Source organism: Sandaracinobacteroides sayramensis (assembly GCF_022014495.1).
GTDB lineage: Bacteria > Pseudomonadota > Alphaproteobacteria > Sphingomonadales > Sphingomonadaceae > Sandaracinobacteroides > Sandaracinobacteroides sayramense.
The window spans coordinates 114,823-171,176 of sequence record NZ_JAKLSQ010000019.1; the positions used below are offsets into that span (position 1 = coordinate 114,823).

The window sequence follows — 56,354 nt, forward strand, 5'->3', positions numbered from 1 at the left end:
TGGCTGGGACGGGAACGGCCTGTTCTCGGGCACCAACACGATCGGCCTCGGCACCGTCTTCGCCGGCGGCTTCACGCCGCGCGGCTATGGCGGCTTCTTCAACGGCAAGACTTATCCGCTGGCCGATGTCGACAAGGTGCAGGAGTTCCTGGACACGCAGGCGGGCGGCCGCAACTTCGACTTCTACGCCCCGGAAAGCTGGGCGCTGAGCGAAAAGACCGCCGCCCTCTACGGCATGGCGAGCTTCGGGCAGGAACAGGACGCGCTGCGCGGCAACATCGGCCTGCGGGCGGTGCACACCAGCCTGCGCAGCACGCAATACGCCCAGGCGACCGAGACCAGCCACGACCTCGACACGCTGTTCGGCTATTTCGACATCGTCAACGACAGCAACAAATATTGGGACTTCCTGCCCAGCGCCAACGTCTCGTTCAACGCCGCCGAGAATGTGGTGCTGCGCGGCGCCGTCTCGCGGGTGATGGCGCGGCCGGGCTATGCCGATCTCGCCGGCGCCTTTTCCCTCAACGACCTGGCGCTGACCGGCACCGCCGGCGGCAACGTCCATCTCGATCCCTACCGCGCCTGGCAGTTCAACGTGGCGGCGGAATTCTATTATGCCCCCGAAGCGCTGATCTCGGTGAACCTCTTCTACCTCGACGTGCAGAGCTATGTGACGACGGCGACCTCCGAGCGCTGGTTCGTGACCCAGCAGCACCCGCAAGGTGAGTGGTTCCTGGTGACGACCCCGGTGAACGGCCCCGGCGGCCGCAACCAGGGCGTGGAAGTGAACTGGCAGCAGCCGCTGTTCAACGGCTTCGGCCTGCTCGCCAACTACACCTATTCCGACGCCAAGAACGACGATGGCGATGTGATGGACGGCAACTCCAAGCACAGCTTCAACGTCACCGGCTTCTACGAGAACGAACTGCTGTCGGCCCGCGTGGCCTATGGCTTCCGCTCGAAGTTCCGCTCCGGCATCGACCGTTCCACGCCGATGTGGCAGGACGATTACGGCCAGCTCGACGCTTCGCTGCAACTGCGGATGAACAGGAATGTCTCGCTGACGCTCGACGCGCAGAACCTTACCAATTCCAAGCTCTATTATTTCGTCGGCAGCCGGGATGTGCCGCGCGCCTGGTATAATAACGGCCGCACCTTCTGGCTTGGCGCCCGCTTCTCGCTCTAGACGGGACAGGGGTTGGTAATTCGGGCAGGAGCAGGTTCCATGCGTTTCGCCTTTCTTCTGCTGTCGTTCCTGGTCGCCTTCGCCGTTCGCGCGGCGGAGGCGGAGGCGACGCCGAAACTTCTCCCTCAGCCCTCCTCCATGCAGATGGGGGAGGGTTTTTTCCGGCCCTCGGCCGACGAGCGGGTCGCCGTGGTCGACGACGGCAGCCGCGAGGCCGCCTCGCGCTTCATCGCGCTGGTGGAGCAGTCGGGCGGGCCGCGCCTCAGCTTCCATTCCACCGGCCGCATCCGCTTCCTGCGCGATCCTGCCGTCTCGGCGCCCGAAGGCTATCGGCTGACGGTGACGCCGGAGCGCGTCGAAGTCCGCGCCTCGACCGACGCCGGGCTTTACTATGGCGGCATGACGCTGTGGCAGTTGCTGCAGGGCGGCCGCATCCCCGCCCTGGTGATCGACGACAAGCCCGAGTTCGGGTGGCGCGGGCTGATGATCGACAGCGCCCGCCACTTCCAGCCGCCCGAGGAAATACAGGCGCTGATCGTGCGCATGGGGCAGGCCAAGCTGAACCGGCTGCACTGGCACCTGACGGACGACCAGGGCTGGCGCCTGCCGATAGCCAAGCACCCCGAACTGACCTCGATCGGCGGCTGCCGCCGCCCGGCCGGCGCCGCCGGCACGGACGCCCAGGGGCAGCCGGTGCGCTATTGCGGCCATTACAGCCGCGAGGACATCCGCGACATCATCGCCACCGCCGCCGCGCACCATGTGACGATCGTGCCGGAAGTGGATGTGCCCGGCCATGCGACGGCGGCGATCGCGGCGCTGCCGAAGCTCGCCTCCACCCCGACCCCGCCGACCGAGCCGTCCGCCTATTGGGGGATATTGCCCAACCTCTTCAACACCGAAGACGCAAGCTTCGCCCTGCTGAAGGATGTGGTGGACGAGCTGGTGGCGCTGTTCCCCGGCCCCTATATCCATATGGGCGGCGACGAGGCGGTGAAGGACCAGTGGAAGGCCGACCCCCGGGCGCAGGCGCGGATCAAGGCGCTGGGCCTGAAGGACGAGACGGCTCTGCAAGGCTGGTACATGGCCCGCGTCGGTGCCTATGTCGAAGCGCATGGACGGCGGATGATCGGCTGGGACGAGATTCTCGACGGCGGAGTGCCGGCCGACGCCATCGTCATGTCGTGGCGCGGGATCGACGGCGCCATCACCGCCGCCCGCAGCGGCCACGACACGGTGCTGTCCCCTGCCCCCATCCTCTATCTCGACCATCGGCAAAGCGCGTCGGCGCACGAGCCGCCGGGGCGCGGCGAGATCGTGACGTGGAAGCGCCTCCACGGCTTCGATCCGGCGCCGGCGCAGCTTACCCCGGAACAGCGCCGCCACATCCTCGGCCTGCAAGCCAATATGTGGACCGAGCACGCCCGCACCCCCGGCTATCGCCAGCGGATGATCTGGCCCCGCGCGCTGGTGGTCGCCGAACTGGGCTGGTCGCCGCCGGCCGGCGACTGGGCGGAATTCGGCCCGCGCCTGCTGGCCCGGATGCAGCGGGACAAGGCGCTCGGCCATGGCTTCAACGAAACGCCACTCGCGCCGCTGGCGGCGCTTTCGACCGACGGGCGCGCCTTCACCGTGGAGCTGAGCCAGCCGGCGGAGATCGGCACGCTGCGGCACACGCTGGATGGGAGCCCGGTCACGCCCGATTCCGCGCCGGTGGCCGGGCCGATCCGGCTGGACCGCGCCACTGAAGTGCGCGCCCGCGCCTTCCTCGGCAGCGAGCCGGCCGGCCCGGAATCCCGCTTCGAGGTGAATGCGGCGACGCTGCGCAACCGCCATGTCGCCGACATGGAACTGTGCTCGAACAAGCTGCCGCTCAGGCTGGAGGATGACGGCGAGACCGATGGCGAACGCCGCATTCTGTGGGGCGACATCATGCAGACCTGCTGGATGTGGCGGCAGGCGCCGGTCGGCGGAATGGCGCGGGTGGCGGCGACCGTCGGCTCCGTCCCCTATAATTTCTCGCTGGGCGACGACATGCGCAACGTGACATTCGCGGCACCGAAGACGCCTGCGGGCGAGCTGGAAATCCGGCTGGGCGATTGCGAAGGCCGGCTTCTCGCCAGCCTGCCGCTTGCCCCAGCCGTCGCGACCAGAGGGCTGACCCGGCTGGAAGGCGCGATCGAAGCGCTGCCCGGCCCCACCGCCGACCTCTGCCTGCGCTTCACCCAGAAGGCCGCCGACCCGCTCTGGATGATCGAGCGGCTGGAGTTGAAATGATCGAAATCCAAAGCCCGCTGACCGGCTGGGCAGCGCCGCTTTCCGAACTGCCCGACCCGGTGTTCGCCGACGCGATGCTGGGCGACGGCGTGCAGATCGACCCGACCGAGGGGCTGCTGCTGGCGCCGGCCGACGGCCGCATCGAAAGCCTGCACCCGGCCCACCACGCCATCACGCTCGCCTGCGACAGCGGCCCCCTGCTGCTGCTGCATGTGGGGCTGGAGACGGTGGCACTGAAAGGGCGCGGCTTCGAGCCGCTGGTGGCGCAAGGCGCCCGCGTCGCCGCCGGGCAGCCGCTGCTGCGCTTCGACCTAGACCTGCTGGCGCGGGAAGCGCGCAGCCTCGCCACGCCCATCCTCGTCACCAATGGGGCGGCTTTCCGCATCGTCGAGCGGGCGTCCGGGCTGCTGGCGGCCGGCGCGCCGCTCCTGCGGCTGGAAGCCACCGGCGCCGCCGTTTCGCAAGAAGCCGTGGCAACGCCCGCTGTCGCGCGCGAATTGCGGCTGCCGCTGGCGCACGGCCTGCACGCCCGCCCGGCGGCGCGGATCGCGCAGGAGGCCGGGCGCTTCCGCGCCTCCGTCCGCATCGGCAGCGGAGAGCGCTCCGCCCCGGCGGAAAGCCCCGTCGCCTTGCTGGCGCTGGCGCTGCCGCACGGCGCGCAGATCGAGGTGCAGGCGTCCGGCCCGGAGGCGGAAGCCGCCGCAGAGGCGATAGCGACCCTCCTCGAAAGCGGCATGGGCGAGCATCGCCCCGTCGCCACAGAGACGGCAATCCACCCCGAGCGGCCGCTGGAAGCCGTGCTGAACGGCATCCGCGCCGCGCCCGGCCGGGCCATCGGCCCTGCCTTTCAGTTGCGCCGCGCCGAGATCCCGGTGAACGAAAAGGCGGCCGATGCCGCCAGCGAACAGGCCCTGCTCGACGAGGCCCGCGCCCGTGTCGCCGACGGGCTGCGCGCCCGCGCGGCCGGTGAAGGCCCCGCCGCCGAAATCGCCGCCGCCCATCTCGGCTTTCTGCACGATCCGGCGCTGCTGAAGGCCGCCGCGCAAGCGATCGCCGGCGGCGCCAGCGCCGGGATCGGCTGGCGCCGCGCCACCGATTCCTTCGCCGCGCAACTGGCCGGCGCCTCGGCCCGCTTCGCCGAGCGCGTCTCCGACCTGCGCGATGTTGAGCGGCAGATTCTCTCGTCGCTGGCGGGCGGCGTGCCCGCCGCCGAAGCTCCGCCGCCCGGCGCCATCCTGCTGGCCGACGACCCCGGCCCTTCGGAACTGATGGCGCTGGCGGAAGCCGGGCTCGGCGGAATCGCCTGCGCCGAGGGTGGGCCCACCTCCCACACTGCGATCATCGCCCAGAGCCTCGGCCTGCCGATGCTTTGCGCGCTTGGCCCGCTGGGGGCCATTCCCGATGGCCGGCCGCTGCTGCTGGACGCCGATTCCGGCCGGCTGGAAACCGCTCCTTCGGCCGAAAGGTTGGCCAAAGCCGGGGCCGAGGCGGAAAAGCGCGCCGCACGCCGCGCCGCCGCGCTCGCGCAGGCGCATCTCCCCACCGTCACGCTGGACGGGGAGGCGATCGAGCTTTTCGCCAACATCGGCTCGCTGGCGGACGCCCGCGCCGCCGCCTTGCAGCAGGCCGAAGGCTGCGGCCTGCTCCGAACCGAATTCCTTTTCCTCGACCGCGCCGACGCGCCGGCGGAGGAAGAGCAGCGCCACGCCGTGCAGGCGATCGCCGACGCCCTTGCCGGCAAGCCGCTGATCGTGCGCACGCTGGACATCGGCGCCGACAAGCCGGCCCCCTGGCTGGACCTGCGGGCGGAAGCCAACCCGGCGCTGGGCCTGCGCGGCATCCGCCTGCAACTGGCGCGGCCCGGGCTGCTGGAAAGCCAGTTCCGCGCGCTTCTGGCGGTCGATGCGCCGATCCGGGTGATGCTGCCGATGGTGGCGCACCTCCACGAACTGTCGGAAGCACGGGCGACGCTCAACCGTCTCGCCAAAGAGATCGGGCGCGCGCCGCCGCCGCTCGGGATCATGGTGGAAACTCCGGCCGCGGCGCTGATGGCGCGGCAGTTGGCGGCGGAGGCGGATTTCTTCTCCATCGGCAGCAACGACCTCACCCAATATGCCCTCGCCGCCGACCGCACCAACCCCGCCGTCGCCGCCTCGCTGGACGGCCTCCACCCGGCGGTGCTGAAGCTGATGGCGCTGACCGTGGAAGGCGCAGGCGCCGCCGGCCGCTGGGTCGGGCTTTGCGGCTCGCTCGCGGCCGAGGCGGAGGCGGTGCCGATCCTCATCGGCCTCGGGCTTCGCGAATTGTCCGTGCCGCCGGCCGCTGTCGCCGAAACCAAGGCGCTGGTGCGCGGCCTCTCGCTGGCGGAATGCCGGGCGCTCGCCGCCCGGGCGTTGCAGGCCCCCGACGCGGCGGCGGCGCGCCGCCTGCTTTCCCCGAACCCGGAGGCGCGCGCATGAAGAAGCTGATGGAAGCCTTGCAGCCGCTGGGGCGGGCGCTGATGCTGCCCATCGCCGTGCTGCCGGTGGCGGCGCTGCTGCTGCGCCTCGGCCAGCCGGACCTGTTCGACATTCCCTTCATGGCGGCGGCCGGCGCGGCCATTTTCGACCATCTGGGCCTGATCTTCGCCATCGGCGTCGGCGTCGGCCTCGCGCGGGACAATCATGGCGCCGCCGGGCTGGCCGGTGCGCTGGGCTTCCTGGTGGCGACGCAGGGGATGCAGGCGCTGATCGCCCCGGAACAGGCCGCGCAGGCGGTCGCCAAGGTCAGCGTGCCCATCGGGCTGATTTCTGGCCTGCTGGCGGGCTGGTTCTACAACCGCTTCTCGGCCATCCGCCTGCCCGACTATCTGTCCTTCTTCGGCGGCCGGCGCTTCGTGCCGATCCTCTCCGGCCTCGCCGGGCTGGCGGTGGCGCTGGTCTTCGGGCTGGCCAACGCCGCGGTCTCGGCCGGGATGGACCATCTGAGCCATGCGGTGGCGGAATCCGGCAGCTTCGGCCTCTTTGCCTATGGCGCGCTCAACCGGCTGCTGATCGTCACCGGGCTGCACCATATCCTGAACAACGTCGTCTGGTTCCTGCTGGGCGACTTTCAGGGCGCCACCGGAGACCTCAGGCGCTTCTTCGCCGGGGACCCTTCGGCCGGCGCTTTCATGTCGGGCTTCTTCCCGGTGATGATGTTCGGGCTTCCGGGCGCCTGCCTCGCCATCTACCGCTCCGCCCTGCCGGAGCGGCGCAAGGCGGTCGGCGGCATGCTGCTGTCCATGGCGCTCACCTCCTTCCTGACCGGGGTGACCGAGCCGATCGAGTTCAGCTTCATGTTCCTGGCGCCGGCGCTCTATGCCCTTCACGCGCTGCTCACCGGCCTTTCGATGGCGCTGATGGACTGGCTGGGCGTGCGGCTGGGCTTCGGCTTTTCCGCCGGCCTGTTCGATTATGTGCTGAACTATGGCAAGGCGACACGGCCGCTGCTGCTGATCCCGGTGGGGCTGGGCTTCTTCGCTTTCTACTATGCCCTGTTCCGCTTCGCGATCCGCCGCTTCGACCTGAAGACGCCCGGCCGCGAGCCGGAGGCGGCCGGCACCGTCGCCGTCGCCGCGGGCGAGCGCGGCGCGGCCTATGTGGCGGCGCTGGGCGGGGCCGGCAACCTTGTCTCCATCGACGCCTGCACCACGCGGCTGCGGCTGGTGCTGGCCGACCCGGCGAAGGCGGACGAGGCGGCGCTGAAGGCGCTTGGCGCGAAAGGCATCGTCCGCCCCGGCTCGCGCGCCTTGCAGGTGGTGCTGGGGCCGATGGCGGATCTGGTGGCGAGCGAAATGCGCGCCGCCGCCGGCGCATCGGCGCAAGCGCCCGCCGGTGCCGCCCCGGCCGAGGAGGCTCCGGCCGGAACGGTCAGCGCCGAACCGCTGCTGCTGGCGCTGGGCGGGCGCGGCAATCTTGTGGCCCACCACGCCGCCTCCAGCCGCCTGCGGGTGGAACTGGCCGATCCGGCGAAAGTGGACGAGGCAGCGCTCGTCGCGGCCGGAGTGCGCGCCATCGCCCGGCCGGCGCCGGCCGTGCTGCACCTGATCCTGGGGCCGGAAGCGGCGCGCCTTGCCATCTGAAGCAGCCGCGATGAAACCGCCGCGCACCCCGTCGGTGGACATGCTGCGCGGGCTGGCGGTGATGGGCATGATCCTGGTGAACGCCGCCGCCGGGCTCTCCGGAAGCCATGAAGTGTCGCCCGCCCTGCTGCACGCCGAATGGGCCGGATTCCGCCTGGCCGACCTGATGTTCCCCGCCTTCCTCACCATCGTCGGCATGTCGCTGACGCTGGCGCCGCGCCCCTCCACACCGGCGGTTTTCGGCCGGGGGCTGCGCTTGCTGCTGCTGGGCCTTGTCCTCAGCAATTTCCACTGGCTGGCCGACTGGTCGCAGACGCCGCGCCTGCCCGGCGTGCTGCAACGCATCGCCATCGTCTATGCGCTGGCGGCGCTGATCCTGCCGCATTGCCCGCCGCGCCCCCGGCTCGCCCTGATCGCGGCGCTGCTGCTCGGCCATTGGGGGCTGTTGCTGCTGCCCTCGCCGGACGGCACCCCGACCGACCTCTGGGCGCCGGGCCAGAGCTTCGCAAGCTGGCTGGACCGCGCCCTGCTGGCCCCCTTCATCTATGTGAAGGGGCCGCTCGGCTTCGATCCGGAGGGGCTGGCCGGCACCTTGCCGGCGCTGGCGCAGGTGCTGATCGGCACGCTCGCGGCCGAACGGCTGCGCCGCCCCGGCGCCGCGCGGGCGCTCGCGGGCGCCGGGGNTCGTGAAGGCGCTGTGGACGGCAAGCTTCGTGCTGCTTTCCAGCGGCCTCACCCTGCTGGCGGCGGCGCTGCTCCACGCCCGCTTCGATCCCGGCCCCTGCCGCAACCTCGCGGCCATCTTCGGCCGCAACGCCATCGCCGCCTATGTGCTGCACGCGCTGGCGTCGCCGCTGCTGCATTGGGACAGCTTGAGCTTTCCCTACCGCCTGCTGCCGCCAGGGGCCGCGACGCTGGCGACATGCGGGCTGTTCCTCGCCCTCGTCGCCATTCCCGTCGTCGCCATGGACAGGCGGGGGTTGCATCTCAGGATATGAGGCTCAGAAGCGCGGGAAGGCCGGCACCGGCTCGAACATCAGCGCCAGCAGGCCGTAGAGGCTGGCCAGCGCCAGCAGCACGCCGACGGCGATCATCAGCGGCCGCGCCGGGACATGGCGGGCGAGCAGCGCCCCCAGCGGCGCCGCCGCCAGGCCGCCCAGGATCAGCCCCGACGCCGCCAGCGTGAAGGATTGCAGCCCCAGCTTGCCGATGAGCGCGGCGGCGATCGTCACCGTCACGAAGAATTCGGCGGCGTTGACGGTGCCGATCACCATGCGCGGGCTGGCGCCCTGCGCCAGCAGGTTGCCGGTCGCCAGCGGCCCCCAGCCGCCGCCGCCCGCCCCGTCCAGCGTGCCCGCGACCAGGCCCAGCGGCGCGACGAAGCGGATGCGGCGATAGGTCTGCGGCCGCCGCGCCGCGCGCCACACCAGATAGAGGCCGATGGCGCCCAGATAGACGAGCACGATCGGCCGCAGCACCGAGCCGTCGAGGCTGGTCAGCACCCAGGCGCCGGTCAGCCCGCCGAGGATTCCCGGAATCACCAGCCGCCGGAACAGCCGCCAGTCCACATTGCGCTGCAAGGCGTGGCTGATGCCCGACGCGCCGCTGGTGAAGGTCTCCGCCGTGTGCACCGCCGCCGAGGCTGCCGCCGGCGGCAGCCCCAGCAGCAACAGCAGCGAGTTGGAAAGCACACCGAAGGCCATGCCCAGCGCCCCGTCCACAAGCTGTGCGCCGAAGCCGATCAGGATGAACGGCAGGATGTCCGCCCAGGGGATGGCGGCGAAATCGATCATCCCTTCGAGCCCGTGGCGGAGTCCGGCCGACGGCGGCCGCCCCGCTCGCCGGTCATCAGCAGCGCCAGCGGGAAGGCCATGGCCAGAACCGAGATCGCCCCGGCGATGGGCGCGCTCGCCCCCGCCAGCCAGGGCAGCACCGCCGCCCAGAGGGAAACCGCCAGCACCGTCAGCAGGGTCGCCTCCTGCTCGCTGTCGTCCTGGAAGACCAGCGCGTCCAGCCGCCCTTCGCGCACCGCCTCCAGCCGCTCGCGCATCAGCCCGGCGCGGCTGGAAAGCGCCTTGGGCATCAGCGCGGAGACAAGGCAGACGATCCCGGCCGCCACCAGCCGCACCCCCATGGCGCCGGCGTAGCGCGGCATCGTCGTGCTGCGGTCGCCGAGCGAGCGCAGCGCCGAAGGGCCGCCGAACACCAGGTCCACCAGCGCATCCCCCTGCCGGTCGGCCAGCTTCTCCATCGCCCGTTCCTGGCTGGCCTCGATCCAGTCCAGCACCACCGCCGGCACATCCACCTGGCAGGCGCGCTCCAGCCCCTGGAAGCCGGGCGCGGAATTGGCCTCGCAGATGCGATAGCCGTCGTCGTCGAACAGGATGTCGATCCCGGCCACGTCCAGTTGCAGCGTTTCCGCCGCGCGCACCGCCAGCTCCGCCATTTCCGGCGGCGGCTGGAAGGCCAACCCTACGCCACCGAGCGACACGTTGGACTTGAAGCCCCCCCGCAAGGACCGCCGCTCCATCGCCGCCACCACCCGGCCGCCCACCACCAGGATGCGCACGTCGCGCCCGTGGCTGGCGCGCACATATTGCTGGAACAGGAAATCCGCCCGCGCGTCGGAGGTGGACAGCAGGCCGGCCAGATCCTCGAACTGGTCGCGGTCCTCGCACTTCAGCACGCCGGTGCCGCGCGTGCCGCGCAGCGTCTTCACGATCACCGGAAAGCCCAGCTCCCGCTCGACGAGGTCCGGCTCCATCGGGAATTTGCCGAGGATGGTGCGCGGGATCGGCAGGCCGGCCCGCGCCAGCCGCTGCATGGTGTGCAGCTTGTCCGCCACCAGATCGATGGCCGTCGGCCCGTTCACCAGCCGCACGCCCCGCCGCTCGAAATGCCGCAACACGGAGAGGGTGAAATAGTCCGTCTCGGCGCCGGTCCTGGCCATGATGAAGTCCGGCCGCTCCAGCGCCCGATGCTCGTAGCGCACGCTCCAGTTGCCGAGCGCGCCGACCACCAGGTCGAACTTGTGCGGGTCGAGCACATGCAGCTCCAGCCCGCGCACGGCGGCCTCTTCCTGGAAACGGAAGATTTCCGGCACTTCCGGCCGCGCCGGGTCCAGCGCCTCGCGAAAGAGTATCCAGCCGCGCAACCGTCTCCCTTTCCTTGGCCTCGGGGTGGGGCCTAGCCGCCCAAGGCTACCATGATGTTGCGGGATCGCAACTTCGCGCCCTCCGGCGGCAAAGCTGAGCTTTCCCGCCGGCCATTTCTCTTTTCTTGTGGTTGAGAATTGAAAGGCGGAACTTTCCCCCATAGCCGAAGGAGGAAAGACCATGGCCAGCCTGCCGTTGAGCCCCGAGGAACTTGACCTCAAGGAATTGGGCGACCGCGCCGCCGGTCGCGGAATCGCCATCCGCCCGCTCACCGCCGGAATCGGCGCCGAAATCCGCGGGCTCGACCTGGAGAACCCGCTCTCGCCCGAGGATTGGGGAATCCTGCGCGCCGCCTGGCTGCGCTGGAAGGTGGTGCTGATCCGCGACACCGACATCAGCCACGAAGCGCATATCCGCCTCGGCCGGCTGTTCGGCGAACTGGAAGGCCACCCGGTCATCCCGCATGTGCCGGGGCATCCGGAAATCCTCAGCATCCGCGGCGTGGAGGGGGTGAAGCCCACTCCGGAGACCATCGAGGGTTTCCGCGCCTACAACAAATGGCACACCGACGTGACCTTCCGGCAGAAGCCCTCCATCGCCTCGCTGCTGCGCGCCCGCCTGCTGCCGCCGGTCGGCGGAGACACGCTGTTCGCCGACACCGCCGCCGCCTGGCGCGGCCTGCCCGACGCGGTGAAGGAGCGGATCGAGACGCTGGACGCCGAGCATGACATCGTCCGCAGCTTCGGCGGCCGGGTGACCGAGGAACGGCGCGAGCAGCTTCGCCGCGACTTCCCCGCTGTCCGCCATCCGGTGGTGCGCCGCCACCCGGAAACGGGGGAGAAGATCCTCTACGTCAACTACACCTTCACCAGCCGCATCCTCGACATCGACCCGTCGGAAAGCGAGCAGTTGCTGCGCCTGCTGTTCGACCGGATCAAGGTGCCGGAATATCAGGTGCGCCTGAGCTGGACCCCGAACGCCATCGCCATCTGGGACAACCGCTCCACCCAGCATTACGCGGTCGGGGATTATTTCCCCGCCGACCGCGTGCTGGAACGGGTGACCGTCTCGGGCGACGTGGTCAGCCGATGAGCGCGCCCGGCCAGAGCCATGAGGAGGAGCCGCTGCCGCTCCTCGACGCGGACAGGCCGCCGCGCGCCCGTTTCGAGATCGACTGGCTGGACAAGGCGGTGACCGCGGCGGCCTTCCTGGCGACGCTCGCCCTCCTTCTCTGGGCGCCGCTGGGGCAATAGGCCGCGCTCACCATGGCTTGGCCTTCCCACAGTTTTTCTTTCTGGCCTTCAAAAACTCTATCGATATAGTTGAATTAAGAAGACGGGCCGGCCTGACGAAACCCCGGCCCGGCGCCATCGAAGACCATGAAGCCCACCCAGTCCGAGGCGACAACGTCAGGATCCCGTTCCACCCCGACCGGGAAATATGGACATGACGACCAGTGAAATCCGCCTGGCCGCCGCGCCGCGCCGCATGGCGCCGGCCGCGGTGGAGGCGTCGATCGGATGATCCTCCCCGGCCCTTTCTGCTCGTAAAGGGCCAAACTTCTTCCCCCGGCGCCGTGGCGCCGGGGGGATTTTCGGCAGGAAGGACGTGGCTGATGCGGACATTCGCCCTTGCCGTCACTCTCGGCTTTCTGCTCGGCGCGGCGGTCGTGCAGGCGTTCGCGCAACCGGCCCCCGTCCCGGCCCCCATCCCTGCCTCCGCGCCCGCCTGATCGCTTGCGGCGGCGTCAGCCCCCGAGCCCGGCGACGGGCTCCCTTGCCTCCGCCTCCTGTCCGGCCGCCGGCTTGCCGGCTTCCACCCCGAAGCTGTCGGCCATGATCCGGTTCCGCCCCCTTGCCTTCGCCAGATAAAGCAGCCGGTCGGCGTTGCGGACCCACAGGTCCGCCGCCATCCCCGGCAGGCAGCGGGCGCTGGCGACCCCCAGGCTCAAGGTCACCCATGGCCCGGCGGCGGACCGCGCGTGCGGTATCTCCAGTTGCCGCACCTGCGCCTGGATTTCCCGCCCCACCGTCACCGCCGCGTCCGGGGTGGTTCCGGGCAGCAGGCAGGCGAATTCCTCGCCGCCATAGCGCGCCACCAGATCGGAGGCGCGGCGGACCGCGCGGTTGAGCGCGGCCGCCACCATGGCGATGCAGCGGTCGCCGGCGGGGTGGCCATAGAGGTCGTTGAAGGGCTTGAAGAAGTCGATGTCGACCATGATGACCGAGAACCAGTCGCCGTTGCGCGCCAGCCGCGCGGTCTCGCTGTCCAGCGCCTGCTCCAGCCGGCGGCGGTTGGAAAGCCCGGTCAGCGCGTCCGTCACCGCCAGTTCCGCCAGATGGTCGCGCAATTGCTTCAGCTCGATGTGGTTGCGCACGCGGGCGCGCAGCGTCACCGGCTGGATCGGCTTCGTCACATAGTCGATCGCGCCCAGCGCCAGCCCGCGCTCCTCCGCCATCTGGTCGTCGAGCGAGGTGGTGAAGATCACCGGCGTGTCGGCCAGAAGCCGGTCCTCCTTCAGCCGCCGGCAGACTTCATAGCCGTCCATCCCCGGCATGAGCACGTCCAGCAGGATCAGGTCGGGCAGGCGGCCGCGCGCCACCTGCACCGCTTCTTCACCGCAAGCGGCGAAGCAAAGCTCATAATGCTCGTCGAGCGCCGCGCCGATGATCTCGGCGTTGATCGGCTCGTCGTCCACCACCAGGATCAGCGGGCGGGGGTTCATGCGGCCATCTCCGCCTCGCGCGGCGCCAGCGAAGCCGCAGCCGCCAGCGCCGGGGCAAGCGCGCGCTCCAGTTCGGCGAGGCCCGGCTCCAGCGTTTCCGACGCGCCGCCGGCGATCGCCGCCTCCACCCGCGCGGCGGCGGCGGCGACATCGGTGGCTTCCAGCGAAGCCGCCACGCCCTTCAGCGTGTGCGCCAGCCGCCGCGCCTCGGCCATCTCGCCGGCTTCCAAATGCGCGCGCAGGCGCGGCACCGCGTCGCCGAAGCCGCTTGCGAACTGGCCGATCAGCCGGCGCAAAAGCGGCCGCCGCCCGTTCACCCGCTTCAGCGCGGCGGCGATGTCGAACGGCGGCAGAGCGTCTGGCAGCTCGTCCGCTGCCTCCACGATCCGGGTTGCGGCTTGCACCGTCCCACCGCGCGGCTTCAGCCAGTGCCCCAGCGTGCGGACCAGAGCAGCCGGGTCTACCGGCTTCGGCAGATGCGCGTCCATCCCGGCCTCCAGGCAGCGCTGCTTTTCCGATTCATAGGCGTGCGCCGTCATGGCGATGATGGGGATGCCGCCCTTCGGCCAGTCGAGGCGGATTCGCCGCGTCGCCTCGATCCCGTCCATTTCCGGCATCTGCACATCCATCAATATGCCGGCGAAATCCGCGCCGTTCGCCGCCATCCGCTCGCAGGCGATGCGGCCGTTTTCCGCGCTTTCCACCTTCAGCCCGGCGCCGGTCAGCAGTTCGGTCGCGATCTCGCGGTTGATGTCATTATCCTCCACCAGAAGCACGGTGAGACCGTGCAGTTCCGCCGGCAGATCGGCCGCATCCGCTTCCGGCCCGGCCGGAGCCTCGGCCGCGAACAGGCCGGCGATGGTTTTCAGCAGCAGCGACGGGTCCACCGGCTTCACCAGGAAGGCGGCGACATCGGCTGCCTCCGCCTCCGCCCGGCACTCCGCATGGCCATAGGCTGTCACCAGCAGCACCACCGGCGGCTTCGTCAGCCGCGCATTCCCGCGCATGGCGCGCACCGTCTCGATCCCGGAAAGGCCCGGCATCTTCCAGTCCAGAAGCGCCAGATCATAGGGCCGGCCTTCGGCGGCGGCGGCCTCCAGCGCCGCCAGCGCCTCCGCGCCGGAAGCCACCAGTTCCACCGGCATCCGCCAGCCGGCGAAAATGTCGCGCAATATCTCGCGCGAGGCGGCGTTGTCGTCGGCGATCAGCACCTTGAGCGCCATGATCCCGGCGGCCGGCAATTCCGCCTGCGCCGCATCCGCCTCGGCCGCCACCCGCATCACCATGGTGAAGGTGAAGCAACTGCCTAGCCCCGGCTCGCTCTCCACCGCGATCTCGCCGCCCATCTGCTCGACGATCTGCCGGCAGATGGCCAGCCCCAGCCCGGTGCCGCCGAAGCGCCGAGTCGTCGAATTGTCGGCCTGGGTGAAGCAATGGAACAGCCGTTCCCGCTGCGCCTCGGTCAGGCCGATGCCGCTGTCGCGCACGGAAACGCGCAACGTCAGCTCGTCGCCGTCGCGGGCGGCAAGGCCCACGCCCACCTTCACCGAGCCGTTTTCGGTGAACTTCACCGCGTTGCTCACCAGATTGGCGACCACCTGCCCGAAGCGAAGCTCGTCGCCCACAATCCGCTCCGGCACGGCGGCGTCCACTTCCAGACAGACGGCCACGCCCTTCGCCTCGGCGCCCACCGCCGCCAGTTGCAACTGGTTCGCCAGCGAGGCGCGCAGCGGGAATGGCCGCTCCTCCAGCAGCAGCTTGCCCGCCTCGTTCTTGGAGAAATCCAATATGTCGTTGATCAGCCGCAGCAGCGCGTTGCCGGCGCCGTCGATCTTGCGCACATAATCCCGCTGCCGGGGGTCGAGTTCGGTCTTCAGCGCCAGATGCGCGAAGCCCAGGATCGCGTTCATCGGCGTGCGGATCTCATGGCTCATGTTCGCCAGGAACAGGCTCTTGGCGCGGGTGGCCTCCTCCGCCTCGCGCGTGCGCGCCTCCAGCGCCACATTCTGCGCCAGTATCTCATTGCCCATCGCGCCGATGCGGCCGAAGCTTTCCACCAGCCGGTCGCTCAGCCACACCAGAACCGCCGTCTGGAAGGCGACGATGGCGGCGTGCAGCAGAACCCGCGCCGGATCGCCGCCGCCGGGGAACACCGCTTCGGGCAGGAAATAGTCCAGCAGCAGATGGTGCAGCGCGACCGCCGCCGCCGCCAGCAGCACCGGCCGCCGGTCGCACCAGGCGATGGTCAGCGCCAGCGTGGCGAAGAAATACATGTGCATGTCCATCTGCCACGCCCGGCCGGACAGCAGGAACACCAGCAGCGCCGGCTCCCCCATCAGCGCCACGGCGGAGACATGGCGGGTAACCGGCGCCGTGCCGTGCCGCCACCAGACGAGATGGTAGGCGCCCGCCAGCGCCACGCCGGCCAGCGCCACGCCGCCGACCGGCCGCCCGACCCAATGCGCCACCAGCGCCAGCAGCGGCACATGCGCCCAGAACAGCAGCAGCAGGAAGCGCCCGAACCGCTCGCGCACCCTTTCCAGTTCGTCGGTCATGCCCGGCCCTCGCCACGGCAACCGCGCAGCCGCATCGGATCGACCACCAGCCAGGCGCCGGCGCCGTAGAGCCGGCCGGCAAAGCCCGGCTCGTCCGACCAGGCGACGACGAGATTGCCCGGGCCGCCGGCGTAGGCGATGCGCCCGCCGGCCGCCGCCACAAGATCGAAGGTGCGGCCCGGTCCATACCAGGGTGGCGCCACCACGGCATATTGCCCGCCACTGCCACCCGGCGTCAGATAGGCCGCCGCCAGCCCGGTCAGACCCAGCGCCAGCAGCGCCAGCGCCGGCGCCATCTCGCGCCAGAGGCCCAGCGGCCTTTCCGCCAAAATCCGTTCACTCATCCGATCATCCTCGATGCCGGATGGGTTTACGGCCGCCCTCCGCCCCGCTTCACGGGCCGCGGCGAAATAGTTGTCAGAGCTTCACCAGCCGGAGCCGCAGCGCATTGCCGATGACGCTGACGGACGACAGCGCCATCGCCAGCGCCGCGATCGCCGGCGACAGCAGCAGCCCGGTGAAGGGGTAGAGCAGACCAGCGGCAATCGGGATGCCCGCGACATTATAGGCGAAGGCGAAGACGAGGTTCTGCCGGATGTTGCGCATCACCGCATGGGACAGTTTGCGCGCCCGCACCAGCCCGCCCAGATCGCCCTTCAGCAGCGTCACCCCGGCGCTTTCGATCGCCACATCCGCGCCCGCGCCCATCGCGACCCCCACTTCGGCCGCCGCCAGCGCCGGGGCGTCGTTCACCCCGTCGCCCGCCATCGCCACCGAACGCCCCTCCGCGCGCAGCTTCTGCACCACGGCCGCCTTGTCCTCGGGCAGCACCTCGGCCTCCACCTCGGTGATGCCCAGCTTCGCGGCGACCGCATCCGCCGTCACGCGGTTGTCGCCGGTCATCATCACCACCCGCACGCCGTCCGCCTGCAGCGCCGCGATGGCCTCCGCGCTGTCGGCCTTCACCGGGTCGGTGATCCCGATCAGCCCGGCCAGCCGCCCATCCACCACCACGAAGATGGCGGTGCCGCCCTCCTGCCGCAGCGCATCCGCCCGGTCGTTCAGGCCAGAGATGTCCACCCCCTCGTCCGCCATCAGCCGCGGCCCGCCCAGCAGCAGCCGGCGCCCCTCGACGACGCCCATCACCCCGCGCCCGACGGGGGAATCGAAATCCGCCACCTCCGTCAGCGCCAGTCCGCGCGCCTGCGCCGCGCGCACCACCGCCTCGCCCAGCGGATGCTCGCTCGCCCGCTCGACGCTGGCCGCCAGCCGCAACAACTCCGCCTCCTCAAAGCCCGACAGCGGCTGCACCAGGGTCACCGCCGGCCGGCCTTCGGTCAGCGTTCCGGTCTTGTCGACGATCAGGGTGTCGATCTTCTCGAACCGCTCCAGCGCCTCGGCGTCGCGGATCAGCACGCCCGCCTGCGCCCCCCGGCCGACCCCGACCATGATCGACATCGGAGTCGCCAATCCCAGCGCGCAGGGGCAGGCGATGATCAGCACCGAGACTCCGGCCAGCAGCGCATAGCCGAAGCGCGGCTCCGGCCCCGCCAGCGCCCAGACCAGCGCCGCCAGCAGCGCGACAACGATCACCGCCGGCACGAACCAGCCGGCCACCCGGTCGGCCAGCCGCTGGATCGGCGCGCGGCTGCGCTGCGCCTGCGCCACCATCTGCACGATCCGCGCCAGCAGCGTGTCGGCGCCCACCTTCTCCGCCCGCATCACGAAGGAGCCGGTGCGGTTCAGCGAGCCGGCGATCACCTTGTCGCCCACTTCCTTGGTGACCGGCATGGATTCGCCCGTCACCAGCGATTCGTCGATGGCGACCCGGCCTTCCAGCAGTTCGCCGTCCACCGGCACCTTTTCCCCCGGCCTCACCCGCAACCGGTCGCCGACGCCGATCGCGTCCAGCGTCACTTCCTCGTCCGCCCCGTCGGTCCGCACGCGCCGCGCCGTCTTCGGCGCCAGGTCCATCAGCGCCTTGATCGCGCCCGAGGTCTGCTCGCGCGCGCGCAGTTCCAGCACCTGCCCCAGCAGCACGAGGGTGGTGATGACCGCCGCCGCCTCGAAATAGACCGGCACCGAGCCGTCGTGATGGCGGAACTCCGGCGGGAAGATGCCCGGCGCCAGCAGCGCGACAAGGCTGTAGCCATAGGCCACCCCCACCCCCATGGCGATCAGCGTGAACATGTTGAGATGCCGGCTTCGAAGCGAAGCCCAGCCCCGCTCGAAGAAGGGCCAGCCGGCCCACAGCACCACGGGGGTCGCCAAAACGAACTGGATCCAGCCGGACAGGCGCCCGCCAATGATATGGGTGAAATCGAAGAGATGCCCGCCCATCTCCAGCAGAAACACCGGCAGCGTCAGCACCAGCGCGATCCGGAAGCGCCGCGTCATGTCCAGCAGTTCCGGGTTCGGCCCGTCGTCCGGCGAAAACACCTCCGGCTCCAGCGCCATGCCGCAGATCGGGCAGCTTCCCGGCCCTACCTGCCGTATCTCGGGATGCATGGGGCAGGTGTAGATGGCCCCCGGATCGGCTGGCGGCGCTTCTTTTCGGGGGCCAAGATACTGCGCCGGATCGGCTAGGAATTTCGTCCGGCAACCTGCGCTGCAGAAATGATAGTCCTGCCCGGCATGGGCCGCGTGGTGCGGGGACTTCGCCGGGTCCACGGTCATGCCGCAGACCGGGTCTTTCACGCCGTTCCCGCCCGCCGCCGCGCAGCAACCGCCTTGATGATGCTCTGTCATGGCTTCAACCCGCTATCCCACCGCGACCCGTGCGTGGATTTGACAAAATGTCTGGGCCGGTGGCAGCCCGAAGGCAAGCGCGGCCATGCGGGCCGCATGGCCGGAGACTGGCGATGCACATGCTTTTGAACCGGCGCACCCTGCTGCGAAGCGCCGGCGCGCTCTCGGCGGGGCTGCCGCTTCCCGCCTGGGCGCATGGCCACTCCCCCGGTCTCACGCGCGACATGCCCATGGTTTCCGGCGAGGACATCCGCCTGAGGATCGCCCACCAGCCGATCAGCATCGACGGCCGCACCGGCCATGCGATCGGCCTCAACGGCACCGTGCCCGGCCCGCTCATCCGGCTGAAGGAAGGGCAGAATGTCCGCCTGCATGTGGAAAACGCGCTGGCGGAGGACAGCTCCATCCACTGGCACGGGCTGATCCTGCCCTTCCATATGGACGGCGTCCCCGGAGTCAGCTTCCCCGGAATCCGCCCGGGCGAGACCTTCACCTACGAATTCCCCATCCGGCAGGCGGGCACCTACTGGTATCACAGCCACTCCGGCCTGCAGGAGCAGATGGGCCACTACGGCCCGCTGCTGATCGACCCGGCGGGCCCGGAACGCGCGCCTTACGACCGGGAGCATGTCGTCGTCCTCTCCGACTACAGCTTCGTCCACCCGCATCTGATCTTCCGCAAGCTGAAGCAGATGGGCGGCTACTACAACCGCCAGAAACTGACCGCGACCGACGGCGAGGCGATGAAAAGCGCCGAGCGGCTGGAATGGGGCCGGATGCGGATGGACCCGACCGACCTCGCCGACGTGACGGGGGAGACCTACCGCTATCTCGTGAACGGCCACGGCCCGAAGGACAATTGGACGGCGCTGTTCCAGCCCGGCGAGCGGGTGCGGCTGCGCCTGGTCAACGCCTCGGCCATGACCAATTTCAACGTCCGCATCCCCGGCCTGCCGCTGAAAGTGGTGCAGGCGGACGGGCTGGACGTGCGCCCGGTCGAGGTGGACGAGCTGCAGATCGCCATCGCCGAGACCTATGACCTGATCGTCGAGCCGAAGCAGGACCGCGCCTACACACTGGTCGCCGAAAGCGTCGACCGTTCGGGGATGGCGGTGGCGACGCTCGCCCCCGCGCCGGGCATGCGCGCGGACGTGCCGCCGCTCCGGAAGCGCCCGCTCCTCACCATGGCCGACATGGGGATGGGCGGCATGGACCATGGCGCCGCCTGCACGCCCGAGCATGAGGCGATGGGCCATTGCACAAAGGGCGAGCCCATGCGCCACGGCATGCGGGATTTTTCCGTGGCGCCGGGCGTCGCGAAGACGCCGACCGTCCAGTCCATCTCCCCCATGCCGGTGGACCGGATGGGCGAGCCCGGCCTCGGCCTTGCCGACGTCGGCCACCGGGTGCTGACCTACCGCGACCTCGTCGCCGCCGAGCCGAACCCCGACATCCGCGCGCCGTCCCGCGCCATGCGAATCCATCTGACCGGCAATATGGAACGCTATATGTGGGCGTTCGACGGGGTGAAGCTGAACGAGGTGAAGCACCCCATCCCCTTCCGCGAGGGGGAGCGGGTCCGCATCACCCTCGTCAACGACACGATGATGAGCCACCCCATCCACCTGCACGGCCATTTCTTCGAGCTGCAGACCGGCCAGGGCGCGCATGCGCCGCGCAAGCATACGGTGAATGTGCAGCCCGGCGGCACCGCCACCTTCGATTTCACCGCCGACGCGCCGGGCGACTGGGCCTTCCACTGCCACATGCTCTACCATATGCACGGCGGGATGATGCAGGTCATCACCGTCCGCCCGCCGGAAGAGACGGCCTGATGCGCGCCGCGCTTCTGACCGCCGCCCTCCTCGCCGCCGCCCCCGCCGCCGGACAAAGCTGCACGCCCGACGAGGAGGCGATGGGCTTCTGCACGGCGCAGGCGCCGGCCGGCGACGCCCCGCCCCCGGCCCCGGTTCCGGCCGACCAGGCCGACCGCATCTGGGGCAAGGCGGCGATGGAGCCGGTGCGCGCCGCCGTCTACGCCGAGCATGGCGGCGGGCAATTCTCCCGGATATTGATCGACCTCGCCGAAGTGCGCTTCGCCGACGGCGCGGAAAGCTGGCTGGTGGAAGCCGACGGCTGGTTCGGCGGAGACATGAACCGATTGGTGGTGAAGGCCGATGCCGAGGGCGAATTCGGCGGCGGCCTGCACGATCTGAAGCTGACCGCCCTCTACAGCCGCGCGATCGACCCCTATTTCAACCTGCAGGCCGGCGTCCGCCACGATGTGCGGCCGCAGCCGCAACGCACCCATATCGTCGCCGGCATTTCCGGCCTTGCCCCCTATTGGTTCGAGGTGGACGGCTATCTGCAGCTTTCCACCAAGGGCGAACTGCGGGCGACCGCCTCGGCCGAATATGATCTGCGCCTGACCCAGCGGCTGATCCTGCAACCGAAGCTGGAACTGGAACTGTCGGCGCAGGACATCCCCGAACTCGCCATCGGCTCGGGTCTGGTCCGCGGCGAAGCCGGGCTTCGCCTGCGCTACGAGATCGCGCGCGAATTCGCCCCCTATCTGGGCGTGGTCCACGAAAGCCGCTTCGGCCGCACCGCCGACTTCGCGCGGGCGGCAGGGGAAAGCGCTTCCGGCACGGCCTTCGTGCTGGGCGTGCGCGCCTGGTTCTAGGCTGCTAGACCACCCTCATGCTGCGCAGCAAAAGCCGCCCGCACCCCCGCCGCCGCAGGGCCATTGCTCTGGCGCTGGTGCTGGGCGCGCACGCGCTCGCCTTCTGGTTCCTGCTGCGCCCGATGGCGATCCAGCCGCCCCTTGCCGAAGACGCGATGATCCTGCTGGACATAAGGGAGCCGCCCCCTCCCCCGCCCCCTCTGCCAGAGGCTCCGCCCGAGCCGGAGGGCCAGTCCGCGCCTGAAGCGCCGAAGGCGAAACCCAGCCCGATCGCCGCGCCGAAGCCCGAAGTCGTGGTTCCGCCGCCCGAGCCAGTCCCCACGCCGCCCGCGCCGGCGGAAGGCCCGGACGCGCTGTCGGGCGCCGCCGCCCGCGACCTCGGCGGCAGCGCGGCGGGCGGCGCCGGGATCGGCTCCGGCCTCGGCAAGGCCGGGGCCGCCACCGGCGGCGGAGGCGGCACCCGCGCGCGGCGCATCGCCGGCAACATCGTCCGCGCGGATTTCCCCCGCACCCGCAGCCTTCAGGAAACGGGCGGCAGCACCACCGCGCATTTCGAAGTCGGCGCCGACGGGCGGGCGCGCAACTGCCGTGTCGTCGGCTCCAGCGGCCACGCCGAGCGCGACCGAATCACCTGCCGGCTGATCGAGGAACGCTTCCGCTACGAGCCCGCCCGCGACTCGCGCGGCAATCCCGTGCCGGACATCGCCGGCTGGCGGCAGGACTGGTGGCCGGAGCGCTGAGCGCGGGCTGTTCCGGCACCGGCTATTCTCCTCTATTGCGCAACCATGGCGAACCTCTCCGATTCCTGGACCATCGCGCTGCACGGCGGCGCCGGCGTCACCCCCGGCCGCGACTATGCGGAGGTGGAAGCGCATCTCGGCCGGCTGGTCGACGAGGGCGAAGCCCGCCTCGCCTCGGGGGAAAGCGCCTTCAACACGGTGGAATGGGCGGTCGGCGAACTGGAAGCCTCCGGCCTCTACACCGCCGGGCGCGGCTCCGCCCCGAACCGCGCCGGCGTCGTCGAGTTCGACGCCTCGATCATCTGCGGCGCCAGCGGCCGGGGCGGCGCAGTGGCGGCACTACAGGATGTGCAAAGCCCGGTGGCCGCCGCCCGCGCGGTGATGGAGCGGACGCCGCATGTGCTGCTCTGCGGCGAAGGCGCCACCGCCTTCGCCCGCGAGATCGGCCTGCCAGCGATCGGCGGCGACCCCGATTACTACCGCCTCGCCATCGGCGTCACCGCCGAGGAGATGCGCCCCGCCGGCGACGGCCTCGGCCATGGCACGGTGGGCGCCGCCGCGCTGGACCGGCAGGGCCGACTGGCGGCCGCCACCTCCACCGGCGGCGTCTTCGGCAAGCGCCCGGGCCGCGTCGGCGACACGCCGATCCTCGGCGCCGGCTGCTGGGCCGACCGGCATGTCGCCGCAAGCTGCACCGGCATCGGCGAGCATTTCATCCTGGCCGGCGGCGCCGGCGACGTGTCCGCCCGCATCCGCTACGGCGAGGCCGCCCCGCCGGAGGCCATGCGCGCCATGCTGGAGCGGGTGGCCAGCTTCGGCGGCAATGGCGGGCTGATCCTCGTCACCGCCGACGGGCAGGCGCATTTCGACTGGAATTCGAATGGCCTGAAGCGCGCCGCCAAAGGCTCCCGGATCGCGCGGACGCTGGCTATTCTGTAGCCCGCCGGTCCGTCAGCAGCCAGGTGACGGCCAGCAGCAGCAGCAGGGTGATGGGCGCCACGGCGTGCTGCAGCTCGCCATGGCGCAGCAAGGTCAGCGCGGCGGCCGCCATCACCATCGCCGCCAACGCCACCCCGAACAGTCTGGTCCGACGGCGCGCAAGCAGCAGCGCCGCGAGCAGTTCCAGCGCCCCGGTCACATAGTTGAAGCCGGCGGGATAGCCCCAGCGGGCATAACCCTCCAGGAACGGCTCGGGAAAGAGGATGTTGCTGGCCGCTCCGAACAGGAAGAAGGCCGCCAGCCCCCAGCCAAGCCATTTCGCCCAATCGATCCGCCGCATTGCCAGCCTTTCCCTTTCGAAACCCATGAACTGGCGGGCCTTGTAGAACCTCAACAATAGTTGAGGTCAAGCCATGCCGCGGCTAGAAAGACCGGCAGCGGGAGACAGGCATGGCGAAGGCTGCGACGAGCGGTGGACTGACGGTCGGCGATGTCGCGCGCCGAAGCGGAGTCGCGGTTTCCACCATCCATTTCTACGAGGGGAAGGGGCTGATCGAAGGCTGGCGCACGCAGGGAAACCAGCGCCGCTACCCGCGCGCGGTGCTGCGCCGCGTCGCGGTGATCCGAATCGCCCAGCGGGCGGGAATCCCGCTGGCGATGGTGAAGGCCTTCCTGCGGGAAATCCCGGCCGATCGCGCGCTTTCCAACGCCGACTGGCAAAGGCTGACCGAAGCCTGGAAAGCGATGATCGACGAGCGGATCGAAAGCCTGCTGCAACTGCGGGACGATATGGAAAGCTGCATCGGCTGCGGCTGCCTGTCGCTCGCCGACTGCCCGTTGCGCAATCCGGGCGACCGCCTTGCGGCCGAAGGCGCCGGGCCGCGCCTGCTGCGGCCCAGGTAAGGGCCGGCCCGCGCGCGCCCGCGCGGGCCGGAAGCAGATATCAGCCGGCCAGCGCCGCTTCGTAGCGCTTGTTGGCGATGTCCCAGTCGACCACGTCCCACCAGGCCTTCAGATAGCCGCCGCGGTCGTTGCGGTAGGTCAGATAATAGGCATGTTCCCAGACGTCGTTGGTCAGGATCGGCACGCCGCGCGTTTCCACCACGTCCATCAAGGGGTTGTCCTGGTTGGCGGTGGAGATCACCTGCAGCTTGCCCGCCTCGTTCACGATCAGCCAGGCCCAGCCCGAGCCGAACTGGCCCGCGCCCTTGTTGTTGAACTGGTCCTTCAGCATCTCCAGCGTGCCGAACTGCTCGTCGATGGCCTTCGCCAGCTTGCCCGACGGCGCGCTGCCGCCCTGCTTCATGCAATCCCAGAAGAAGATGTGGTTCCAGAAGCCGCCGCCGTTGTTGCGCACGGCGGCCGGCGCCGAGGAGATTTCGGCGAAGATCTGCTCCAGCGACTTGCCGGCAAGGTCGGGGTTGGCGTCCAGCGCCTTGTTCAGATTGTCGGTATAGGCCTGGTGGTGCTTGTCGTGGTGATAGGTCATCGTTTCCTTGGAAACGATCGGCTCCAGCGCTTCATGGGCGTAAGGCAGGGGGGGCAGTTCGTAAGCCATGACATCTCCTATGCGGGTTTGAGCTTTTCCGTCCGCGGCAGGCTGCTACTTCCTCAACCATGGTCGAGGTCAAGAGCAAAGCGGCCCGCCATTGCACAAAGATAGGTTGCCCGCCTGTTGTTCCCAGCTTTTTGTTCCCAGCCTTCGGCGTTACTCGCCCCGGCTCAGGCGAAGCAATTTTCCGTCCGGATAGTCGGTCGTCACCCAGACGGAGCCGTCGGGCGCCACCCGCACGTCGCGGATCCGCTCCGCGCTGCGGTCCAGAACCCGCTCCTCCCCCGCCGGCCGGCCGGCCGGAGTCAGCTTCACCACCCGCAATTCCTTGTCCACCAGCGCCCCCACCAGCAGGCTTCCTTCCCATTCCGGGAACATGCCGCCGCGATAGACCGCCAGCCCCGAAGGCGCGATGGAAGGCACCCAGCTCACCAGCGGGTCGATCATGCCGGGATAGTTGCGGAAAGGCGAAATGCTGGCGCCGCTATAGTCCATCCCCAGCGTCACCACCGGCCAGCCGTAATTGCCGCCCCGCCGGATCACATTCACCTCGTCGCCGCCGCGCGGGCCATGTTCGTGCAGGAACAGCATCCCCCGCACCGGATCATAGGCCAGGCCCTGCGGGTTGCGGTGGCCCCGGCTCCAGATGGCGGGCTGCGCCGCCGTATCGTCGGCATAGGGGTTGCCGGCCGGCACCTTGCCATCCACCGTCAGCCGCAGCACCTTGCCCAGCGGGTTGTCCAGCTTCTGCGCGCTTTCGCGGTAATCGAAGCCGTCGCCGGTCGTCAGCGCCAGCGTGCCGTCCGGCAGGAAGGCCATGCGGCCGCCGAAATGCACGGCGCCGCGCTTCAGCGGCGCGGCGGTGTAGATGGGCGTCACCTCGATCAGGCTGTTGCCCACCAGCTTCGCCCGCGCCACCCGCGTGCCGTTCGCCCGCTTCGTGCCATGCGCGTAGGACAGGAAGACGAAGCCGTTGCTGCGGAAATCCGGATGCGGCAGCACATCGAACAGGCCGCCCTGCCCTTCGCTCAGCACCGGCGGCACGCCCGACACGCTGAACAGCTTCCCATCCTCCAGCCGCTTCAAGGCGCCGCCGCGCTCGGTCACCAGCACGCCGCCGCCGGGCAGGAAGGCGACGCTCCACGGATGGTCGAGCCCGCTCGCCATCACCTCCACCCGCACGGGCACCTGGCTGTCCGGCACGCGGGCCGGGGGGGCCGCCGCCCCGGTCAGGCCGGCCGCCAGAAGCAGCGACAGCATCATCCGCCTCGGCCGCATGAAATCCCTCCCACCTTGCGCAAATCCCGGTTAGGCTAGCGCGGATAAGCGATCAGCGGAAGAAGCGATGGACGCAAGACCGGCGCGAAAGGGGAAGCAGCAATGAAGATCTGGTGGCGGCGCATCCTCGCCCTGCTTGCGGCGGCCCTGCTGACGACGGCGCTCGCCAGCCTTGCCCACAGCCTGTTCGTGCAGGCGGGGCTGAAGGCGCTGGGGGTCGAAATCCCCTTGCTGGCGCGCGTCACCACCATCCTGCGCGACTTCATCGGCCTGCTGCTGCCGCTGGGCGGCGTCACCCTCGTCGCTCTCACGGTCGGCTTTTCCATCGCCGCCTTCCTGAAACCGCGCGCTGGCCTGCTGGCGCCCTTCGCCTATCCGCTGGCGGGATGGGCGGCGATGGCGCTGGCGCTGCTGCTGATGCAGTTGGCCTATGGCTTCTCTCCACTCGCCGGCGCCCGCACGGCGGCCGGCTTCCTGTCGATGAGCCTGTCCGGCCTGGCGGGCGGCCTCCTCTTCGCCTGGATGGCGCGCCGCAGAGTGTAGAACGCATCGGGCTTGACGAAAGCGCCCCGTTGCGGAAGCCTGTCTGCAGGGGAGGGACATTTATGCGGATAGAGCCAAGCGGGCAGGCATGCGGCGCGTTCGTGACCGGCCTCAACCTCGCAAGGCCGTTGCCGGGCGGCACCATCGCCGATCTGCGGCAGGCCTGGCTCGAACATCATGTGCTGGTCTTCCCGCACCAGCATCTCTCCGACGAGGATCTGGAGCGCTTCACCCTCTATTTCGGCGGCTTCGGGCAGGATCCGTTCATCGCCCCCATTCCCGGCCGCCGCCACATCATCGCCGTTGAGCGCAAGGCGGGGGAGAAATCCCCCCTGTTCGCCGAGAACTGGCACAGCGACTGGAGCTTCCAGCTCCGCCCGCCGGCCGGCACCTGCCTCTACGGCCTCACCATTCCCCCCACCGGCGGGGACACGCTGTTCGCCAACCAGCATCTCGCCCTGGAGGTGATGCCGGACAGGCTGCGCAAGCGAATCGAGGGGTTGCAGGCCATCCATTCCGCCCGCGCCGCCTATGCGCCGGACGGGCTTTACGGCACCCACGACGCCGCCGACCGCTCGATGACGATCCGCCCTTCAGCGGAGGCGCTGGAAACGCAGCTGCACCATTTCGTCCGCGCCCATCCCGAGACCCGCCGCCTCGGCCTCTTCGGCTGTCTCGGCTACATTATCGGCTTCGAAGGCATGGCAGCGGCGGAAGCCTGGCCGCTGCTGCAGGAGCTCTATGAATGGCAGGGGCAGGAGGCGTTCCGCTACCGCCACCGCTGGCAGCCCGGCATGCTGGTGATGTGGGACAACCGCTCCCTCCTCCACGCCGCGACCGGCGGCTACGAAGGGCACGACCGGCTGCTGCACAGGACGACGATCGCCGCCTCCTGAATAGCGGCTTGCGCCGCGGGCTGAATGGCGCCTGAGTAGCGGCTTGCGCTGCCCTTCCCGACTGGCCTATCGCAAACGTCAATTCAGAATCGGGAGACACCGCGATGGCGGGCAGCGTGAACAAGGTGATACTGGTCGGCAACCTCGGCGCCGACCCGGAAGTGAAGAGCTTCTCCAGCGGCGGCCGCATCGCCAATCTGCGCATCGCCACTTCGGAAAGCTGGACGGACCGCACCACCAACGAGCGCAAGGAGCGCACGGAGTGGCACAGCGTCGTCCTCGACAACGACAATCTCGTCCGCGTCGCCGAGCAATATCTGCGCAAGGGCTCGAAAGTCTATGTGGAGGGCCAGTTGCGCACCCGCAAATGGCAGGACCGCGACGGCAACGACCGCTACACGACGGAAGTCTATGTGGGCCGCTTCCGTGGCGAACTCGCCCTCCTCGACCGGCGCGAAAGCGGCGGCGGCAGCGGCGGCGGAGGTTATGGCGGCGGCGGAGGCTATGGGGACGATTACGGCAGCCCGGCCCCGGCGCGCCAGTCTCCGTCCGGCGGTTCGGGCGGGGGTTCGGGCGGTTTCGCCAACAAGCCCGCTTCTTCCTTCCCGGACGACATGGACGACGACGTTCCCTTCTAACGGATGCCTAAACAGAATGGTCGCTTAAAGGCTATCAGACCCTTGTGAATCAAGGGTCTTTTTTCTTGCGCGCATTGAAGCGTCGAGCAAATACAAGCTAGTTATGCACCTGCAAGAGCGTTGGAAAAGCAAGGACTGATGCCTAGCCTTTCGCTTCATATGTTCCAGGGAGCCAGATCGGTTGCCCCTGCTTCAGGATCACCTCGCTCTTGACTGATATGCTCCTCTGATTGTTACCAGTCAGAGGTAGAGCAGGCTCTTTATGATGGTTTGTTGAGTTGCCCAGGGCGTTCAATATGGGGCAGGCGACAGTCAAAAGCTATTGCGGCTTGGCTTCATGAATCGCGATCTCTGAACCAGAGGTGCTTGTCTTCTGATATTTGAACGGCTTACCGCCGAAGACAACAGTGGCACAGTCGGCGAGCATTTCCTCCTGTCCGCCAAACGGCGCCACCATCTCCACCAGCCACAAGCGATCACCGGATTTCCATTCGTCGGGGCGAAGACGGATTGGACCGCCACTCTCCAGGCGCAATTCCGTTTGCTCGGATACACTCGCCCACAGCACGAGGCCTGCTGGCTGCCCATTGTTGTAGAAAATCCGAAACTGCTCGAACAGGAGCGCCGGCATTATCGCCCATTCCAAGTCTGAAATGAATAGCGTCTTGTGGACGGGACTTTGCGTTAACAGCCAGACGATCTCCCCTAGCACCTGAGCGACCGTGCGTTGGCCGGCCTGGATGTTCGCTCTCTCGGAAGCCTTCGCTGGCCCAAAGACAATGTTTGATGCGGTGCTCATGCTGCTGCCACCATATGCTGCACAGAGGGAAGATTCGAAACAGTCATCCATGGCCCATAGTCGGGCTCGGCCGATTGAAGCAGCGAATTTGTCGTCATCATGCGAGAAGAAGCTCCAAAACCCGCCATTGCATGCACCAGGATCGAGTTGGCGGCTTCGACATGAGCCAGATAATCGTAGCTGTCATTATCCAGCCGCGCGGTCCCGCCAATCGGTTGCTGTTCAGCGAACTGGTTGATCGATCGGCCAATGGCCGCTCCAATCGCTCCGGAAGAGCTTGTTATGGATGGCACGGACGTTTCGGTGGGTCGAGATTTGATCGCAGCTGGCTCGAAGTTGCTCGTCCGCGATTCTGTTGCGCCTTTTTCTTGAAACCCTTCCTCGTCGGAAGAGAGACGCCGGAAGGTATCGCCCAGCAGCGGCCCTTTCGGCAGCTTGCCGCCGGGAGGGAGCGGTGTTGCCGGCATGGTGCCCAATCGAGCCTGCTCGGCTAGTTGCCGATCCTCGATTGCCTTCCAATAAGCTTCCGCGTCGTTTGGAACATGGCCTTCCAGTCCTGGAGAAGCGTCCGGGCGTGTCGCCTCCAAATCGAACAGGCCCGCATCGGCAGCCGCCTTTGCGCGCTCGCCTTCAGCCCGGATAAGCTCATCCTGGGATCCCCGGAGAGTCCAATCATCCGTCCTGTAACGGTCGGCTGAAGCATCTTCCGGTCGATTACCGTTCAACCCACCACGGCCTGCATTCTTTTGCCCCAAGTCGGTAAGCCACACGCCACTCTCAATTCGCGTGCTCTCGTCTGCAAGAACGTCTTCGATGCGGCCGAAGAGCAGTTCCTCTCCCTCCAGGCCCAACGCTTTGCGCCTTTCAATGAGCGTATCGGCATTCTCTTTGCTGAGCGCTTGTGTTCCGAAGAGATTGTCGGTGAAATCCGGCTTCTCGCGCTTCTCGGCCCGATAATGCCCTTCCATCTGCCCTTTGCCTCCGCCGTCCGCGCGGACCGCTTCGAACGCCAATATGACATCATAGGCATCGCCCGTCCGGGACTTGTCGGTCCATTCGACGGCGGCGGTTGCGACGATGGCAGAATCTGCCACGGAGCCGGCGATTTGACCTGTGGGCCTGCCTTCAAGCGAGATCGACTTCACGCCCGCCTCATCCAGCGTCAGCAGTTCTTGCACCGAGCTCTGGCCATCCTGATTAATGTCGCGCCAAACTCGGAATTCGCCCCAAAGCTTGTCCTCTGCGGAGAGTTTTCCATCCCCATTTGAGTCATAGGCTGCCAAGCCTTCAAGGTCGGTCTTGGCGCCTTCGATATCCTTGGCGAACGAAATCTCCGATTGGCGGTCGATCTTGCCGTCGCCATTCCGATCCAGCGCGAGAATGCCGTCATCCGGTCCGACCCAACCTGTTCGATAGACGATTCCGTCAGCGCCGACAGCCGCCAATCGTGAACCATGCACCGAGCGGAGTTCGACGCCATCCCCGTCAAGATCAAGAACAAGAGGCGGAATTATACCTCCGCCAGGGGGCATCGTATAGTCTTGCAAGACTGACCAGGGAACATCGATCTTATGAAGATCGATGATCTGACCACCAACGCGAATATATTCTACAGTATTAACCCAACTTGTGTAACCTTCGTAGACCATTTGCGTGTGATGGCCGCCATCGACGACAATGATCTTGTCGACCACCGGCCCATCCGGATTGGCGGGATCGCGCACGAGAATTTCGAGATTTGCTCGTCCATCGGTGCCGACCGGCGCGATGCTGAACGACACATCCTCTGCGGCAATGGACGGGCCCATGATGATCGTGTCGAGTCCGCCCGTATCGACAAGCGTGTCGATGCCGTTGCCGCGTTCGAATATATACTGATCATCTCCAGTCGAGGCATAGATATAGTCGTTACCATCGCCGGCATAGACCACATTGCCGCGCGTTTCGTTCTCGGTCGACCATCCAGAAGTGTAGATCACGTCATTGCCGCCATAGGCAAAGAGCAAATCGTCCTTGTTGCGAAGCCCGGTGAGCGTTTCGCCTGCCGCCGTTCCCTGGGTCGGCATATAGTCCAGATCGCCGATCTCCACGAGGCCGGCGCCGCCGAGGTCGATGCCCTTGATGATCGCGCCCGTCGAGCCGCTGTTCCGCTTGATTGTTCCGTCGCTGTTGCGGGAAGGGAAGTGATTGTTGACCGTCACGCTTCCCGCTCCACCGAGTGTCGTGATCGTCAGGTTTGCGCCACCGTAAGGCTGATAGCCGCTGAACCGCAGGTCTCGCCAGTTCATCCCGTCGAAGCGGATGACATTGTTGCCGGCGGCCGTGTCGATGATCGCATCCGAGCCGTGGCCCGGCGCGAAGATGTAGGTGTCATGCCCATCGCCGCCATAGAGCTGGTCATTGCCTGCTCCGCCCTCGAGCTCATGGTCGCCCGCGCCCATCCGCAGGATATCGGCGTGGTTGGAGCCAATGAGCTTTTCGATCGTATTGTCGTGGATGCCGGTTCCCCATCCGGAGACTGTCCACGACATCGGCGCGCTGAATATCACCGCGGCGGTTGCCGCCGAGAAGTCGATGGCGTCGAACCCGTCGCCACCTTGAAGCCAGTCGTTTCCGCTCGAGGCAATCAACAGGTCGTCACCGCCTCCACCTTGCAGGCGATTGTCGAAATGATCGCCAGCCAGCACGTCTCCGAAGCGCGATCCGATAAGGTTCTCGATGCTCCAGAAAACGTCTCCCGAGGCATCGCCGCCAAACGCCACTCGCGATCCGAGATCGACCGACACGCCGGACGCCGAACCGGCGTAGCTTGCCGTATCGACGCCATAGCCGCCATACAGCGTGTCCGCACCGGCCCCGCCTTCCAGTATATCGTCGCCATCGAGGCCATGGAGTTGGTCGTCTCCCGCCAGTCCTTTCAGAATGTTTCCGATTTCATCCCCATATATTTGATCGGCATAGGCCGTGCCCGTCAGATTCTCGACAGACCAGATATAGTTTCCGCCAATTACTCTGATCTCCGGATCCCAGGCCGTTCCGCGCCCGCTGTTCAAATTCAAATAGACTCCATAATTATAGCGTTCGAAGCTCAGCGTATCGTTGCCGTTTTCGCCGGAATAATAGTCCGTGCTCACATCGTCCGTGGCGATCAGCAGGTCGTCGCCATTCTCGCCGTTCAGGAAATCCTGCCCCCATCCGCCGACCAACGTATCGTTACCGTTCCCACCCCAAAGGCCGCCGCCCAGGCGGTTCGAGGTGTTTCCGGTGAAATAATCGTCTCCATCTCCGCCGGAGAGATAATCGTCTCCATCCCCCCCATCCAGATTGTCGGCGCCCGCGCGGCCCAGAAGCACGTCGTTTCCTGATCCACCGAAAAGCTTGTCGTTGCCGCTCAATCCGTCCAGCCAGTCCATGCCGGCCGAGCCATATACGGTGTCATGCCCTTCGGTCCCGATCACGATATCGTCGCCGGCGGCGGCATCCAGAGTCGGATTCTGGCCATAGAAATTTGTCAGGCTATGCAACTCAAACAGATCATTGCCTGCTGTTGCATTCGGCGCAAGCGACCAAGCTTGCGTGTAGCCGATCCTGGGAATATCCGCATTCGCGAAGAAAAGGCTGCCATAATAGGCACCGGGCATGAAGCCCATGTTCGGGCCATCCAACCACCAGCCGTCATCCCTGTAGAAGCTATAGTCCTCATACCTGGGGATTTCGTTCGGCTGATGGCCGGACTGGATGAAGCCGGCCAGGCCACCATAGAAGTCGCTTTTCTGGTAGCGATTGAGTTGCAGCTCTTCGGCGCGCAGCAGGGTGATGGCCCAGGCGGCGGTGAAGGCGGAATTGGGGTTGGCGGCGATCAGCCGGTTGATCGGCTCGGGATCGCGCATGTAGCGGCCGAAATCCTCGGCGATCTGCAAATTGCCCAGCAGGGTGATGATGTCTTTTTCGGCCGTGGGCAGCACGCCTTGCGGCAGATAGTTGAGGATGGCGCGCTTCATGAATATATCGCCGCCCATGATCAGCGTGTCGCGGATTCCCAGCAACACCCCAATATCGACCGCGGCGCTAGCGTCCTTGCCGTCGTAGCGCTTGACGAACGTGCTGCCGACCAGCTCGTGCATCTCATAATCGCGCTGCGCTTGATCCCAGCGATACTTGTGCTTCTCGGGTGTGGGGTTGGCGACGCCGACGATATCCTCGCGCCCGCCGACCATGGCGATCACGCCGTTGATCGTGTCCCGCGCGGACAGCGCCATACTGGTGACGATATCCTTGTTGCCGCCATGCTTGGCATAGACCGCCCCCATGTCCCAGAAGCCGGTACCGAGGTTGAGGGAGATTTCAGCAGCGGCCCAAGGTTTGGGAGGAGAGCCAAAAAAGAGCTTTCCGAGCAAGGTGCCCGCGACAAACCCCACAAAAGCGCCTACTCCTGGGGCCAAAAAGTTGGTGGCGGCCCCTAACATCTTTCCGAATATTGCTGCCGTAATCGCACCGCCATAGATGCTCCCCACGGTAGAGCCCAAAGCAGAAAATAGAGCACCCTCCTGTGTTACCGGGGATACAACAAGCGATCCCAATTTGGCGCCCAGGAAGGAAGATATTGCTGATGTCATCATACCTGGGCTAGAAAACCCATTCATCGGATTCACATCTGCAGCTTTAAACAAACCAGACTGGGACAACCCCTGGAACACACCTTTTCCAGCCAAAATGTTGTCAGCAGCAAACTGCACTACGCTTGCACTCGAAACTGATAACAACTCTCCACCAAATCCTGTAGTGCCTAGAACTCTCCCCAGTTCCAACGTTAAAAGCGACGAAATAGTTCCAGCTGCAGCAGCTCGTAAATTATTAATAAATTCTGAACCTAGATCATCTAGAACATTTTCCACAGTACCCCTAGTTGATGCAATAGGACGATTGAAACCTCCTGCAACCACAACTTGAGATAAATTTTGAGTTATTGTGGAAAGTACAGAACCTAGAGCCGCAACTCCAATTGGATTGCCCTTCACAAGATAACTAGAAAGTAATGATCCTACAGCCCTACTAGCCATATCCGCTCTATTATCAAAAAACGGAATAGATAACTGCTCATCATTAGCATTAATGTGCGATGGAGTACCAGAAGTTCGCGCCTTTGATCTTTCTAGTTGCTCAGATCGACCCTTCAAGAACTCTTGCTTGTATTGCTGCGCGTCTGAAGGAGTTTGACCAGCCGATTGACGAAGCCACGATCCATCACCCTTGAGTATATCATCTCCATACAAGAATGCGAGCTCAGCATCCCTTCTGTATAACTCATCCCCCATTAGAATGGACGAATTAACTACAACCGATTTATCAAAAGCAATTCTGTGCGCACCCAGTCCAAACAACGCATGACCTGGCTCGTGACCCAATATCTGATTCATTATAGAAACATTTATCGAGCCATCTGTGTTCAATAATTTTGCAAGATTAACGTTTACATATATTGGCTTTCCAGATTTTATTACTAGAGCAGAATAGTCAGAAGAATTTCTCTTATAATCTACAGTCGCAACAAATTTTGCACCCGGATCATATAGGAACGAATAGTGAACACTATTATTAGAATTGCTTAAACTTTGGAACATAGATTTATATGGATTTGCAGAAAATTCAGATCTGTTAAAGTAATTTGATATTATTGATGAAAGTTGTGGTGCTATTGATCTATATTGTCCTCGAGGAAGATCAAAGAACATATATGGAGTAGACCCACTTGATGGAGTTACCACAAATGTATTTCCGCTAGGGTCCGTTGAGACAGAAACATTTGTCATTTTTCATCTCCAATATCATAATAATTGGATTTTTGATTTGATATATCTGATAAAAATTCTGCACTTTTAATTATATTTTTATAGTTCATTGAAGAAAGAGATATAAATACATATTCTGAAAGTGAAGAAGTTTTATCAGATATTCTATTATATTTTTTATCCGTGTATTTCATATAATAATATAACATCTGAAAAGATGGAATGCTTTCTAAAAGTTTTTGTATACTATCAACGGCACCTGGGCAGAATTTTCCAAATAACTTTTGCCGCCACTCAGAATATGAATCATTAATTTCAATTTCTGGAATTGAACTCACGTCCACCTTGTCAGCACCAAGAGCATCTATTGTCCAAATTATGGAAACAATATTGGTTGCACATCTACTATTTTCTTTGTATTTATAATTTTTCTTTGAAATTTTACATAGAATATCTTTATATTTATTAATATTCTTTTCGCAAATTCTCGACAAATCGTCTTCCCCAATTCTTGCATTTGCTATTTGTGCATAAAGAAAATTTGGAGAATCTTCCTTACCTTGAAAGTGATCGATTAATTCAAAATTCGATAGAGATGTTGGAGGCATAATAGAAATATCACAACTACCAAGTGGGCAGTATCCTACTGATTGTAGGTAATCTATAATTTCAGTGTTTATTCTTTTGTATTCTTCCTGTTTAGAAAATTCTGATCGGGCTTCAGCTTGAAAAGTTAGCAACAAGTTAAAAACTAATATTATAGATAATTTTTTCACAATGCCACTTTCCTTTCTTATGAAGCTTGGCCATTTTGTTATACAGATCCGGTGTGGATCTAACGCAATTTCCAGTAACTTCTCTGCCAATGCGTACCGATTGCCCCTCCTCGCAAATGAGGCACTATGAATATTTGCTATCACGCGCTCCAAATAATGCTAACTAAGAATTAATCTTATGGTAGTCATTTTCAAAACCCTTTGAAATAGATTGACAATAATTTACAGCATCTATGACATCATTAAAGCCAAACTCAATAATACAAGTATAGTATGTTATTGAAAAAGGCTTCCAATAACCCACCAACATGTACCTCTCATTACTAAATCGCACTATTGATATGTCAGTAAATTTGAATCTATTGGGCAAAATCTGCCCATCTCTGTCAAATATTGCAAAACTACCTTCGTCATTATCTAGACATATGGTCGATTCACAATTGTATCCGGCAATTGTACTAGAAGGGAAACCGGCAAATATGATTGAATCCAATACAGCTTGAGGCGGACTATCTATTTGCGTGCAGTCAATCGAAAGATTAATATATTTACATTCTCCAATTTTGTTTTTTCTTTGTTCTAATAATTTTATATGAATTATGGAAATAGGACGATAATTATTATGATAAGTTTTTAAATAGATCAGAATTCCGATTCCAATTCCCATAAAAAGGACAATAGTGGAAATTATTGTTCTCTTTGATCTCAGATTTATTGCCATCGTTCCCTCCCCGCGGTGCCGACAGTTCGTTCAATCGGGCTGAGCAGATAGTCGATCACCCGACGTCTGTCGGTCACCACTTCCGCCCACACCGCCACGCCTATAATGCACACCCTGCCGCCAACAGCGGCCTGGGTGTTATTGAGCGCGCGAGTTGCTTCTAGTATAAGGCGTCCCGCACCCAGCCCCCCCCTATTGCCTAATGACTATGTCATTTACATATATAATCAGTAATTTGCTTTACTGTTTCCGACAGTCTCTAAGACTGTAATCGCATCACTGAACCCGAGCTCAACAGATCGAAAAATATATTTTCCGGCCATTACAGTGTCACCCCTGCGCCAGAGTATCAATCCCGAGAGAAATGACACCTCAAAGTAGGGGGATTGTAGCGCGTTTTTTGGTATGTCTTTATATGGAGCGATCCACCCAGCTGCTGCAAATTGCCTTGCCGTATGCACATACCAATTTAGCTCAGGGTTTTTGAAATTTGATGACTCTTTCACGCAATCTGGATCAAGAATTGATCTATTATTATCCCTGAATCCGATGTGCTCAAAGTGACTAATTTCACTTTCTGACATTATTTTTTCATGGCATCTATCGTCGATAACATATTGATTCATAACCGCTTCTGGTCCAATTTGCGGATACGAAGAAGCAAATATAGCGTTGCTACTTATGAATATTATTAATGAAATTAATAATACATATATAAATAATCTCAGTAAGATATTTCTTCTAGGCAGTCGTATATTTTTTTGGCTTTTTCTAGTTGTGTAATAATTAATATATTTTTGCCGCGTGATCTGAGCTACCGCGCCCGCATGAACAAATGCGTTACAGCCGGGGCCATCCATCGCCTTCCCTAATGATATCCACTGCGCCGCTGTGTTTTGGAGCAAGCGACGAGTCTCTCGGCCAATATAGCTCATCTCAAAACCCCTTCTTGATAATGACGCCTGCCGCCTGCGGCTCCACTGCATGTGAAAGAAACGCAGAATGTAAGCGGCGCCAATCACCACAGAGCAGAATAGCAATTTTCTGTTTCACCGCTCCCTCCCCGCGGTGCCGACAGTTCGTTCAATCGGGCTGAGCAGATAGTCGATCACTCGACGCCTGTCGGTCACCACTTCCGCCTGAACCGCCATGCCGGGAATAAGCTGCCGTAGCAGGATAGCGCCTGAGCCGCCGTCGCGGATCGCTATGCGAACCGGGTACACCAGGCCCAGCTTCTCGTCGGTCTCCGCGTCACGCCCCACATGCGAGACAACGCCCTCGACGACACCATATTCCGTGTAGGGAAACGCTTCCACCTTGATACGCACAGGTTGCCCCCCGCGCACGAATCCAATGTCCTTGTTCAATAACTTCGATTCCACATGCAGACCTCCGCTTTCCGGAACCACCACCAGCAATTGCTGGGCCGGCTGCACCACGCCGCCAAGCGTGTGGACGGAAAGCTGCTGCACAGTGCCGTCGACCGGCGCGGTCAATCGCTGAAGCGCCCGGCGGCGCTGGGTCTTCGTGATCTCTTCGCCTCGCAGCGACATGTTGTCCTGCGCTTCCACCAGCGCCTGGGCCGCTTCCCGGGAAAACTCCGCGCGAAGCTGCGAAAGCTCGCGATCGATCCGCCCGACCGCAGCCGAGGATCGCGCCACGGCCGCCGCATGCACCTCGATGTTGCGCCGCCGCTCAAGCTGCTCCTCCTGGATCTGCAGGAGCTTCAGGCGAGAGCCGAAGCCCTTGGCCACCAACTGCCGGTGCGCCTCCACCTGCTGGTCCAGCAGCGGCAACGTCTCCGCCATCTTCGCCCGTTCGGCCCGGGCGGCCTCGCGCTCCGCTTCATGCTCGTAACGCTGCTGGATCAGCGCCGACCGGCGCGCTTCATATTCGGAGATCTGCATGCGCACCAATGCGCGCTGGGCCGCCTGAACGTCTGCCGGTGTATCGGCGGGAAAGGCGATTTCGGATTTGCGCCCCTCCACATGCGCCAGCAGCGCTCGCGCCCTGGCGCGGTCGACGGCAGCGACCATCAGGCCTCGCGCCGCCTGGGCGTCATCCGCCCCGGTCATCGTCGGATCGAGCTCGACCAGCAGTTGCCCGGCCTGTACGCGCTGGCCGTCGCGCACATGGATGGCCCGAACGACGCCAAGCTCGCTTGGCTGGATCACCTTCACCCGATCCGAGGGGACGATCTTGCCGGGTGCCACGGCCACCACATCGAGCTTGCCAACGATGCTCCAGACAAGCGCCACGCCAAGCAGGGCGATGAGAGCCCACAATATTACCCGTCCCAGGGGAGAGGCCGGAGTCTCGATGATTTCCAGCGCCGCCGGCAGGAATTCCGTCTCCTTCAGCCTTCGCCGGCTTCTCGCGTCCTGCCGATCGAGCGCCCATGACGCCCGGAGCACGTGCCAGTGGCGCTCCAGCGTCTCAATCATGAATCCAGCCCATCTGCCGGCGATGCAGGTCGGCATAGCGGCCGCCGGCCGCCAGAAGTTCGGCATGGGTTCCCTGCTCGGTCACCAGCCCGCGTTCGACAGTGATTATCCGGTGCGCGTCTCGCACGGCCGAGAGCCGATGTGCGATGATGATGACCGTCCTGTTGCGGGCGATGGCGCGCAGATTCTTCTGGACGATCTCCTCACTTTCGGCATCGAGAGCCGAGGTCGCCTCGTCGAAGATCAATATCCGCGGATCGCCCAGAAGCGCGCGGGCGATGGCGATCCGCTGCCGTTGCCCGCCCGAGAGATTGCGCCCCCGCTCCTCAATGGGCGTGTCGTAGCCGAACGGCAGTTCGAGTATGAACTCATGCGCTCCCGCAAGTTGCGCTGCGCGGATGACGGCCTCCATCGGTGCAGTGGGATGACCCAGGGCTATGTTGTCGCGCACGGAACGGTTGAGAAGCTCGTTTTCCTGCAGAACGGTTCCCACTTGCCGGCGAAGCCAGGCCGGATCGACGAGGCTTAGGTCCACACCATCGACGAGCACGCGCCCCTGTGTGGGCACATGCAGTCGCTGGACGAGGCTCGCCAGAGTGGACTTGCCCGAGCCCGACGGCCCCACAATGCCCAGAATTTCTCCGGCGCGGATGTCGATATCGATTCCGGCAAGTACTTCAGGCGAATCCGGGGCATATCGGAACCTGACCCGCTCGAACCTGATTTCTCCGCGTATCGCCGGCAGGCTGGATCGGTTGGGGTTATGCTGCGGTTCCGGGACGGCGTTCAGCACATCGCCCAAGCGGGCCACGGACACGCGGACCTGCTGAACGTCCTGCGCAAGCTGGGCAAGGCGGAGGATGGGCATGGAGACGCGGCCGGCGAGCATGTTGAACGCGACCAGGGCGCCGACGGTCAATTCTCCGGCAATTACCAGCTTCGCGCCCCAATAGAGGATAGCGACGGTCGTGAGTTTCGAGATCAGGCCGACACCGCCCGCCCCCCAAACGGCCAGCTTCGTGACGCGGAACCCGGTTTGCACATAGGCAGCCAGCTTCCGATCCCAATCGGAGCGCATGCGCGGCTCGACCGCCATGCTCTTCAAGGTGCGGACGGAAGTGACGCTTTCCACCAGATAAGCCTGCGCATCGGCGCCGCGATCGAACTTTTCGTCCAGCCTGTGGCGAAGTGGCGGCACGATGGCCCAGGTGACGAGGGCATAGAGTGGAATCGACAGCGCGACGATCAGCGTCAGTTGCGGAGAGTAAAGATACATCACGGCCAGGAACACGACCGTGAACAGGAGATCGAGCATGGTCGAAAGCACGGGGCCGGTCAGGAATTCCCGAATCTGATCGAGTTCGCGGATCCGGGCCACGGTGTCGCCGACGCGCCTGGTCTCGAAATAGGCGAGAGGCAGCCCCAACATATGGCGGAACAGTTGCGACCCCAGTTCCACATCGATTCGGCTTGTGGTGTGCCCCAGAAGCCATTGCCGCAGCCCCGTCAACACGGTTTCCCAAAGGAATATCACCGTCAGGCCGATGGCAAGGACGTCCAGTGTGGACATGGTTCCATTCACCAGAACCTTGTCGATCACCAATTGAAAGAAGATCGGACTGAGCAGTGCAACGATCTGGATGACAAACGATGCCGCCAGCACCTGACCAAGGGGACGCCGATACTTCACGATGAAAGGGAGGAACCAGGTGAGGTCGAAGCGACGGTTCTTGCCGGCTAGACGCTCGCGTGTGGTGAGGAGAAGCAGTTCCCCGGACCATGCAGCGTCGAGCACCGCCTTGTCCCAGATTTGCGGCTCACGCCGATCATAGGTCTGCACAAGGGCACGAAAGCCCTCTGGCTGATTTTCGACGCTGGCGATCAGGAAGAACTTATCGTCCTTGCCCCTGGCAACCGCGGGAAGCGGGAGGCCTGGAAGCTCTTCTGCGCATATGGTCCGGCTCTTTGCCTTGTGCCCCAGGCGCTTGGCGCTTCGGATCATGTCGCTCATGCCAAAGGGGCGATCGCCACCCCCCCGGTCATGCAGGATCTGTTCGGGATCAGCGGCGAGCTGATTCAAGACAAGAAGTTGAACGAAAGCCAGAAGGCCCGTGTCCAGCCTCCGATCATATTCGCGATTTTCGGGGGGTGCGCAGTCAGCCACAGAATCTCATCACAAACATCCAATGAGCAATCTGTGCAGAACAACATCGACTTGGACTTCAGTCAATTGTCATTTCAAGCGTTAATTCATGAATTTTTTGTGAACTTATCTAAATTTAGAGCATTAACTTCTATCTCCTTTAAAGGTCGGATATTCCAATGCTTTTAAAAGAAAGCTATGCCTGCTAAATTTATGCTTGTAAGCGAATTTGCGAGAGGCAGCTTTAACCTGAACCTCTTCGAACAAGGTCAAGCACAATGAAGTTGACACAGCTTTTTTTGACTCTTGGCTTGGCAGCAGGCTGCAAAACCTCTCAACAGCCTGCCAGTTGTAAAAACCTCGAAGGCATTCGGGCGGCCTCCATCAGGGAGGCAAATGGGGAAATGCGCATTCACTACACTTACGCCGATGAAGCAATGCGGATACCGCATCTTCATTGCCGTGCCGATCTAGGGGAGCGCAGCGCCATGGTCGAACTCGGACAGCTGTATGAATATGGTTTGGGCGTGGAACGCAACGAGCAACGCGCTGCGTCTCTTTACGCGGAAGCTGCTGACGACCGGCCGAACTACACCAGCATCTATTCACCTGCCGTGCGACTGGGCGGCACGGGCCAAGTCATGCTTGTGCCAAATCCCGGGGGAGGCCCTGGCGATGCCGAGGCGAAATATCGGCTCGGACATATGCTGATCGAAGGGCGTGGAGTGCCCAAGGACGCAGAGCGAGGACAGGCTCTCATCGACGCCGCAGTCAATCAAGGGTTCCCAGGCAAGAAGCCGGATTAGGTCGTGAACTCATAGCTGTTAGTGCTGGAGCGCCGCTGTGCCAGTCCTCGTTTATGGAGGAGCGGATGAATCGAGCTTGACAGGCATGGCCGTCAACGAGCGGCTATTTCACGTCGGCATTTTCGGTCAGTGGGATGCTGCGGCCAGGCGGCGAGATCGCAATGAGATGATTGCGGCGCTCGAGCGAGTGGAGCTTAGGGAGCCTCGCGTGACTTACCTCGAATGGCGCGCGATCGAACCGCGCCTGCCCAACAAGCCGCGAGGCGAGCACCGGGCAGAGGATCGTCATGTGCTGAACGCTATCTTCCGGCTGCCTCGCTCCCGCACCTGCCGAAATGCTACGGCCCGCGCAGCGCGATAGATAGCTGCCCGATATCTCAATGCAGGCCCAGAATGATTGAATTCGGGCAGTTGCAAAAGCCGGATATTCTGAATTATCGTCAACAGGTTAAACTTCGTGAAGAATCGTTGGATTCGAATGCGACATCCGCACAACCCTTCCAGGCCTTCCCGTTCGGCAATTCCGCGCGCCGGGCGGCCTCGGCCGCACAATTTCAGGATTTGACCCCATGCAAATCGGCAAGCTGAACCACGTCGGCGTGGCCACCCCCTCCATCGAGGAAAGCCTGACGCTCTACCGCGACCTGCTCGGCGCCACCCGCATCGGCGAGCCCTTCGACCTGCCGGAACAGGGCGTGCGCGTCTGCTTCGTCGACCTGCCCAACAGCCAGATCGAACTGATCGAGCCGCTGGGGGCCGACAGCCCGGTGCATGGTTTCTTGGCGAAAAGCCCCAAGGGCGGCCAGCACCATATCTGCTTCGAAGTGCCCGACATCCTTGCGGCGCGGGATTATATGCTCTCGAAAGGCGCCACCGTGCTGCGCGGCGGCGAGCCGCGCATCGGCGCGCACGGCGTCCCGGTCATCTTCGTCCACCCCAAGGACATGGGTGGCGTGCTGGTGGAACTGATGGCGGAACCGCAGCACTAGTTTGGGGTCTCCCAGTTCCCCTTCGTCACCCCGGGCTTGACCCGGGGTGACGCAAATATATCCATTACGTCCATGGGTTCTCAACCTGGGGCTGCGGAAAGGATCGGGCCGAGGGATTGACGCGAGCCGTCATCTTACCGCGCAGATGCTTCCATCCGGACGGCGACCCATATGACAGTTGCTCGGCGGCGGCTGCAGCCGAGCGGCGGGCGCTTGCGGGATGGCGGAGCCGCCCGTTGACTGTGGCCGGCTTTCCGTCACCGTGCAGGGCATCGGATTGCCATTGGGGCTTGTCCCGCCATAGCAGCCCGCGCTGCCCGTCATTTGCGGCCTGGATTGCGCCACCATCCGCGCCTGCTGCGCGGCGTTCAGCGTCGACACATTGTCCCGCACCACCTCCATGCTGAGGCTGCTGGCGGTGGCGGAAATCCGCGTCGCCTCCCGCGCGCCTACGGCGATCGCCTGCGCCATGCTCGCCTGCAAGGCGCCGGGCTGGAGCTGCTGCGCGGCCTGCCGCTGGGTCGCCGCCCGGGACAATTGCTGGTTCAGGATCGACCCGACCGGATCTTCGCCGCCGGGCACCGGCGCGGGGCTTTGCGGAGAGATGGCTTCCACGGCTTCCTCCACAGCCTCCTGCAACCTGTCGGCGCCTTTTTTCAGCGTATCGTAGATGATCGACGAATTACGCTCCGGAGGAACACCGAAACGGCGTCCGGGCAAGCAGTTGGGCTGCCCGCTCTCACGCATCAGCTTCTCGCACTCTTCCATCTGCCTGGCGAGTTCCTCGCTCGATACGCCGGGAACCGGAATCGGGGCGCCCGGCCGCTGCGGAGGCTGGATATTGGGCAAGACCACCGCAACGGCAGGCGCGCCGGCGGCCATGGCGCACAAGGCGGCGGCGATCATCAGGCAAGGGAAAGCACGGCGCATGTCTCAACCCTTCGTCAAAAGTTCGCGGAACTTGCCGCGCAGCTCTTCCAGGGTCGAAGCGGTGATCGACTGCTGCTGGCTCGCGCCCGCTCCCACCACCAGCATCTGCTCGCGCAGCACCGGGATGAAGGCGGCGTTGCGGGTCTGCCCGGACTCGGCCGAGGCGGCTTCCAGCCTCACGCTCTGGTTGAGGATGCTCTGCTGGGCGCTCATCTGGTTGCCGCCACTTGCCATCGTCGTGCCGGCGGTCAGGAAGCCCGCAAGTATCATGCGGTTGCTGTTGCTGATGAGCTGGGCAAGATATTCGCGCTCGGACAGCAGCATATCCCGCGTGGCCCGCCCCGCCTCGCCCTCGATCAGATGCGCGGCAAGCGCGTCCGTCTGCTGCGCGATGAACATGGCCTCGGCAGCCCGCATCGACGGGATCAGATGCCGCTGCGATTCGGCGACATCCTCGTTCCGAAGGCCCAATGCCGCAAGGAAGGCGGCATCGGCGGCGGCCGGATCCTGCGCCACGGCTTTCCGCACCACCGTTGCCAGCGCCACCACATGCCGGTCCAGAAGCTTCGTCTGGCGGGCAAACTCCGCCGGCGTGAGCGTCGTGAACTGCGCCCACTCCGCCTTGCTCATCTTGGCCTGCTTCGCCGCGATGGTCGAAGTTGCGGCCAGCGATTTGCGCGGCATTTCGGCGATGTCGACCACCAGCGCGCCGGAACTGACTCCGGGGGATGCAAGGCCGAGCGTTTCCGAAGCGGCCAGGAGCCGGCGCTTCTCTCCGGCCTCGACGCGCTGCACTAGGAACATCGGATAGGCGCGGATGGCGAAAGTGGTCGGCTCATACCACCATCCGCCGCTGGTCATGCCGCGCACGTGGGTGATGAAATCCACCGCGACGGAGCCCGGCGCCCCCGGAAGCCCGGCATAGCCGACCCGCCCGCCCGGCAGCAGGTCGAGATGTCCCGGAACGAGCTCGATGACGATCTCCGGCGCCGCGATCTTCATTTCCTCGACGATGTAGGGCGCCCAATAGGCGCTTTTCACGAAGGTCTGTTCCAATGCGCCTTCCAGCGTCTCGCAGCCCGTGAATGACCCGCAGCCCGGCGCGCGCAGCAGTGTCGCCTCCTCGTAGCGGTCGGCGATATGGGCTCGGGCCCGATCGCTGATGCTGGCCGGGAAAGTCATGGTGATGACGGTCTTGCCCGGCGCCTCCTTCGGCCGGGACGCCGCCTCCGCCCCCGCGGCGCTCGCGAAAAGAGCGGCCAGGGCCATCAGCCTCAGAAACATGCCTCCGGACAGGCACTGACGCATGATTTCACTCCCCGTTCAATCGAATGGACCAGGGCCATGGTCATGAGCGGGCTTGCGAAACCCGTCATCATGCGGATTGATGATGCGGGAAGATAATTGGCGATGCCTGCCTCTGCCGCCGGCATTGGCTGTCGCGGTCAGCCCAGCAGCAACGCCAGGCTGGCGATCACCAGCAGCACCAGCCCGCCGATCCAGACGAGCGGCGGCAGCCCGCGCGCCGGCGAGACCGCCGCTTCCGCCGCCGCCGCCACGACGGCCGCGCGAATATCGGCCGCGTCGGGGGTGTGTGGAACCGGCGGCGCTTCCAGCAGCGCCTCCTTCGGCTCGGCTTCCGGCGGGGGGATCGGCGTTTCCGCCTCCGCGCCCAGCGCAAGGAAGACGCGCTCGGCAAGGCCGCGCGCCAGGCCTTCCACCAGCCCTGCGTCCAGTTGCGCCAGCGCCCCGGACCGCTCCGGCCGCACTCGCCAGGAAAGGGCGGTGCCGCCCGCCGGCCCGTCCGCCAGCGTCACCTCGACGGCCGCCCGGGCAGAGCCCAGAAGCCCGGCGTCTCCCTGCGCCAGAAGCCGGCAGCGGCGCGAAGGCTGCCGCTCCGTCCATTCCACCACCACGTCGAGCGGCGCCTCCACGGGGCCGATGTGCGCGACCAGAGTCCCGGCCAGCCGGTCGCCGGCTTCCGCCTTCAGCCCCGCGCCGGCATCCGCCCCGGCCACTTCTCGAAGGCAGCGCGCCACCACTTCAGGGGCGTTCAGCGCCGCCCAGACCCGTTCGATCGGGGCTGCAACGGCGATTTCACCTTGAAATCCGCCCGGCACGTCGTCGTGGAATCCCATTAGCTTGTCACTTTCATGACATTTTTGTAAAATACTAGTTCTTGCACGCCTATGCATCTGTGTTAGCGTGCGCAGGGTTGCAAAGAAAGCCGGGCGGTCGGATGCCGGGCTTGAGAAGAAGGCACAAGCAGGCCACCAATGGATGGGGGATTGGAGCCGCGAAAGCCGCGCAGTGGTGAGGAGGAAATCACCCAGCCGGAGGTTCGCGACACGGAAGGCGAAACGCTCGCGGGCCGCGTGAAGTGGTTTGACGCGGTGAAGGGCTATGGCTTCATCACGCCGGACGACGGCGGCGGCGATATCCTGGTGCATTACAATCTTCTCGGGCAGATGGGGCGCAAGTCGCTGCCGGAAGGCGCGCGGGTCACGCTCACCGCGCGGGAAGGCGCGCGCGGGCGGCAGGCCGTCTCCATCCTCGAACTGGACCTCAGCTCCGCCATCGGCCCCGACCCCGATCGCTCGGCGGAACGCAGCGCGCATCGCGTCGAGCCGCTGGACTTTCTGGCGGAAGCCGGCGATTTCGAAGCCGTTCAGGTGCGCTGGTTCAACCGCGCCAAGGGCTATGGCTTCCTGCTGAGGAACGACGGTGTCACACAGGCTTTCATCCATATGGAAACGGTCCGCCGCGGCGGTTTCGAAAACCTCCTGCCCGGCCAGTCCGTCGAGGCCCGGATCCACGACGGCCCGCGCGGCGCGCTCGCGGTCGTCGTTCGCGCGGCGGTTCCTCCCTCTCTCTAGCCTGCTGCTGCTGGCAGCCGGGCCACTGGCCCCGGCCCCGCTCGCCGCCCGCCCCAACCTGGAGGCCGGAAAGCCGCAGACCGGCCTCAAGGTCATTCCGCTTTCGATCACCACCGGCAACGGCAGGACGCACCGCTATCGGGTGGAGGTGGCGGCGACGGCGGCGCAGCAGGCGCACGGGATGATGTTCCGGACGAAGATGGCCCCGGAAACGGGCATGCTCTTCCCGATGAGCCCGCCGCGCGAGGCCGGCTTCTGGATGGAGAACACGCTGATCCCGCTGGACCTGGTGTTCATCGGCGCCGACCGCAAGGTGCGCAACATCGCGGCGGAGGCGGTGCCGCACTCCCGCGCGACGCTTTCCTCCATCGGCCCGGTCGCGGCGGTGCTGGAACTGAAGGGCGGCGAAGCCGCCCGCATCGGCCTGAAGCCCGGCGACAAGGTCGACTGGTAGCATCGGCCGCAACCCGCCCGCCCCCGTCACCCCGGGTTCGACCCGGGGTCCAGCTTTCTTACTCCACCGCCGCGCCTTCGGAAAAGCCGCTCCCCGATGCGGCGCGCGGGTCTCGTCCAATATCGAAGCGCCCCCTTTGCAGGCGGCGGCGAGATGCTCTAGGGGCATGGATCATGGCCTTCAATCTCTTCACCTGGTGGACGGGCAGCACTTTCGGCACCTGGCTGAACACGCTGCGCAACGGCACGGAAGTCGGCCGCGACGCCGACGGCAACATCTATTACACGGACGAATCCTCGGGCCGCCGCTGGGTCATCTACGCGACGGACAATGATTCGAGCCGCGTGCCGCCCGAATGGCACCTCTGGCTGCACAAGTCCCGCGCCGACGCGCCGACGCAGGTGCCGCTGCCGGTGAAGGCCTGGGAAAAGCCCTGGCGCCCCAACCCGACCGGCAGCGACCGGGCGGAACTGCCGAGCGGCGCGCTGGCGGCCGGCGGCAGGCGCGCGCCTGCCGCCGCCGATTATCGCCCCTGGACGCCGGGGCAGTAACGCTGAGATGCCGCAGCTTCTGAAGGACCATGTCGCCGAGGCGCTCACCGGGCTTGCCGTGGTGGCGATCGCCATCTGGTTCCTGGTCTTCGCGCTAGGCCGCACCGGCAGCACCGGCACCGACAGCTACAGCCTCACCGCCCGCTTCCCCAACGCCGCCGGGATCGCCGTCGGCTCGGACGTGCGGGTCTCGGGGCTGAAGGTCGGCACCGTCACCCGGCAGAAGCTCGACCCGGCCAGCTTCCAGGCGGTCGTCACGCTGACGGTGGACAAGGCGGTGCAGCTTCCGCTCGACAGTTCGGCGGCGATCACCTCGGAAGGGCTTCTGGGCGGCAGCTTCATCGCGCTGGTCCCCGGCGGCGACAGCGAGCATCTGGCTCCCGGCGACGAAATCACCGACACGCAGGGCGCGACCGACCTGATGGGCCTCATCGGCTCGGTCATCAACCGCAGCGGCGAGAAGGCCTCCGACGGAGACGCCGCCGCCCAGCCCGCCGAATGAAGGCAGCCCCCCGCCTCCTGGCGGCGGCCCTGATCTTCGCCGCCGCGCCGCTCCCGGCGCAAAGTCAAACAGCGCCGGCGCAAAAGCAAGCCGCCCCGAAGGCGGCGGCGAAGGCCGGCGCGCCCGCAAGCCGCACGGTGGTGGAAGGCGGCACCGCCCGCACCGGCGCCGCCGCCGTTCCCCTGAACGAGCGCACCGCCGTCATCGGCGTCCTCGACAAGCGGCTCGGCACCACCGCCGAATTCACGCTGAAGCCCGGCGAGCATTTCCGCTTCGGCCAGCTCTCCGGCCTGCTGCGCAGTTGCGAGCGCACGCAATCCTTCGAGCGCACGCAATCCGCCGCCTTCGTGCAGGTGGCGGAACTGCCCCGGCCAATCGGCAACGCCCCGGCCCCGGCGCCGAAGCTGGTCTTCTCGGGCTGGATCTTCGCCGAATCGCCTTCGCTCAACCCGGTGGTGCACCCGGTCTACGATGTCTGGCTCAAGAGCTGCACGATGCGCTTCCCGGACGGCCCCAAGGCCCCCAGCAGCTCGGGCGGCAAGGCGAAGTCGGGCGCGCGGAATTCGGGCGCGGCGAAATCCGGCGGCGGCAATCCGGAAACGGCGAAGCCGGCCGCCGAAACGCCCGCGGCGCCGCCGGCCACCACCCCGCCCCCCGAGGGCTGAGGCGGAAAGCCCTCCAGCGCGTCCAGCAAGGTCCAGCGCGCCGGCCTCGAGACCGCAGCCGCCAGCCGCTCCACATAATCGCTGCGCCGAACCTCCCGCCCGCCGAAACGCTCCAGGTGCGCGGTCAGGAACTGGGTGTCCAGCAGCGCGAACCCGCCCAGCCGCAGGCGGGCGATCAGATGCGCCAGCGCCGCCTTGGAGGCGTCGGTCGCCCGGCTGAACATGCTTTCGCCGAAAAAGGCCGCCCCCACCCGAACCCCGTAAAGCCCGCCCACCAGCCGCCCGTCCATGTCCCAGGTCTCGATCGAATGCGCATGGCCCTGGGCGTGCAGGCGCAGATAGGCGTCGTGGATGGTGGCGTTGATCCAGCTCTGCTCCCGCCCCGGCGCGGTGCTGGCGCAACTCTGCACCACCGCGTCGAAGGCCAGGTCGCGGCTGTGGAAGAAGCGCTCGCGCTTCAGGGTGCGGGCCAGCGAGCGCGGCAGGTGGAACTCCATCAGCGGCAGGATGCCGCGCCGGCGCGGCTCCACCCAGAACACATCGGCTGAATCGCGGGTGTCGGCCATGGGGAAAAGCCCGGCCGCATAGGCGCGCAGCAGCAGGCCGGTGTCCAGCCGCTGCCGCGCCGCCGTTCCGTCGCGCCCGCTCAGCCGCACCACGCGCGCCCTCCGGGTGCCGCGGATGCGCCTGGCAGAAACGGCCGACCTCCGAACATTTTCCTCCTGCCTTCTTCGGGCTCTTGCCATGCTGCGGCCGGTGCCTGCATTTGTCAAAGGCATCTCCGTTCAGAGTCGCTTCAGACCTTTGGCGGCAGATGCGGGAAGCCCTTGCAAGAGCGGCCGCAAGGCCCGATTCTAAGAGGGTGCGGCGTGACAATGTGCGGGAGGCGATCGGTTCGATGAAGTTCAAGGCAATGGCTCTGTTGGCGGCGGGCGCGGCAGGTGGGATGGCGCTGGCGCTTTCGATCAACAGCTGGTCCGGCAGCGGAACCGCCATTGCCCAGGATGCCTCGCGTCTCGCGCAGCAGGCCGGCGGCGAGGCGCCGCGCACCCTCCCCAGCACGGCGGGGCAGATCAACCTGTCGTTCGCGCCGGTGGCGAAGTCGGTGCAGCCGGCGGTCGTCAACATCTTCACCGCCCGCGTCGTGCGCCAGCGGCAGCAGATGAGCCCCTTCTTCTCGGTGTTCGACAGCCAGCCGCGAGTCGAGAACTCGCTCGGCTCCGGCGTCATCGTCGACGGCAAGGGCCTCGTCGTCACCAACAACCATGTGGTGCAGGGCGCGGACCAGATCCTCGTGGCGCTGGCCGACCGGCGGGAATATCCCGCCAAGCTCATCTTCTCCGAACCCCGCCTGGACCTTGCCCTGCTCGAGATCGACCCGAAGGGCGCGCAACTGCCCGTCGCCCGCCTCGGAGACAGCGACCGTTCGCAGGTCGGCGACCTCGTGCTCGCCATCGGCAACCCCTTCGGCGTGGGGCAGACCGTCACGCAGGGGATCGTCTCGGCGACGGCCCGCACCGGGATCGGGGTGTCCGACGCGCAATTCTTCATCCAGACCGACGCCTCCATCAACCAGGGCAATTCCGGTGGGGCGCTGGCGGCGATGAACGGCGAAGTGATCGGCATCAACTCCGCCATCCTGACGGGCGGACGCGACGGCGGCTCCATCGGCCTCGGCTTCGCCATCCCTTCCAACATGGTGAAGATCTTCCTGCGCGGCGCCAGCACCGGCAAGCTCGTGACCGCCTGGATCGGCGCCGAAGGCGAAGCGCTGACCGGAGACACCGCCGGCCGCGCCGGGCTGGACCGCCCGTCGGGCATGCTCGTCACCGGCGTTTCGCCCGGCTCGCCGGCGGCGCTGGCCGGGCTCCGCCCCGGAGACATCGTCTATGCGATCGACGGCAAGGAAGTGCTGGACCCGTCGTCGCTGCGCTACCAGATCGCCACCCAGCCGGTCGGCGAATCGGTGACGCTGACGGTGGTGCGCGGCGGCTCGGCCACCAATCTGAAGCTGGACCTGGTGGCGCCGCCCGAATCGCCGGCGCGGCAGCTCACGCAGATTCCCAACGGCAACATCCTCGCCGGCGTGTCGATCGCCAATCTCTCGCCGGCGCTGGCGCAGGAACTGGGCGCCGGCCTGCCGGAACGCGGCGTGGTCGTGGTGCGGGTGCCGCAGCAGGCGCCGGCCGCCCGCACCGGCTTCCCGCGCCCGGGGGACATCGTGGAAAGCGTGAACGGCCAGCGGGTGGCCAGCGTCGGCGACGTTTCGCAGGCGCTGAAGGCCTCCGGCAACCAGACGCTGTTCGGAATCAACCGCGGCGGGCAGCGGGTGGAGTGCCTGTTCCAGGCGCCGTCCAGCTTCCGCTGCCGCGCGGCGGCCTGAGGCGCTTCAGGCGAAGGCGGTCAGGCCAGAGAGGCCGCGGAGAAGCGCGTCCGCTCGTCCTCGGCTTCGTCGCGCACGGCGGCGCCCTTGCCGAGGCCGAGGCCGATGAGGCCGGTCAGGGAAATGGCGATCACCCAATATTGCGGCTGCAGCGCGGCCGAGGCCAGCCCGCCCCCATCATAGGCGGCGGCGGGAACGACGGCGGCGAAAGCGGCGAAGAGGGCGACCGAGGTTTTGGCGATCCGGTTCATGCGACGTCTCTTTCTTTTTTCCGGCCTTCTGGCTGGCCGTTGGCTTTATCCCGGCCGGTCCTTGGCGCCGGCCTGTTAACCGAAATTTGCCCTGTCCGGCCGCCGCTTGCAATGCCGCCATTGTCAAGGATTGCAACACAGTTCGCTGCCGCCATCCCCTTGTTTTTTCAGGATTTCAACAATGCAGACGCAAGCGGGGCGGGCGTCCCGTCAACACCCGCCCGCCGGCCCGCAACAGCTCTTATGGCAGGGCGGCGAAAGGCACCGCCCAGGCAAAACCTTAAATCGGCGCCTTTGCGCCTATGAACGCCATATTAATTGGTTAACGGATTCGCCGCAAGGCGCCGGGCGTAACACATTGTAAACCGAGCCGAGCCCCAGATAGGGAAGCTGCACAAGCCCTTGCCCTATTCTCCGTCACCCCGGGCTTGACCCGGGGAGACGATGGCAAGGGGAATATGAGTCCCCAGCCTGGCCCGGCTCGCGGCCGCCGCGAAAGCCTCAGCCTTCGAACTCCAGGATCACCGCGTCCACCGCCAGGCTGTCGCCTGCCCTGGCGTGCAGCCTGGCGACCGTGCCGCTCTTCTCGGCGCGCAGGATATTCTCCATCTTCATCGCCTCGACGACGGCCAGCTGCTGCCCGGCCTCCACCTTGTCGCCCTCGGCGACCGCGATCGAAACCACCAGCCCCGGCATCGGGCACAGCAGATAGCGCGACATGTCCGGCGCGACCTTCGGCAGCATATGCTTCGCCAGTTCCGCCGCGCGCGGGGTCAGCAGCCGCATCGCATGCTGGCGGCCATGGTGCACCAGATGGAAGCCGGACCCCTTGCGGTCCACCTGCACCGCGACCGGCCTGCCCTCCACCTTGGCTTCCACCACGCCGAAGGGCGGGATGCGGCCGCCGGTTTCCACCGCCAGCGCCTTGCCGTCCACCGTCACGCGATAGTCGGCGCCGACCGGCGCCAGCCGAACGGCATGCTGCTCGCCGTCCAGCTCCACCACCCAGTCGGAAGCGGCGTCGCCGCCGTTCAGCCGCCCGTCCACATGCGCCGCGCGGCTGGCGGCGGCATGGCCGATCACCGCGGCCAGCGCCAGCAGCGGCGGCAGGCGGCCGGAATCCGGCTCGGCGCCGGCGAAGCCTTCCGGATATTCCTCGGCGATGAAGGCGGTCGTCACCTTCTCGCCGTCGCGGAAGCGCGGATGCTGCATCAGCGCCGAGAGGAAATCGGAATTGTGGCTGATGCCGCGCACATAATAGCGGTCCAGCGCCTCGATCTGCAGGTCGGTCGCTTCCAGCCGGGTCGGCGCATGGGTGATCAGCTTGGCGATCATCGGATCGTAGAACATCGAGATTTCGCTGCCCTCGACCACGCCGGTATCCACCCGCACGCCGGCGCCCGCCGCCGGCTCGCGATAGGCGGAAAGCCGGCCGATCGACGGCAGGAAGCCGCGATAGGGGTCTTCCGCGTAGAAGCGGGTCTCGATCGCATGCCCCTCCAGCTTCACATCCGCCTGCCCGAAGGCCAGCTTCTCGCCGGCCGCCACGCGGATCATCTGCTCAACGAGGTCGAGGCCGGTGATGCATTCGGTCACCGGATGCTCCACCTGCAGGCGGGTGTTCATTTCCAGGAAGTAGAAGCCCCGGTCGGCGCCGGCGATGAACTCCACCGTGCCGGCGGAATGATAGCCCACCTTGCGCGCCAGCTCGACGGCCTGCTCGCCCATCGCCTTCCGCATTTCAGGGGTGACGAAGGGCGAAGGCGCTTCCTCCACCACCTTCTGGTGGCGGCGCTGGATCGAGCAGTCGCGCTCGTTCAGATAGACGATATTGCCATGCTTGTCGCCCAGCAGCTGGATTTCGATGTGGCGCGGCTCGGTGATGAACTTCTCGATGAACACCCGGTCGTCGCCGAACGAGGAAAGCCCCTCGCGCTTCACAGATTCGAAGCCCTCGCGCACGTCCGCCTCGCTGAAGGCCAGCCGCATGCCCTTGCCGCCGCCGCCGGCCGACGCCTTCATCATCACCGGATAGCCGATGCCGTTGGCGATCTCCACGGCATGTTCCGTGCTTTCGATCTCGCCGACGAAGCCGGGAACGACGTTCACGCCGGCGAGCTTCGCCAGCTTCTTCGATTCGATCTTGTCGCCCATGGCGGCGATGGCGGAAGCCGGCGGGCCGATGAAGGCGATCGACGCCTCGTCCAGCGCCTTCGCGAACCATTCCCGTTCGGAGAGGAAGCCATAGCCCGGATGCACCGCCTGCGCGCCGGTCGCCTTGCAAGCTTCGATGATCTTTTCGCCCAGCAGATAGGATTGGGCGGCGGGCGGCGGGCCAAGGTGCACCGCCTCGTCCGCCAGGCGCACATGCACGGCGTCGGCATCGGCGTCGGAATAGACGGCGACCGTCTGGATCCCCAGCCTGCGCGCCGTGCGGATCACCCGGCAGGCGATCTCCCCGCGGTTGGCAATCAGGATCTTGTCGAACAGCTGGGCCAAATCCAATCCCTCTCTTGACGTCGGCACTTTCTCGCCGCGCGGTCAAAGACCGAGGCGGCCTCTGCGTCAAGAGGAACCTTCGCTCAGGCGGAATGAAAGCGGGAAAAGGAAACCAGGGTGCAGAATCTGAGCGCCCTGCTCAGGCGAGGCCCAACTCAGGCGAGACCCGGCTCAGGCGAGACCCGGCTCAGGCGTGGCCGGCGTCCGCCGCCAGAAGCGCGCTGTTGATTCCCGCGCCGGCGAACGCCTGACTCCAGCGCAGTTCCGGCTCGGTCGTCCACAACAGGCTTTCGCGGCCCGGCGTGTGGAACCAGCCGTGGCGGCGAAGCTCGCGCTCCAGCTGCCCGCCGGACCAGCCGGCGTAGCCAAGCGCCACCGTCCAGAAACGGGGCCCGGCCCCGGCGGCGATCGCCACCAGCACGTCGCGCGTGCCGGTCAGCGCCCAGGCCGCCCCGTCCGCGCCCGCCACATGCCGCGTGTCCTGCCCGGACCAGTCGGGGGAGTGCAGCACCAGCCCGCGCCCCGGCTCCACCGGGCCGCCCGCCAGCACCGGCCGCGCCGGGGTGGAGGCCGGATCGATGTCGAGCTGGCGCATCAGCGCCGGCACATCCAGATCGTCGAGCGGCTCGTGCAGGCAGATCCCCAGCGCACCTTCCTCGTCGTGCGCGCACATGGCGATCACGCTCCGGTCGAAGCGCGCATCCCCGATACCGGGCATCGCCAGCAAGAACTGGCCGGAAAGATATGGCACCTGTTTCATGCAGCCCCTGTCGGTCGCACCTCTACGCCCGGACGCCTGTCATGAACAGGTGCTAGACGTGGTGAACCCCGCGCATTAACGCCGTTTGTGATCGAGGCGGATGCGGTCCAGGCAGAAGCCCAAGAAGGAGGAAGAGCGATGACGATCAAGGTTGGAGACAGCGTTCCTGAAGCCACTCTGATGAAGATGACGGCCGACGGCCCCGCCCCCGTCGACACCGCGGACCTGTTCGCCGGCCGCACCGTCGCCCTCTTCGCCGTGCCCGGCGCCTTCACCCCCACCTGCTCGGCGAAGCATCTGCCGGGCTTCATCGAGAAGGCCGGCGAACTCGCCGCCAGGGGCGTGGACGAGATCGTCTGCCTGTCCGTCAACGACGTGTTCGTGATGGGCGCCTGGGCGAAGCAATCCGGCGCCGAAGGCAAGATCAGCCTGCTGGCCGACGGCAACGGCGATTTCTCGAAGGCGCTCGGCCTGACGATGGACGGCTCGCGCTTCGGCATGGGCACCCGCTCGCAGCGCTTCTCGATGCTGGTGAAGGACGGCAAGGTGGTCGAACTGAACGTCGAGGAGCCGGGCGCCTTCAAGGTCTCTTCCGCCGAGCATCTGCTGGGCCAGCTTTAAGGAGCGCGCGCATGGCTTCCGAACAGAATGACTTCGAATATTTCGACGGCGACCAGCGCTGCCTCGGCGTGCTGGAACGGCCCGATCCGGCGAAATTCCCCGGGCCGCGGCCCGGCGTCGTCGCCGTGCACGAGGCCTGGGGCCTGGGCGCCCAGGTGCGGCGCCGCGCGAAGATGCTGGCCGAGCTCGGCTATGTCGCGCTAGCCGCCGACATCTTCGGCGACCGGCACATCCCCGCCGACCCGCCGGAAGCCTTCAAGATCATCGGCGACCTGGCGGCCGACACGCCGAAGCTCCGCGCCCCGGTGGCGGCGGCCGTGGCGGCGCTGAAGGCGCATGACCTGTGCGACGGGCGGATCGCCGCCATCGGCTATTGCTTCGGCGGCCGCACGGTGCTGGAACTCGCGCGCAGCAACAACCCGGACGTGCTGGGAGTCGTCAGCTTCCACGGCGCGCTCGACACGCCGACTCCGGCGGAAAAGGGCAAGATCTCCGCGAAGATCCTCGCCTGCCACGGCGCGGAGGACGAGCTGGTGCCGCACGCGCACCTGACCGCCTTTCTGGACGAGATGGCGGCGGCCGAAGCCGACTGCCAGACGATCGCCTACACCGGCGCGAAGCACAGCTTCACCAATCCGGAGGCTAACGGCGAACTGATGGCCACCATCATCCACCACGACCGCACCGACAAAAGGTCATGGAAGGCGATGCAGGCGCATTTCGAGGAGGTCTTCGGCTGAGTAGCCGATCAACCGCAGCCAGACACCGATCAGGGCAAGCGCCATTCAGTCCGATCTACTGGGCGAATTGTTCACCATGCCCCGGCGGTTGCTGTCTATAGTCTGCTGCGCTTCCTGATCCACCCGCTCCCATTCGGAGCGGGTGCGGCAGGTCTTTTCAGACCTCAGGCGAGAGCCTGTTACAGCGTGTGTGCGACAGATTTTTCTGTCCTGCTCCTTCTTTTCATCGCCGGCAGGCGCATCCTGCTGTGGCGAAGATAAGGCCATCGCTGCCGTATGGGGCATTATATGAAGGCCAGTCAGAACAAACGCATACAAAAAACAGTTCATCGTCTTTTCCCTATGAAGCTCAGTTGCCCACGCGCGTCCATGTCTCCCGCCGGCACCCCGTGTTGCGCACCAGGCAGCCGCGCACCTCGATGGTCTTCGGATTCTGCACCGCCAGCGTGCCGTTGAAGCGGCGGTTGATGTCCGGCACGAACACCCGGCCCTGGAATTCGCTGGGGCCGGTGCGGGTGAAATCCTCGAACAGGTTCATGCCGATCAGGTCCGGATGCCCGCCGCGCGCGGCGTCGGCCTTGGCCTTGTCGCTGGCCCAGGCCACCTTGCCGCAGATATTCTGGCCGCATTTCGAAATG

At 65.5% G+C, this 56,354-nt stretch carries 50 protein-coding genes and 2 pseudogenes (2 of these 52 only partly in view); 28 read left to right on the forward strand and 24 right to left on the reverse strand.

The features are described from left to right. From L6Q21_RS14030 to L6Q21_RS14050, 6 genes and pseudogenes are all read left to right on the forward strand, one after another. Positions 1-1,186: the end of a TonB-dependent receptor gene (locus L6Q21_RS14030; protein WP_237831398.1), read on the forward strand. It extends 1,487 nt beyond the left edge of the window; 1,186 of the gene's 2,673 nt are visible here — the last part of the coding sequence; its start codon lies off the left edge, out of view; its stop codon occupies positions 1,184-1,186. 39 nt (positions 1,187-1,225) lie between these two features. Further along, complete coding sequence (locus L6Q21_RS14035; protein WP_237831399.1) at positions 1,226-3,463, forward strand: beta-N-acetylhexosaminidase; 2,238 nt, start codon at positions 1,226-1,228, stop codon at positions 3,461-3,463. After that, positions 3,460-5,922, forward strand: coding sequence for a phosphoenolpyruvate--protein phosphotransferase (gene ptsP / locus L6Q21_RS14040; protein WP_237831400.1), 2,463 nt, complete (start codon positions 3,460-3,462; stop codon positions 5,920-5,922). Before L6Q21_RS14035 ends, ptsP begins: the two co-directional genes overlap by 4 nt. Then, on the forward strand, positions 5,919-7,565 hold the full coding sequence (gene nagE / locus L6Q21_RS14045) for an N-acetylglucosamine-specific PTS transporter subunit IIBC (RefSeq protein ID WP_237831401.1): 1,647 nt from the start codon (positions 5,919-5,921) through the stop codon (positions 7,563-7,565). Before ptsP ends, nagE begins: the two co-directional genes overlap by 4 nt. A 10-nt stretch (positions 7,566-7,575) precedes the next feature. Then, positions 7,576-8,004, forward strand: a pseudogene (locus tag L6Q21_RS18255) (heparan-alpha-glucosaminide N-acetyltransferase domain-containing protein); the annotation flags it as partial. Positions 8,005-8,251: 247 nt separating this feature from the next. After that, positions 8,252-8,563 (forward strand): hypothetical protein, encoded by a 312-nt coding sequence (locus L6Q21_RS14050; protein WP_237831402.1) that lies wholly within the window; start codon positions 8,252-8,254, stop codon positions 8,561-8,563. Between the two features lie 3 nt (positions 8,564-8,566). Here the strand turns inward: L6Q21_RS14050 and L6Q21_RS14055 are convergent, their stop codons facing one another. After that, positions 8,567-9,358 carry a sulfite exporter TauE/SafE family protein gene (locus L6Q21_RS14055; RefSeq protein ID WP_237831403.1) on the reverse strand — a complete coding sequence of 264 codons (792 nt, stop codon included), beginning with the start codon at positions 9,356-9,358 and terminating at the stop codon, positions 8,567-8,569. Beyond that, on the reverse strand, positions 9,355-10,719 hold the full coding sequence (locus L6Q21_RS14060) for an ATP-grasp domain-containing protein (protein WP_237831404.1): 1,365 nt from the start codon (positions 10,717-10,719) through the stop codon (positions 9,355-9,357). The genes L6Q21_RS14055 and L6Q21_RS14060 overlap by 4 nt, the downstream gene beginning before the upstream one ends. Positions 10,720-10,900: 181 nt before the next feature. Here L6Q21_RS14060 and L6Q21_RS14065 point away from each other — a divergent pair, with 181 nt between their 5' ends. Both L6Q21_RS14065 and L6Q21_RS14070 read left to right on the forward strand, forming a co-directional pair. Continuing rightward, positions 10,901-11,812, forward strand: coding sequence for a TauD/TfdA dioxygenase family protein (locus L6Q21_RS14065; RefSeq protein WP_237831405.1), 912 nt, complete (start codon positions 10,901-10,903; stop codon positions 11,810-11,812). Beyond that, entirely contained in the window at positions 11,809-11,973 is a 165-nt protein-coding gene (locus L6Q21_RS14070; RefSeq protein ID WP_237831406.1) for a hypothetical protein, read from the forward strand. The genes L6Q21_RS14065 and L6Q21_RS14070 overlap by 4 nt, the downstream gene beginning before the upstream one ends. A 494-nt stretch (positions 11,974-12,467) precedes the next feature. Here the strand turns inward: L6Q21_RS14070 and L6Q21_RS14075 are convergent, their stop codons facing one another. From L6Q21_RS14075 to L6Q21_RS14090, 4 genes are all read right to left on the reverse strand, one after another. Continuing rightward, positions 12,468-13,445, reverse strand: a complete 978-nt coding sequence (locus L6Q21_RS14075; protein ID WP_237831407.1) for a diguanylate cyclase — start codon at positions 13,443-13,445, stop codon at positions 12,468-12,470. Further along, a complete protein-coding gene (locus tag L6Q21_RS14080; protein WP_237831408.1) occupies positions 13,442-16,000 on the reverse strand; it encodes a response regulator in 2,559 nt (852 codons plus the stop codon). Before L6Q21_RS14080 ends, L6Q21_RS14075 begins: the two co-directional genes overlap by 4 nt. After that, entirely contained in the window at positions 15,997-16,344 is a 348-nt protein-coding gene (locus L6Q21_RS14085; RefSeq protein ID WP_237831409.1) for a hypothetical protein, read from the reverse strand. The genes L6Q21_RS14080 and L6Q21_RS14085 overlap by 4 nt, the downstream gene beginning before the upstream one ends. Positions 16,345-16,417: 73 nt before the next feature. After that, positions 16,418-18,748 (reverse strand): heavy metal translocating P-type ATPase, encoded by a 2,331-nt coding sequence (locus L6Q21_RS14090; RefSeq protein ID WP_237831410.1) that lies wholly within the window; start codon positions 18,746-18,748, stop codon positions 16,418-16,420. A 113-nt stretch (positions 18,749-18,861) separates the two neighbouring features. On the opposite strand from L6Q21_RS14090, the gene L6Q21_RS14095 reads away from it, so the two are divergent. Genes L6Q21_RS14095 through L6Q21_RS14110 form a run of 4 tightly spaced genes read left to right on the forward strand, consistent with a single transcriptional unit; the run spans position 18,862 to position 23,110 of the window. Beyond that, positions 18,862-20,583 (forward strand): copper resistance system multicopper oxidase, encoded by a 1,722-nt coding sequence (locus tag L6Q21_RS14095; RefSeq protein ID WP_237831411.1) that lies wholly within the window; start codon positions 18,862-18,864, stop codon positions 20,581-20,583. Beyond that, positions 20,583-21,431: a copper resistance protein B gene (locus L6Q21_RS14100; protein ID WP_237831412.1), complete on the forward strand. Its 849-nt coding sequence runs from the start codon at positions 20,583-20,585 to the stop codon at positions 21,429-21,431. Before L6Q21_RS14095 ends, L6Q21_RS14100 begins: the two co-directional genes overlap by 1 nt. A gap of 17 nt (positions 21,432-21,448) precedes the next feature. Further along, positions 21,449-22,171: an energy transducer TonB gene (locus L6Q21_RS14105; protein ID WP_237831413.1), complete on the forward strand. Its 723-nt coding sequence runs from the start codon at positions 21,449-21,451 to the stop codon at positions 22,169-22,171. Positions 22,172-22,216: 45 nt separating this feature from the next. After that, positions 22,217-23,110 (forward strand): isoaspartyl peptidase/L-asparaginase family protein, encoded by an 894-nt coding sequence (locus tag L6Q21_RS14110; protein ID WP_237831414.1) that lies wholly within the window; start codon positions 22,217-22,219, stop codon positions 23,108-23,110. Here L6Q21_RS14110 and L6Q21_RS14115 read toward each other — a convergent pair. Beyond that, positions 23,100-23,504 (reverse strand): DoxX family protein, encoded by a 405-nt coding sequence (locus L6Q21_RS14115; protein ID WP_237831415.1) that lies wholly within the window; start codon positions 23,502-23,504, stop codon positions 23,100-23,102. The two genes, L6Q21_RS14110 and L6Q21_RS14115, sit on opposite strands and share 11 nt — an antisense overlap. A gap of 56 nt (positions 23,505-23,560) precedes the next feature. On the opposite strand from L6Q21_RS14115, the gene soxR reads away from it, so the two are divergent. Then, entirely contained in the window at positions 23,561-24,013 is a 453-nt protein-coding gene (gene soxR / locus L6Q21_RS14120; RefSeq protein WP_237831416.1) for a redox-sensitive transcriptional activator SoxR, read from the forward strand. Positions 24,014-24,053: 40 nt separating this feature from the next. Here the strand turns inward: soxR and L6Q21_RS14125 are convergent, their stop codons facing one another. Further along, positions 24,054-24,668 carry a superoxide dismutase gene (locus tag L6Q21_RS14125; protein WP_237831417.1) on the reverse strand — a complete coding sequence of 205 codons (615 nt, stop codon included), beginning with the start codon at positions 24,666-24,668 and terminating at the stop codon, positions 24,054-24,056. A 150-nt stretch (positions 24,669-24,818) separates the two neighbouring features. Beyond that, positions 24,819-25,940 carry a PQQ-dependent sugar dehydrogenase gene (locus tag L6Q21_RS14130; RefSeq protein WP_237831418.1) on the reverse strand — a complete coding sequence of 374 codons (1,122 nt, stop codon included), beginning with the start codon at positions 25,938-25,940 and terminating at the stop codon, positions 24,819-24,821. A gap of 102 nt (positions 25,941-26,042) precedes the next feature. Between L6Q21_RS14130 and L6Q21_RS14135 the strand changes: the two genes are divergently transcribed. The 3 genes from L6Q21_RS14135 to ssb all read left to right on the forward strand — a co-directional run bounded on the left by L6Q21_RS14135 (position 26,043) and on the right by ssb (position 28,017). Further along, complete coding sequence (locus tag L6Q21_RS14135) at positions 26,043-26,483, forward strand: hypothetical protein (RefSeq protein WP_237831419.1); 441 nt, start codon at positions 26,043-26,045, stop codon at positions 26,481-26,483. A 62-nt stretch (positions 26,484-26,545) separates the two neighbouring features. Beyond that, complete coding sequence (locus tag L6Q21_RS14140; protein WP_237831420.1) at positions 26,546-27,379, forward strand: TauD/TfdA dioxygenase family protein; 834 nt, start codon at positions 26,546-26,548, stop codon at positions 27,377-27,379. A gap of 104 nt (positions 27,380-27,483) precedes the next feature. After that, on the forward strand, positions 27,484-28,017 hold the full coding sequence (gene ssb, locus L6Q21_RS14145; protein ID WP_237831421.1) for a single-stranded DNA-binding protein: 534 nt from the start codon (positions 27,484-27,486) through the stop codon (positions 28,015-28,017). 319 nt (positions 28,018-28,336) lie between these two features. Here ssb and L6Q21_RS14150 read toward each other — a convergent pair whose 3' ends face one another. Further along, positions 28,337-28,816 carry a toxin-activating lysine-acyltransferase gene (locus L6Q21_RS14150; protein WP_237831422.1) on the reverse strand — a complete coding sequence of 160 codons (480 nt, stop codon included), beginning with the start codon at positions 28,814-28,816 and terminating at the stop codon, positions 28,337-28,339. Next, on the reverse strand, positions 28,813-33,282 hold the full coding sequence (locus tag L6Q21_RS14155; RefSeq protein WP_237831423.1) for a calcium-binding protein: 4,470 nt from the start codon (positions 33,280-33,282) through the stop codon (positions 28,813-28,815). The genes L6Q21_RS14150 and L6Q21_RS14155 overlap by 4 nt, the downstream gene beginning before the upstream one ends. Positions 33,283-33,319: 37 nt before the next feature. On the opposite strand from L6Q21_RS14155, the gene L6Q21_RS14160 reads away from it, so the two are divergent. Further along, positions 33,320-33,766 carry a hypothetical protein gene (locus L6Q21_RS14160; RefSeq protein ID WP_237831424.1) on the forward strand — a complete coding sequence of 149 codons (447 nt, stop codon included), beginning with the start codon at positions 33,320-33,322 and terminating at the stop codon, positions 33,764-33,766. Between the two features lie 856 nt (positions 33,767-34,622). Here L6Q21_RS14160 and L6Q21_RS14165 read toward each other — a convergent pair. From L6Q21_RS14165 to L6Q21_RS14185, 5 genes are all read right to left on the reverse strand, one after another. Beyond that, positions 34,623-35,471 (reverse strand): hypothetical protein, encoded by an 849-nt coding sequence (locus tag L6Q21_RS14165; RefSeq protein WP_237831425.1) that lies wholly within the window; start codon positions 35,469-35,471, stop codon positions 34,623-34,625. 73 nt (positions 35,472-35,544) lie between these two features. After that, positions 35,545-36,102 carry a hypothetical protein gene (locus L6Q21_RS14170; protein WP_237831426.1) on the reverse strand — a complete coding sequence of 186 codons (558 nt, stop codon included), beginning with the start codon at positions 36,100-36,102 and terminating at the stop codon, positions 35,545-35,547. A 227-nt stretch (positions 36,103-36,329) separates the two neighbouring features. Next, positions 36,330-37,037: a hypothetical protein gene (locus L6Q21_RS14175; protein WP_237831427.1), complete on the reverse strand. Its 708-nt coding sequence runs from the start codon at positions 37,035-37,037 to the stop codon at positions 36,330-36,332. 114 nt (positions 37,038-37,151) lie between these two features. Further along, positions 37,152-38,546 carry an HlyD family type I secretion periplasmic adaptor subunit gene (locus tag L6Q21_RS14180; protein ID WP_237831428.1) on the reverse strand — a complete coding sequence of 465 codons (1,395 nt, stop codon included), beginning with the start codon at positions 38,544-38,546 and terminating at the stop codon, positions 37,152-37,154. Next, positions 38,539-40,710 (reverse strand): type I secretion system permease/ATPase, encoded by a 2,172-nt coding sequence (locus L6Q21_RS14185; RefSeq protein WP_336246247.1) that lies wholly within the window; start codon positions 40,708-40,710, stop codon positions 38,539-38,541. The genes L6Q21_RS14180 and L6Q21_RS14185 overlap by 8 nt, the downstream gene beginning before the upstream one ends. Positions 40,711-40,967: 257 nt before the next feature. Here L6Q21_RS14185 and L6Q21_RS14190 point away from each other — a divergent pair, with 257 nt between their 5' ends. From L6Q21_RS14190 to mce, 3 genes are all read left to right on the forward strand, one after another. Next, the gene (locus L6Q21_RS14190) at positions 40,968-41,495 is read left to right on the forward strand and encodes a hypothetical protein (protein WP_237831430.1); all 528 of its coding nucleotides are present in this window, start codon (positions 40,968-40,970) and stop codon (positions 41,493-41,495) included. 393 nt (positions 41,496-41,888) lie between these two features. Then, positions 41,889-42,083, forward strand: a complete 195-nt coding sequence (locus tag L6Q21_RS14200) for a hypothetical protein (RefSeq protein WP_237831481.1) — start codon at positions 41,889-41,891, stop codon at positions 42,081-42,083. Beyond that, entirely contained in the window at positions 42,065-42,484 is a 420-nt protein-coding gene (gene mce / locus L6Q21_RS14205) for a methylmalonyl-CoA epimerase (RefSeq protein ID WP_237831431.1), read from the forward strand. The genes L6Q21_RS14200 and mce overlap by 19 nt, the downstream gene beginning before the upstream one ends. Positions 42,485-42,613: 129 nt before the next feature. Here mce and L6Q21_RS14210 read toward each other — a convergent pair whose 3' ends face one another. The 3 genes from L6Q21_RS14210 to L6Q21_RS18095 all read right to left on the reverse strand — a co-directional run bounded on the left by L6Q21_RS14210 (position 42,614) and on the right by L6Q21_RS18095 (position 45,552). Continuing rightward, entirely contained in the window at positions 42,614-43,414 is an 801-nt protein-coding gene (locus L6Q21_RS14210; RefSeq protein WP_237831432.1) for a hypothetical protein, read from the reverse strand. Between the two features lie 3 nt (positions 43,415-43,417). Beyond that, on the reverse strand, positions 43,418-44,683 hold the full coding sequence (locus L6Q21_RS14215) for a hypothetical protein (RefSeq protein WP_237831433.1): 1,266 nt from the start codon (positions 44,681-44,683) through the stop codon (positions 43,418-43,420). A gap of 176 nt (positions 44,684-44,859) precedes the next feature. Further along, a complete protein-coding gene (locus tag L6Q21_RS18095; RefSeq protein WP_272492465.1) occupies positions 44,860-45,552 on the reverse strand; it encodes a CoxG family protein in 693 nt (230 codons plus the stop codon). Between the two features lie 150 nt (positions 45,553-45,702). Between L6Q21_RS18095 and L6Q21_RS18100 the strand changes: the two genes are divergently transcribed. From L6Q21_RS18100 to L6Q21_RS14250, 5 genes and pseudogenes are all read left to right on the forward strand, one after another. Beyond that, on the forward strand, positions 45,703-46,290 hold the full coding sequence (locus tag L6Q21_RS18100) for a cold-shock protein (RefSeq protein WP_272492466.1): 588 nt from the start codon (positions 45,703-45,705) through the stop codon (positions 46,288-46,290). A 148-nt stretch (positions 46,291-46,438) separates the two neighbouring features. Next, complete coding sequence (locus tag L6Q21_RS14235) at positions 46,439-46,744, forward strand: DUF192 domain-containing protein (protein WP_237831434.1); 306 nt, start codon at positions 46,439-46,441, stop codon at positions 46,742-46,744. A 173-nt stretch (positions 46,745-46,917) separates the two neighbouring features. Further along, the gene (locus L6Q21_RS14240) at positions 46,918-47,295 is read left to right on the forward strand and encodes an NADH:ubiquinone oxidoreductase subunit NDUFA12 (RefSeq protein WP_237831435.1); all 378 of its coding nucleotides are present in this window, start codon (positions 46,918-46,920) and stop codon (positions 47,293-47,295) included. Between the two features lie 7 nt (positions 47,296-47,302). Next, a complete protein-coding gene (gene mlaD / locus L6Q21_RS14245) occupies positions 47,303-47,797 on the forward strand; it encodes an outer membrane lipid asymmetry maintenance protein MlaD (protein WP_237831436.1) in 495 nt (164 codons plus the stop codon). Next, positions 47,794-48,228: pseudogene (locus L6Q21_RS14250) on the forward strand (DUF2155 domain-containing protein); the annotation flags it as partial. The gene mlaD and the pseudogene L6Q21_RS14250, both read left to right, overlap by 4 nt. Positions 48,229-48,263: 35 nt before the next feature. Here L6Q21_RS14250 and aat read toward each other — a convergent pair. Beyond that, positions 48,264-49,112: a leucyl/phenylalanyl-tRNA--protein transferase gene (gene aat, locus L6Q21_RS14255; protein ID WP_255696922.1), complete on the reverse strand. Its 849-nt coding sequence runs from the start codon at positions 49,110-49,112 to the stop codon at positions 48,264-48,266. Between the two features lie 212 nt (positions 49,113-49,324). Here aat and L6Q21_RS14260 point away from each other — a divergent pair, with 212 nt between their 5' ends. Next, complete coding sequence (locus tag L6Q21_RS14260; protein ID WP_237831437.1) at positions 49,325-50,845, forward strand: Do family serine endopeptidase; 1,521 nt, start codon at positions 49,325-49,327, stop codon at positions 50,843-50,845. Between the two features lie 20 nt (positions 50,846-50,865). On the opposite strand, the gene L6Q21_RS14265 is transcribed toward L6Q21_RS14260, so the two are convergent. The 3 genes from L6Q21_RS14265 to L6Q21_RS14275 form a co-directional block, all read right to left on the reverse strand. Then, the gene (locus L6Q21_RS14265) at positions 50,866-51,096 is read right to left on the reverse strand and encodes a hypothetical protein (protein ID WP_237831438.1); all 231 of its coding nucleotides are present in this window, start codon (positions 51,094-51,096) and stop codon (positions 50,866-50,868) included. Positions 51,097-51,597: 501 nt separating this feature from the next. Then, positions 51,598-53,586, reverse strand: coding sequence for an acetyl-CoA carboxylase biotin carboxylase subunit (locus L6Q21_RS14270; RefSeq protein WP_237831476.1), 1,989 nt, complete (start codon positions 53,584-53,586; stop codon positions 51,598-51,600). 196 nt (positions 53,587-53,782) lie between these two features. After that, positions 53,783-54,355, reverse strand: a complete 573-nt coding sequence (locus L6Q21_RS14275; RefSeq protein ID WP_237831439.1) for a YqgE/AlgH family protein — start codon at positions 54,353-54,355, stop codon at positions 53,783-53,785. A 138-nt stretch (positions 54,356-54,493) separates the two neighbouring features. Here L6Q21_RS14275 and L6Q21_RS14280 point away from each other — a divergent pair, with 138 nt between their 5' ends. Beyond that, positions 54,494-54,976 carry a peroxiredoxin gene (locus L6Q21_RS14280; protein ID WP_237831440.1) on the forward strand — a complete coding sequence of 161 codons (483 nt, stop codon included), beginning with the start codon at positions 54,494-54,496 and terminating at the stop codon, positions 54,974-54,976. Positions 54,977-54,987: 11 nt separating this feature from the next. Further along, positions 54,988-55,716, forward strand: a complete 729-nt coding sequence (locus tag L6Q21_RS14285; RefSeq protein ID WP_237831441.1) for a dienelactone hydrolase family protein — start codon at positions 54,988-54,990, stop codon at positions 55,714-55,716. 349 nt (positions 55,717-56,065) lie between these two features. On the opposite strand, the gene L6Q21_RS14290 is transcribed toward L6Q21_RS14285, so the two are convergent. Next, positions 56,066-56,354: the 3' portion of a DUF2147 domain-containing protein gene (locus L6Q21_RS14290; protein ID WP_237831442.1), read on the reverse strand. Its footprint extends 116 nt past the window's final position; only the last 289 of its 405 coding nucleotides appear in the window; the start codon falls outside the window, past its right edge; the stop codon is at positions 56,066-56,068.

Bases quoted from the DNA above. Each gene is read 5' to 3' on its own strand.
- L6Q21_RS14035 (WP_237831399.1), top strand. From the start codon at position 1,226: ATGCGTTTCGCCTTTCTTCTGCTGTCGTTCCTGGTCGCCTTCGCCGTT.
- ptsP (WP_237831400.1), top strand. From the start codon at position 3,460: ATGATCGAAATCCAAAGCCCGCTGACCGGCTGGGCAGCGCCGCTTTCC.
- nagE (WP_237831401.1), top strand. From the start codon at position 5,919: ATGAAGAAGCTGATGGAAGCCTTGCAGCCGCTGGGGCGGGCGCTGATG.
- L6Q21_RS14055 (WP_237831403.1), bottom strand. From the start codon at position 9,358: ATGATCGATTTCGCCGCCATCCCCTGGGCGGACATCCTGCCGTTCATC.
- L6Q21_RS14065 (WP_237831405.1), top strand. From the start codon at position 10,901: ATGGCCAGCCTGCCGTTGAGCCCCGAGGAACTTGACCTCAAGGAATTG.
- L6Q21_RS14070 (WP_237831406.1), top strand. From the start codon at position 11,809: ATGAGCGCGCCCGGCCAGAGCCATGAGGAGGAGCCGCTGCCGCTCCTC.
- L6Q21_RS14075 (WP_237831407.1), bottom strand. From the start codon at position 13,445: ATGAACCCCCGCCCGCTGATCCTGGTGGTGGACGACGAGCCGATCAAC.
- L6Q21_RS14080 (WP_237831408.1), bottom strand. From the start codon at position 16,000: ATGACCGACGAACTGGAAAGGGTGCGCGAGCGGTTCGGGCGCTTCCTG.
- L6Q21_RS14085 (WP_237831409.1), bottom strand. From the start codon at position 16,344: ATGAGTGAACGGATTTTGGCGGAAAGGCCGCTGGGCCTCTGGCGCGAG.
- L6Q21_RS14090 (WP_237831410.1), bottom strand. From the start codon at position 18,748: ATGACAGAGCATCATCAAGGCGGTTGCTGCGCGGCGGCGGGCGGGAAC.
- L6Q21_RS14095 (WP_237831411.1), top strand. From the start codon at position 18,862: ATGCACATGCTTTTGAACCGGCGCACCCTGCTGCGAAGCGCCGGCGCG.
- L6Q21_RS14100 (WP_237831412.1), top strand. From the start codon at position 20,583: ATGCGCGCCGCGCTTCTGACCGCCGCCCTCCTCGCCGCCGCCCCCGCC.
- L6Q21_RS14105 (WP_237831413.1), top strand. From the start codon at position 21,449: ATGCTGCGCAGCAAAAGCCGCCCGCACCCCCGCCGCCGCAGGGCCATT.
- L6Q21_RS14110 (WP_237831414.1), top strand. From the start codon at position 22,217: ATGGCGAACCTCTCCGATTCCTGGACCATCGCGCTGCACGGCGGCGCC.
- soxR (WP_237831416.1), top strand. From the start codon at position 23,561: ATGGCGAAGGCTGCGACGAGCGGTGGACTGACGGTCGGCGATGTCGCG.
- L6Q21_RS14125 (WP_237831417.1), bottom strand. From the start codon at position 24,668: ATGGCTTACGAACTGCCCCCCCTGCCTTACGCCCATGAAGCGCTGGAG.
- L6Q21_RS14130 (WP_237831418.1), bottom strand. From the start codon at position 25,940: ATGCGGCCGAGGCGGATGATGCTGTCGCTGCTTCTGGCGGCCGGCCTG.
- L6Q21_RS14135 (WP_237831419.1), top strand. From the start codon at position 26,043: ATGAAGATCTGGTGGCGGCGCATCCTCGCCCTGCTTGCGGCGGCCCTG.
- L6Q21_RS14140 (WP_237831420.1), top strand. From the start codon at position 26,546: ATGCGGATAGAGCCAAGCGGGCAGGCATGCGGCGCGTTCGTGACCGGC.
- ssb (WP_237831421.1), top strand. From the start codon at position 27,484: ATGGCGGGCAGCGTGAACAAGGTGATACTGGTCGGCAACCTCGGCGCC.
- L6Q21_RS14150 (WP_237831422.1), bottom strand. From the start codon at position 28,816: ATGAGCACCGCATCAAACATTGTCTTTGGGCCAGCGAAGGCTTCCGAG.
- L6Q21_RS14155 (WP_237831423.1), bottom strand. From the start codon at position 33,282: ATGTTAGGGGCCGCCACCAACTTTTTGGCCCCAGGAGTAGGCGCTTTT.
- L6Q21_RS14160 (WP_237831424.1), top strand. From the start codon at position 33,320: ATGCTCCCCACGGTAGAGCCCAAAGCAGAAAATAGAGCACCCTCCTGT.
- L6Q21_RS14170 (WP_237831426.1), bottom strand. From the start codon at position 36,102: ATGGCAATAAATCTGAGATCAAAGAGAACAATAATTTCCACTATTGTC.
- L6Q21_RS14175 (WP_237831427.1), bottom strand. From the start codon at position 37,037: ATGAGCTATATTGGCCGAGAGACTCGTCGCTTGCTCCAAAACACAGCG.
- L6Q21_RS14180 (WP_237831428.1), bottom strand. From the start codon at position 38,546: ATGATTGAGACGCTGGAGCGCCACTGGCACGTGCTCCGGGCGTCATGG.
- L6Q21_RS14190 (WP_237831430.1), top strand. From the start codon at position 40,968: ATGAAGTTGACACAGCTTTTTTTGACTCTTGGCTTGGCAGCAGGCTGC.
- L6Q21_RS14200 (WP_237831481.1), top strand. From the start codon at position 41,889: ATGATTGAATTCGGGCAGTTGCAAAAGCCGGATATTCTGAATTATCGT.
- mce (WP_237831431.1), top strand. From the start codon at position 42,065: ATGCAAATCGGCAAGCTGAACCACGTCGGCGTGGCCACCCCCTCCATC.
- L6Q21_RS14210 (WP_237831432.1), bottom strand. From the start codon at position 43,414: ATGCGCCGTGCTTTCCCTTGCCTGATGATCGCCGCCGCCTTGTGCGCC.
- L6Q21_RS14215 (WP_237831433.1), bottom strand. From the start codon at position 44,683: ATGGCCCTGGCCGCTCTTTTCGCGAGCGCCGCGGGGGCGGAGGCGGCG.
- L6Q21_RS18095 (WP_272492465.1), bottom strand. From the start codon at position 45,552: ATGGGATTCCACGACGACGTGCCGGGCGGATTTCAAGGTGAAATCGCC.
- L6Q21_RS14240 (WP_237831435.1), top strand. From the start codon at position 46,918: ATGGCCTTCAATCTCTTCACCTGGTGGACGGGCAGCACTTTCGGCACC.
- mlaD (WP_237831436.1), top strand. From the start codon at position 47,303: ATGCCGCAGCTTCTGAAGGACCATGTCGCCGAGGCGCTCACCGGGCTT.
- L6Q21_RS14265 (WP_237831438.1), bottom strand. From the start codon at position 51,096: ATGAACCGGATCGCCAAAACCTCGGTCGCCCTCTTCGCCGCTTTCGCC.
- L6Q21_RS14275 (WP_237831439.1), bottom strand. From the start codon at position 54,355: ATGAAACAGGTGCCATATCTTTCCGGCCAGTTCTTGCTGGCGATGCCC.
- L6Q21_RS14280 (WP_237831440.1), top strand. From the start codon at position 54,494: ATGACGATCAAGGTTGGAGACAGCGTTCCTGAAGCCACTCTGATGAAG.
- L6Q21_RS14285 (WP_237831441.1), top strand. From the start codon at position 54,988: ATGGCTTCCGAACAGAATGACTTCGAATATTTCGACGGCGACCAGCGC.